This is a genomic window from Flavobacterium sp. FG68, from assembly GCF_057808895.1.
The window spans coordinates 1-57671 of sequence record NZ_JBMDIY010000033.1; the positions used below are offsets into that span (position 1 = coordinate 1).

Here is a 57671-nt window from a genome sequence, read left to right on the forward strand (position 1 = left end):
AAAGTTAAGATTTAGTTCTTAACTAGAACTCCATGCTAAGTTAGCACATCCATATTCCAAATAGACCAAAATCAGTTGAGTGTGTTAACGGAAAAGCAACATTAATGTATAATTAATTTCAAAATGAAACTTTAAGTTCTGGATTTTTTATAAAGTTCAGAACTTAAGGTTTATTTTTCATATTTACGCAACCATTTTAAAAAGCAAACATCTTTATAATAAAACTCACCAAACTCATAACCATGAAAAATATAAGTTTTTATCTAAAAGTTGTATGTCTATTAATTCTTTCCCGCGAAAGGGATGATGAAGAATTAATGGATGAACAAATAAAAAATTAAGTTCAGAAAGAAAAAACTCAAAATCTTAGAATCTCAGAAACTTAGACTCTTAGATCTCAAACTCAATCTTAAACTCAGCACCTTTATTTTTGCCTTCACTTATGGCAGTTAATCGGCCTTTATTTTTTTCGATAATTTTTTTGCATAAATAAAGTCCGATTCCGGTTGAGGATTCATTAGCAGTTCCTAAACGGCTCATTTTGGTGAATTTTTTAAATAATTCCTCCATCTGATGTTTATCAAAACCAATTCCTCTGTCTGCAACAGTAATAACAAGATTTGAGTTTTCTTTATAAATCCTGACTTTAATATCACTGTCAAAATAAGAAAACTTAATTGCGTTACTAATTAAATTTACCAAAACCTGAACCAGCAAACCTTCATCAATCCAAAGTTTAGCTTCGTCAATTTCAACACTTAAGTTTAAGACTATATTTTTATCTATTAATCGCTGTTCAACCTGTTCATTGATAAAAGGAAGAATATTTTCAAAATAAATAGTTTTGGTTTCCTGATTTACTTTCAGAACCTGATCTTGTTCTTTTAATAATTTAATGAAGTTTTCGATGTATCGGAATTGCAAATTGGTCGACTCACAAATTAAATCGGCCAAATGCTTAACAGATTCAGAGGGATTTTCGCTTAAGATTAGTTTTGCCAAACCCTGTGGATTTCCGGCAAAGTTTTTTAAATCGTGTGAAAGCATGTAAATTAAATCCTGCTTTTCATTTATAAAACTTTCAGCCTCATAAATCGATTCCTGAATATTGCACATTAAAAGTCCGGCTTCATCAGTATATTCTGTTGGGAGAATTGATAATCTTCTTTTGTTTCTATAATCATCTAATGATCTTGAGGCAATAGAAATAGGTCTTATTAACTGTTTTAAGACTAAAAGGGTTACAGCGGTTGCCAATAATGTCATTACTAATGAAAAAATCAGAATCGATGTGGGTGAAATAGTCTGTTCGAAAAAAAGAACAAAAAATAAAATTCCAATTAATGGAATATGTATTCCTATAAAAGCGACAAATAAAAATTTTAACGCATAACTTTTTTTCAAAAAGCTAATTTGTGAAAGATTATGATACAACTTCATAAAAACATAACAAAACTATTGATAATATATTGTAGCTTGGGGCTGAATATCAGGAACAAAGTTAACTTTTAAAGTTTATTAAACTAGTAAATTACACAATTTGATAAAATATTATGAAAATAAAATTTGTAAAAGTTTACAAACCCTTATTTTTGCGCTATGGGAAGAAAAAATACAGACAAAGTTGTCTTTCATCAAATTCAGGTTCTTGATGCCGGAGCAAAGGGAGTCTCAGTAGCAAAAGCTCCTGACGGAAAAGTAATCTTTATTCCGAATGTCGTTCCTGGCGATGTTGTTGATGTACAAACATTCAAAAAAAGAAAAGCATATTACGAAGGGAAAGCCGTGAAATTTCACGAATTATCAGAACATCGTATTGATCCAATCTGCGATCATTTTGGTGTGTGCGGCGGATGTAAATGGCAAAACATGAAATACAGCCAGCAGCTGTATTACAAACAAAACGAGGTAAAAAATCATTTACAGCGTATTGGAAAAGTTGAATTACCGGAATTTGAAACTATTTTGGGTTCAGATAAACAGTTTTTCTACAGAAATAAAATGGAATTTTCGTTTTCTAACAGCCGTTGGTTAACTGAAAAAGAAATTGGAAGTACAGAAGATTTAGGAAACAGAAATGCTTTAGGATTTCATATTCCGAAAATGTGGGATAAAATTCTTGACATCGAAAAATGTCATTTACAAGAAGATCCTTCAAACGCTATCAGAAATGAAATCAGAGAATTTGCAAACGAGCATAATTTAGCCTTTTTTAATCCGAGAGAACATTCAGGGTTATTAAGAACTTTAATGATTCGTACTGCTTCAACTGGCGAGATCATGGTTTTGATTCAGTTTTTTGAAGATGATAAAGCAAACCGCGAATTGGTTTTAGATCATTTATACGAAAAATTCCCGCAGATTACCTCTTTACAATATGTGGTAAATGCGAAACAAAACGATACAATTTACGATCAGGATATTAAGCTTTATAAAGGAAGAGATTATATCCTGGAAGAAATGGAAGGCTTAAAATTTAGCATCAACGCTAAATCTTTCTACCAGACTAACTCTGATCAGGCTTACGAATTATACAAAATAACGCGTGATTATGCAGGATTAACAGGAGAAGAAACCGTTTATGATTTATATACAGGAACGGGAACTATTGCACAGTTCGTTTCTAAAAAAGCCAAAAAAGTAATTGGTGTAGAAAGTGTTCCAGAAGCAATTTTAGACGCTAAAGCAAACGCTGAACGCAATAATATTACGAATTGTGAGTTTTTTGTTGGAGACATGAAAGTGGTATTCAACGAAGCTTTTATTGCTCAGCACGGAAAACCTGATGTTATTATTACTGACCCGCCGAGAGATGGAATGCATGCTGCTGTAATTGATCAGATTTTAAAAATTGCCCCAAAAAAGGTAGTTTATGTAAGTTGTAACTCAGCAACACAAGCACGTGATTTAGCCTTAATGGACGAAAAATACAAGGTAACCCGCGTACGTCCGGTTGATATGTTTCCGCAGACGCATCATGTTGAAAATGTTGTACTTTTAGAACTTCGATAATTATAAAACGCTAGATGAAAAAAATAATTTCTCTTTTATTAGTCTTTACATTTGGTTTATCCAGCTGTGAAAAAGATGATATCTGCGACGCAAATACACCTACTACTCCAAGATTAGTAATTAAATTTTACAGCAGTGCAGATCCGTCTACACCAAGAAGTGTTACCAATTTAAGAGTTGTTGGTATTGGCCCGGGCGCTGATCCTAACGGAATTGTTTTTAATGAAAATGGTACATCTACAACGAAATATCTGGCAAACGGAAATACAATTTCTATACCGCTAAAAATAGATGAAGATATCACCGGTTATAAATTTATATTAGATTCTGATGATCCAAATCCGGATGTCACAAACAGCGATATAATAACATTTAACTATACACGTCAAACTTCTTACGTATCCAGAGCTTGTGGTTTTAAAACCATTTTTTTGCTTAACGAGCAAACTACTGAATTACCTAATACTTCTGGCTATATACGTACAGATGATCCTGATACAGGAGATGGCGTTTGGATGAAGACTTTAAATTTAAAAACCCGTAACATTGAACTGGAAAATGAAACACACCTTGAAATATTATTTTAGTCTTTGTTTCGTTTTTGCAATGCTTTTGGGACATGCTCAGGAAATAAAAGATTCGACAGCAACAAAACCAATAGTTACCGAAAAACCAAAAACTAAAACTGCAAAAACTGCGGTTCAGGAAGTTAAGGCAGACACTATTGTTCCGCCCAAAACAGATCGTTACGGTTTGCGTGTGGGTGTTGATTTGTACAAATTAACCAGAGGTTTTTATGATAAGGATTATAAAGGTGTAGAATTTACCGGTGACTGGCGTTTAACAAAAAGATACTATCTAGCTGCCGAATTGGGTTTTGAAGACAAAACTACAGATGACGACAGATTAAACTCTACAGCGACAGGAACGTATATTAAAGGAGGTTTTGATTACAATTTGTATGACAACTGGCTTGATATGGAAAACCTTATTACTATTGGTTTACGAGGTGGTTTCAGCTCTTTCAGCCAAGACTTAAACAGCTATAAAATTTACAATTCAAATCCGTATTGGGGAGAAAAACCTTCAATCGAAGCAAATCAAAAAAACAGCGGTTTAAGTGCCGCATGGCTTGAAGTTGCAGGAGGAATTAAAGCAGAAGTTTTCGATAATTTATTCGTAGGTTTTGGCGTGCAGTTAAAACTTTTAGTGATGAACAATAAACCTTCGGGCTTTGACAACCTTTATATTCCGGGTTTCAACAGAACTTATGACGGAAGTTTTGGTGTAGGTTTTAATTATACCGTTTCTTATTTCATTCCTATTTACAAAAAAAAGGTAATTGTGCCTGAAATTCAAAAACAAGCTCCTAAAAAGAAATAGTTTTACAAAAAATTAAAAGCCGCGAATTCAAGAATCTAATATTTTAAATTCCTGAATTCGCGGCTTTTTTTTATACTTATTTTATTTAAGACAACTGAAATTCAACAGCCGATTTTGCGTGTATTAAAGTTGTATCAAAAATAGGAACCGATAAATCTCCTTCTTTTATTACCAAAGGAATTTCGGTACAACCTAAAATAATTCCTTCTGCACCGTTTTGAATCAGTTCATTAGCAATTTCTATATAACGTTTTTTCATTTCATCGGTTACAATTCCTCTTCCCAACTCTTCGAAAATCGTATAATGAATAAAATCTTTATCATCTTCGCTGGCAGGAATTATGGCTTCGATACCTTGTGCAGCTAGTTTATCTTTAAAAAAGTCCAGTTCCATTGTAAACTTAGTTCCCAATAAACCAACCTTTTTAAGCTGTTGTTTTTGAATTTCAACTGCAGTTTCAACCGCAATATGAATAACAGGCAAATCGATCGCTTCCTGAAGTTTATCAGCAATTAAATGCATCGTATTGGCACATAAAATAATAGCTTCTGCCCCGCCCGATTTTAAAAATTCACAGCCTTTAAAAAGCATCTTAAAAGTCGAATCCCAATCGTTATTGTCATTATTCTTTTTAATATCAGCATAATTAAAAGAATAAACCAAACATTCAGAGAAGTTTAAACCTCCCAGCTTTTCGTTAATTCCCAGATTTATAAGTTTGTAATAATCTGTAGTCGAAACCCAGCTTATACCGCCAATAAGTCCAATTTTCCTCATATTGCTGATTTTAAAAATTTATCCAATAACTCTAATTCCTTTTATAAAAATCCATTTCATAAAAAGTTTTTCGCCGTCTTTTGTTTTCACAGCCTGAAACTTAGGCGCAATAATAGTCGCCGCAACAAACGATGTCATCGGAATCCAGATTCCGGTTAATCCCGTGTATTCTGCAATTATAAATCTTCCTAAAATAAACAGAATCGCGAAACTTCCTAATTGGTATAGAAAAGCTCTTACTTGTAGTTTTGTCATTTTTTTCTTTTAAGGTTCAAAGTTGCAAAGGTTCAGAGCGACAAAGGTTTTTCTTTGAACCTTTGAACCTCTGAGCCTTTGTACCTAATTTATTCAGAAACTTGAAATTTCGTTCTCTTACTTCCTTCGTACATTTCGTATTTTACCAAACGTGCTTCAAGGCTTCCGTTAAAAAGTTTGATTTTTCTTGACGGTTTTAATCCAACAAATTTTAAAGCTTCAAGATTTGCTGTAATGAACCAGGCATTTGTTCCCGGATAATTTTTCTTTAAAGTATCGCCTATGTTTTTGTAGAATTCTTCCATATGAATATCTAAACGCTCATCATACGGTGGATTAAATACAATATGAAGCTTTCCTTCAACCGCTTTTTCACTGTCAAAAAAGTTATTATCTTCAATCGTTACATAATCTTCAAGATTTGCATTTCTGATATTATCTTTGGCTTTGCTTACCGCACTTGGCGCTTTATCAAAACCTTTAATTGTATAATGAAACTCTTTTGTTTTCTTCATCAAACTGTTTACAATCTGATCAAATAAATCGTTGTCCCAATCTTTCCATTTTTCAAATGCAAATTCTTTACGATTAATGTTTGCTGGGATATTGCAGGCAATCATCGCTGCTTCGGCAAGGAAAGTTCCAGAACCGCACATTGGATCTAAAAAGTGACTTTGCCCTTCCCAGCCCGATAATAATAAAATTCCAGCTGCCAAAACCTCGTTTATAGGCGCAATATTCGTTGCCGTTCTGTAACCTCGCTGGTGCAGCGAATTTCCTGAAGTATCTAAAGCAACAGAAACCTGATCTTTATCAATATGAATATTGATTCTTAAATCCGGATATTGTTTATCAATGCTTGGTCTTTGTCCTGTTCTTTCTCTAAACTGATCGACAATCGCATCTTTACATTTTTGAGAAACAAACTCAGAATGGTTAAAATAAGTCGAATGCACCGTAGCATCAATCACAAAAGTTTGATTGGCATTCAATAATTTAGACCAGTTTATTCCCGAAATTCCTTTATATAATGCCTGTTCATTATTAGCTCTAAAAGAGTAAATAGGTTTTAGGACTTTTAGTGCCGTTCTAAGCGATAAATTAGCTTTGTACATAAAACCTTTATCCCCTTTAAAACTTACCATTCGCACTCCTTTTTCAACATCCTGAGCCCCAAGCGTACGCAATTCCTGTTCTAATATCTCTTCAAAGCCAAAAAAACATTTGGCAATCATTCTAAAATTTTCTTCCATCTTTATTTTTGTATTAAAAAACAACTCCAATCGCAGGCAGATACCAACGTTTATTTAGGTATCCTCGCGAAATAGTTATTTTTCGGCAAAAATACACTAAATTTGCGGTACTTTATATTAATTGAAATAGAATAAATGTCTGACGCACCCAACTCATCAACACCAAATCAGGATAGAAATACCGAAAACTGGTTTACATCATGGTTTGATACTCCATATTATCACATCCTGTACAAGGATAGAAATTATAGAGAAGCTCAGATTTTTATGGACAATTTAACGCATTATCTAAATCTTCCCGAAAAAGCAAAAGTGCTGGATTTAGCCTGCGGAAAAGGACGTCATTCTATTTACCTGAATCAATTAGGTTTTAATGTTTTAGGTGCTGATTTATCTGAAAACAGCATTGCCGAAGCGAATAAAAACAGTAACGAACATCTTCATTTTAAAGTGCACGATATGCGCGAACCTTTTGAAGAAAAATTCGATGCTATTTTTAACCTTTTTACTAGTTTTGGCTACTTCGAAAGTGACGATGATAACCTGACAACGCTTAAAGCCATCAAAGAAAGTTTATCAGAATATGGATTTGCCGTTATTGATTTTATGAATGTGAATCAGGTAATTGAAACTTTGGTTCCCCAAGAAGTTAAAACAGTTGACGGAATAGATTTTCACATCAAAAGATATGTTGAAGACGGTCATATTTTTAAAGAAATTGATTTTGAAGACCAAGGCAGAAAATTTCATTTTACCGAAAAAGTAAAAGCCTTAACTTTAAAAGATTTTCAGGATTTAATGGATGAAGCCGGAATTTATCTTTTAGATATTTTTGGAGATTACAAACTCAAAAAATTCCATAAAACCGAAAGCGAAAGATTAATCATGATTTTTAAATAGCTTTAATCGTTTAACTGTTAATTTGTTTAATCGCCTGAACAAATTGACACAGAAAAAACCGATTAAACGATTAAACAAAAACCCGATTAAACAAAAATGAATTATCTACTACCCTTATTTTCTGTACTTTTAGGATATAGTGTGGCTTTGTTTTTAAAACCAACCAACAAAACCAATTTAAAATTACTACTCGCATTTAGCGGTTCATTTTTGTTATCGTTAACCGTAATGCATCTGCTGCCAGAAGTTTACAGTTCGCACAATCATAAAATTGGTTTGTTTATAATGGTCGGGATTCTGTTTCAGATCGTTTTGGAGTTTTTCTCCAAAGGCGCAGAACACGGACACGTTCACGGCCACGCAAAAATGTCGCAAATTCCCTGGCTTTTATTTATAAGCCTTTGCATTCATGCCTTTTTAGAAGGGTTTCCGGTAAGTCATCATCACGATTTAGCCGTAGGAATTGCGATTCATCATTTGCCAATTGCCGTTATTTTAACGACATTTTTCATTAATGCCGATTTAAACAAAAAAGCCATTTTTGCTTTCATGCTGACTTTTGCCATCATGACGCCGCTTGGAACCGTTGCATCTGAATATCTCCCAATTTTAAACGATTATTATACCGAAATAACAGCAATCGTAATTGGTATTTTATTCCATATTTCATCAACAATTATCTTTGAAAGCAGCGAAGGACATAAATTTAATGTTGCCAAAGTTTCCATGATCGTTTTAGGAATTTTATTGGCATTCTTTTTATAATCAGGGCGTGTCAGTATTTAAGAAAAGGCCCAATCAACTTTACGTTCATTGGGCCTTTTCTTAAATACTGCCGGGCTATCCGCGCTACTTCGGTAGCCAGCTCCTATCCCTCACGCAAAATGAAGTTTCACGTTTCAGGTTTCAAGTTTACAATATCAGAATTCACAATTAACCATTAACAATTCATAATTAATTTCCTGTTCTCTTTTTCTCATCCTGATTTCCAAAAGCGCGCTCTTTTATGTTGATTTTTTTGTTTCCAAAATTATAAACCACAGAAAAACGAACGAACCTATTACTCTCATTCTGGCTATAAACTTGTTTTACACCATTTACAACCGAAGCAAAATCTTTTAAATAAGACGTATTAAAAATATCGTTTGCCAAAAACGCAATCTGCATTGTTTTATTAAACAAATCCTGTTTAAAACCAATATCAAAACTCGATACATAACCAACTTTATACAAACCACTTTCAAAAGGCGAGCTATAACTAAAATCAATTTGCAGTTTTGTTGTTTTGCCTAAAATGAAAGTATTATTTGTCGAAAAATCAATTTGTAAACTATTTGACGGAGTGGCATTAATATCCTTTATAAATTCTGTTTTTGCCCCTAAAAAGTACAATGAATTTTCACTTGACCACCATTCTGCAAAATTCGCCGAATAACTTTCACCAATACCATAATTTATGTTTTTAAAATAATTCTCACGCGTTACAATTTGTGTATTTGTTTCGGGATTTGAAGTAAACAAAACTCCGTAACCATTTGTAATTACATTTACAAAAACACTTGTTCTTAAAACTTCTTTATACGAATGAGCAAATTCAAAATTATCACTAAATGAAGGTCTTAAAAACGGATTTCCTTCAGAATAACTATTGCTGTTAATATAAACCTTAAACGGATTCAGTAAATCAAAACGAGGTCTGTTGATTCTTTTTCCGTAATTTAAACTAAAAGTATTGTTTTCATTTTTCTTGTACGAAGCGTAAACTGTTGGAAATAATTTCAAATAATTATTTACTGTTTCCTGATTCATGGTTTCAGAAAATCCGTTTGTCTGTGTATTTTCTAATCTTAAACCCATTTGAAAATTCCATTTTTCACCCATTTTCTTATCTCCGTTAATATAAACTGCCTGATTATTTTCAGTGTATTTAAATCGGTTGGATTGCGCTGGGTCTAATTCTGGAGTTCCGGTAATTGTATTATAATAAAGTACATCACTTATACTATTTGTAAAACTCATTTTAGCACCATAAGATAAATTTAAAGCCTGAAGCGGATGTTCCATATCAGCCTTAAAACTCCAATTGTCGATATCCTGATTCGAGATATTTCTTCCCGACTGATTTACATCAACAAAAGTCATATCTGGTGTATAATTATTAGCAATAAAACTTCTATCAAACTTTGAATTATAATTAAAATAATCCACGTCAAAAGATAATTTTCTATTTAAAGAATCCAGTTTAGTAATCAAATGAACATTATAAGTTTGATTTCCAGAACCTTTGTCTGTATAACTATCATTTAGCGTAACATTGTCTAATTGATTTTGAGTATTATACTTTTCAATTCTAATATCCGAACCAAAATCCGGATTATTCCTGTCATTCAAAAATTGAAAACCAACAGTTGTACGTTCTGAAAAATCATAATCAAAAGCCAATTTTCCGGAAAGATTTTCATTTTTTACTTTCGTTTCACTTTTCATAACTGAAAGACCATCGGGAAAATACATTTCTAAAGATTCATCTGCATTTTTGTAACCTGTTTTTCCATTAACGCTCGCAGAAAATCTGAATTTATTTTTGTTGTAATAGAAATTATCCCTCAAAGTATAAATTCCGTATTTATTCTGGTCGTAAGAAACTGTTGTTGTGTTTTTCCAGGAATCACGCATTCCTTTTTTCATAATAATATTGATTAATCCTCCAGCTCCTTCCGCTTCGTATTTTGCCGGCGGATTACTTATAATTTCAATATTTTTAATATCATTTGCCGAAATAGATTTCAAAAAATTATTCAATTCCTCGCCTGCCAATTCAATCATTCTTCCGTCAATCATAACTCTGGAAGTTCCTTTTCCTAAAATCGTAATCATGTCATTTTTCACCACAACTCCAGGGGCAGTGTTAATAGCACTTAAAGCGTCGCTGCCAACTGTTGTTACATTGTTTTCAAGATTGTAAACCAATCGATCTGTTTTTTGTTCCACAGTTTTCTTTTTCGATTGAATAACAACTTCTACTAAATGAGTTGCGTTTTCTTTCAAAATAATTGTTCCTAAATCAATATCCTTTTCAATTACAATTTCTTTTTCATAATCTGTAAATCCCAAAAGATTGATTCCTATTTTATAAGATCCTTTTTTAAGATTAAATTCAAAATTTCCATCTTGTTTCGTTGTCGTTCCATCAATAATTTTTCCTTCAGAATTTAAGATGGAAACATCTGCCCATTCTAATGAAGTTGTTTCGTTTGTTATTTTTCCCTTCAATTTAAATGATGCTTGTGCTAAACAAAATAAAGGCAATAATAAAAAGATAAGGAGGTTTGTTTTTTTCATGATTTCTAATTTTTAAACTTGTTTCGATTAATTTGAAGCAAAGTTGCCTTAGAAAATCTCCATACGCGACCGACAAAAAAAAGTCGAACCAATTTCTAATCCGGAAATTGGTTCGACTTTATTAGTCACGAAGTACGACTTTTTACAAACTACTTATTATGAAGCGTTTCGGTAAGCTGTAGGTGTTAAATTAGTATATTTTTTGAAAGAAGTATTAAACGAAGATTTAGAGTTAAAACCAACTTCGTATAAAATTTCTAAAACGGTAAGCTGACTTTTAGATTCATCTTTTAAAATATGCATGGCTTTTTGAATGCGATATTCGTTTACAAAATCAAAAAAATGTTGATCGATATGGTGATTAATCAAAATAGATAAATCCCGAACCGGAATATCAATTTGATTTGCCAATTCCTGAATGGTAAGCGACGGATCAAGAAAAGGTTCTTTCTCTGTCATATATTGTTTCAAAGTTGTTATTTGAGTATTGATCAAATCGTTTTGAGCATTTACTAATTCTGGTTTTTCTTCAACTTCCGGCAGAATGTCTTTTGTAAGTTTCAGCTTCGAATTAACTCCTCTAAAAAGCTCAGGATGATTTAAAGCTTTCATTATAAACCAACAAGTGATAAATAAAGCAATGGTTCCCACAAGAACATTTGCCCACAGAAATATTTCACTAAAACCACTGTAACGCAATAAATTTTTTAATGCCACAATAATATGTGCCGTTAGAAATACGCATGTAATTTGAAAAAGCCATTTATAAGTTGCTGTGCTTGCATTTGCATAATTTTCTAAATAGATTTCTCTGTACTTTTTTACAATCAAAAATACAGATACAATATAAAATACATATTGACATTCTACTAAAATCTGGATAAAGTAAATCTCCGGCATTAAATTAAGTCCCGAAGCGAAAGTATCTTTGTCTACATCTACACTTAGATAAATTCTCGGAATAAAAACTAAATTGACAATTACAAAAGGTAATAAATGAACTAAATGTTTCCATTTTAACCTAAAATCTGAATAACAGACAGCCAACACAAAAAGATAAAATAAAGGCATTTCAAACAAACAGGTTGTCGATCTAAAAATCTCAAAATTTAGTTCTCTGCGAGTACTTGCCTCAATGAAAAAGCCGCTAAGATCTACCGCAGAAAAAATAAAAAACCAGGCAAATAAGCGATTAGCTAATTTATTATCTGTTTTGACCGTAAATAAAAAAAAGGCGAGCAGTAAAGACACAAAAACCGAGATTCTTCCAATCCCCTGCAATAAATCTAATTTATCCATTTAACTTTCATTATTTAACAAATATAATATTTTAGTTCTTTTAACAAGTTTTATAAAGCGGTTTGATCTAAAACAAAATCACCTGAAAAAGTTTTTAAAACTTAGCGACTTTGCTTTCTAATTTTTCTCTATTTGCCATAAAAAAGTTTAATTTTGGAGGATAACTATTTCGACAAAAAATGACCTTTACAAAAACAACCGAACAATCTTCAAAATACGAACATTTAGAGAAAATGTCAGTTCACGAACTGCTAACTAATATTAATAATGAAGACAAAACTGTACCTAATGCTGTAGAAAAAGCAATACCGCAAATTGAAGCTTTAGTAGCACAAGTTGTGGCTAAACTAAAACTTGGCGGGAAAATATTTTATATTGGTGCAGGAACATCTGGGCGCTTAGGTGTTGTAGATGCCTCAGAATGTCCTCCTACTTTTGGTGTTCCCTTTGATTTAGTGAACGGAATTATTGCGGGCGGTGACACTGCGATTCGTCGTGCTGTAGAAAATGCCGAAGACAACGCAACGCAAGCCTGGATTGATTTACAAGCGCATAATATAGGTGCAAATGATGTCGTAATAGGAATTGCAGCTTCTGGAACTACTCCGTATGTTATTGGTGGTTTAGAAACTTGCAATCAAAATAATATTTTAACGGGGGGTATTACCAATAATGCGGGAAGTCCGTTAGCGTTGACAGCAAAATTCCCAATTGAAGTTGTAGTTGGGCCAGAATTTGTAACCGGAAGTTCGAGAATGAAAGCCGGAACTGCTCAGAAACTCGTTTTAAACATGATTTCGACTGCAGCAATGATTCAGCTTGGAAAAGTAAAGGGAAACAAAATGGTCGATATGCAGTTGAGTAACATTAAGCTGGTTGATCGAGGCGTAAAAATGATTATGGGTGAAATTCCGGTTTCGTATGAAGAGGCTTCTGAATTATTGAAGAAATATGGCAGCGTAAGGAATGCTGTTGATAATTTTAAAGCTTAATTGCTGTAGAATTTTAACGCAAAGATCACAAAGGTTTTTTCGCAAAGTTCGCGAAGATTAAATAAAATTATAAAGAAGGCAGAGTTCGCAAAGGTTTTCAAACTTGAAACAAAGAAAACTTGAAACTTGAAACAAATTTTAAAATGAGCACAAACAAACAACTATTAGGAAAAGGAATTAAGTATTTAACAGGTGCTCTGCCTTTGATGTTTCTTGGGCCGTCATTGATTTATAATGCATTTATGAATCAGCATACTAATTGGCATTATTTAGTTCTCGGAATTGGGATTGTGGCTTGTTTGAGTTCTATGCTTTTGATTTTTTTAGGGTTGAGAATCATTATGAAAGCTTTGTTTAATGACTAAGTTTTCCATTCTAAATTCTTTTCAATGGATATAGAAAAAGATCTTCAATGGATACATCAAGAAATTGATGAAATAAAAAATCCTAGTACAATTAAGAAAATAAAGAGCCTTCTTGAGTCGATTAATTATTCAATGGTGAGTTCTTCTGATTCTTACAATTTAGACATAGAAAATTCTCTTAGAAGTATTAAAAAAGGAAATATCTATACTGAAAATCAAGCTAAAGAAATAATATTTTCAAAGAATTATAATACAGTATAAAAAAATGGAAGAAATAATCCACATTCAAAAAACATTCGAGAAAGTTATTTATATCGATAAAAAAATAAACAATCGGGAGTTTGAGGATTGTGTTTTTAAAAACTGTGATTTTTCGAACAGCAATTTTAATTCTAATAGTTTTTTAGACTGCGAATTTATTGATTGCAATCTCTCCATGACAAGTTTGGCGGGAACGAGTTTGAAAAATGTAACTTTCAAAAACTGTAAACTTCTTGGAATCGCTTTCCACGAATGTGATGATTTTTTATTTCAGGTTCATTTTGAAGAATGTACGTTGGATTATGCTATATTTTCAAACAAAAAAATGCCAAAAACTAAGTTTATAAATTCGTCTCTTCGTGAAGTAACTTTTGTTGGAACAAATTTGACAAGTTCTGTTTTTGAAGACTGTAATTTAGATGGTGCGATTTTTAATGAAACACAATTGGCAGCAGTTGATTTTAGAACAGCTTACAATTATAAAATCGATCCTGAATTTAATGCCATGCGAAAAGCGCAATTTTCGACTCAGGGAATTGTGGGACTTTTAGATAAATATGATATTAAAATTGTATAATTTTTCGCCACGAATTCCACGAATTTACACGAATTAAAATTTAAACATTTTCTACGAAAAAAATTCGGGACAATTCGTGAAATTCGTGGCAAAAAAACAATAATTCAAGCTTATGAAAATTGATGAATCTTATTTAGAAAGTGTTAAAAAGCAATTTTTATATTATAAAATGCTTGGTGAAAAGGCAATTGAGCAATTAGAGTCCGAACAGCTTTTTGTTTCTGTTAATGAAGACACGAATAGCATTGCAACAATTATAAAACATATTTCTGGTAATATGCTTTCGCGATGGACAGATTTTTTAACCTCTGATGGTGAAAAAGAATGGAGAAATCGTGATTCTGAATTTGAAAATGATTTACAGTCTAAAGAAGAAATTCTGGAAATTTGGAACAAAGGCTGGGATTGTTTAGAAAACGCTTTGAATAGTTTAAAACCAGAGCAGCTTTCAGATATTATTTATATTCGAAATGAAGGCCACACCGTTATTGAAGCTATAAATCGACAGCTGGCGCATTATCCTTATCATGTTGGGCAGATTGTTTTTTATGCCAAACAATTAAAAAAGAGTTCTTGGGAAAGCTTATCAATTCCGAAGAATAAATCGGGAAATTATAACGCCGAAAAGTTTGCCAAAGAAAAAGAAATCAAGAACTTTACAGATGATGAATTAAAGAGATTGAAATGATCGAATATCATGCTAATATGGGAGGATTTTGGTACTGGATTTTAATAAAATTCGGCAGAACAAAATTATCTGATGAGCAGGCTGACAAAAATAGAAGACGGAATTTATTTTTTCTGTTTTTCCTAAATATCATTTTTGTCTCGATTGGAATACTATTTTTAATTTATCCAAAATTTTTCTAGCCCTGATGTAAGCGGCATCTCCCGATTTAGAAAAACAAGACTTTTTAGACATAGTTTTTGTTTATCGGGAATTAGCGAACAGCAGGATTAGCTCCTAAAAAACAACTTATTTAAAAATGAAAAAAATACTATTCTTATTTCCGGTACTGGCTTTGGTATCATGTTATAACGCTGAACACAATTGTAAAGATTTTAAAAACGGAAAATTCAAATTTGAGTTTGAAGTAAACGGTGTTAAAAAAACCACTTTTTTTGAACGTAAAGACAGCATCGAAATTGAAACTTTTGACGGAAAAACAGACACCGCTACAATACGCTGGGTAAGTGATTGTGAATATATTTTACAAAAAAAGCATCCAAAAAATATGGCCGAAGAAAAAGCAATCAGCATGAAAATTTTAACGACTGCAAAAGACTCTTATACGTTCGAATTTGGAATGGTAGGCTCTGAAGAAAAACAACGAGGTAAGGTTTTTAAAGTTGAATAATAAAGTTAAAGTCCCACAATTGGGGCTTTTTTTTATGCCGCGAAGGCACTAAGACTCAAAGTTTTTATTTTATTATGCAAAAAACTTTGTCCCTCTGCATCTTTGTCTCTTTGTAACTCAAAAATTAAAGGTGTTTCTTTTACATTTCTATTTTAAATAGTATTTTAGAACTCTAATCTAACCAAATGAAAAATACGATTTCGCAAAGAGTTGCCGACTTTCTAAAAAATTATCCGCCTTTTAATTTTCTACATCCAAAGGATCTGGAAAAACTTTCGGAACAGATTTCTATTGTCTATAAAGATAAAGACGCCGTTATTTTTGCCGAAAACGATCAAACACATGACTCATTTTATGTAGTCCACAAAGGTGCAGTTGCGCTAAAGAAAAGTACAAAAAACACAGTTCTGGATATGTGTGACGAAGGTGATATTTTTGGATTGCGTCCACTTTTGGCACAGGAAAATTATATAATGGAAGCTGTGGCACATGAAGAAAGCATTTTATATGCTATTCCAATTGCGGTTTTCAAACCTTATGCATTAGAAAATAGAAATGTTGGTAATTTCCTGATCGAAAGTTATGCTTCGAATACCCGAAATCCGTATTCAGATATTCATAAAGATAAATTATACGGCGATGACGATTTATTAAATGAAAATCGTCATTCTAGCAATGATTCATTTGATTTAGCGCCAATTAAATATTCAAAAAAAATTGTGACCTGCAGTCCCTCAACAACAGTTAAGGAGATTGCCAGGATTATGAATAAGAAAAAAGTGGGCGCTATATTAATTGTAGATGAAATGCTTCCAATTGGTATTTTAACGGATAAAGATCTTCGAAATAAAATTGTTACCGGAGATTTCCCTATAACCACGACTGCCGAAACCATAATGACGAAACCTGTTATTACGTATCCTAAAAAAATGACTGTTACTGAGGCACAAATGGCAATGATGAAAAGCAGTATCAGCCATTTATGCCTTACCAAAGACGGAACTGTTAATACCAAAGCAGTTGGTATTTTATCGAAACATGATGTAATGGTGGCTTTAGGAAATAATCCTGCCGTTTTAATTAAAGCTTTGAAAAGGGCTAAAAAAACAAAGGAAATAAAACCTATCAGAAACCGAATCATGCAATTGCTCCAGGGATATTTAGATCAAAATATTCCAATGACTTTGATTTCTAAAATCATAACAGAACTAAATGAAGCCTGCACTACACGTGTTATCGAAATTTGTTTAGAAAAAATGAGCAGTCCGCCGCCGGTTAAGTTTGCGTGGCTGGCGCTGGGAAGTCAGGGACGAGGCGAACAAATGCTGCACACCGATCAGGATAATGCTATTGTTTATGAAAATGTAAATGAAGTTTTTAGGGATGAAACCCGAATTTATTTTTTAAAATTTGCTGCGCTTGTAAATAAAGGACTTTTTGATATTGGCTACGATTATTGCCCTGCCGAAATGATGGCCTCAAACCCAAAATGGTGTATGAGTCTGGATGAATGGAAAAGTCAGGTGCATCATTGGATTACTAATCCTGGGAAAAATGAAGTTTTACTTTCTTTTATTTTCTTTGATTACAGTAGAACTTATGGCGACGCTGAAATAGTGAGTCAACTATCAGATTCCATTTTTGAAAACGTAAAAGCAAATCCTATTTTTTATATGCATTTGGTAAGTGGTGCTTTGCAAAGCCCGTCTCCGACTGGTTTTTTTAGACAATTTTTAGTTGAACAAGACGGTGCAAACAAAGACAATTTTGATATTAAAAGAAGGGCTTTAATGCCTCTAACTGATGCTGCGCGTGTTTTAATTTTATCGCATTCTGTCAAATCGATTAGTAATACTGCAGAACGTTTTGAGAAGTTAGCAGAATTGGAACCAAATAACAGAGAATTGTATTTATCGTGTTCTTATTCGTTTAAAGCTTTATTAAAATTTAGAACTAAGCAGGGACTTTTACATCACGATTCGGGGCAGTTTATTGCTTTGGAATCTCTATCAAAAATGGAAAAGATTAAACTGAAACGTACTTTTAAAACGATTAAAGAACTTCAGGAACTTATTTCGGTACGTTTTAATATTTCAAATTTGGTATAGCGATGGGTTTATTTAATTTTTGGAAAAAGGAAGAAAATCTATTCGATGAAAGTATCACAATCGAAGAAACCCGTTTTGTTGTTCTGGATACTGAAACGACGGGATTTGATTATGAAAATGATCGTATTTTATGTATTGGCGCTCTGGTTCTTCAAAACGGAGTGATCTCGGTTCAAAATAGTTTTGAAATTTATCTTCAACAGGATCATTATGATAAATCCACAGCTCAGATTCATGGTATTTTAAAAGACTTACTTATTAAGCGTCCGTCTGAATTAGAAGCTTTAGAGCAATTTTTATCTTTTCTTGGAGATTCAATTATCGTTGCGCATCATACCATTTTTGATGTTACAATGATTAATAAAGCGCTGGAAAGAAACAACTTACCTCAACTTACTAACAAAACTTTAGATACCGCTTATTTATACAAAAGAACTTTAATTAAATCTCATCTGTTTGAACGAAAAGATCATTACACCTTAGATGATCTTGCAGATAAGTTTGATATTTCTAAAAAAGACCGTCATACGGCTTTGGGCGATGCTTATATTACTGCTATTGCATTTTTAAAAATTGTAAAGAAATTGAGAGAGAAAAAAGAGGTCAATTTGAATTCTCTTTTTAAATAAGCAAAGCTTACTATTTATTAATTTTATTAGAAAATTCACTTTCTTTATTTATTAAATAAATTGAATTATTTTTTAAACTCCGTTTTCTAAATTTCCCAAGAGAATCTGGTTTTCTATATATTTTTTTAGAAGCATATCCCTCTCTCTGTAACAATATTGTACAAGGTGAGTTTGACTTTACTTTTATGCTGAAATAACCAGTGCTATCAGTTTGAGTTGTATCGTCTTTAATGTTTATATGTACTTTTTTGAGAGGTCGTTCTGTGTCATAATCATAAACAAATCCATTTAATTCATCTTTACCTGTACAAGAATAAAGTAGTAATATTAAAAAAAACAATTTATTTTTCATTCTCCTTTTTTAATTTGTAATTCTTTTTAAAAACAAATTTAGGTCAGTAAACAGAGACAAGAAGTCTATGATAAATTATAAAAATATAGATATAGGGTAATATTACTATTGAGAATAAAAAAAACGCTAAGAAATCAAATTCTTAGCGTTTTATTTTTTAGTCTAAAACCAAACCTATCTGGCCATCATCATCTAATTCTGTTTCTACAGAATCATCTTCTGATACTTCTGGTTTTTCAGGAATTTCTTCGACTGGTTCTTCGTAAGGAAGCGGGTCTAATAAATTAACCTGTTTTAGCTTATCTGTAGTTAATTGATTTCCTAAAGCTTTAAAACCTTTTACAGCTATAAAATCTTCGACATCAATATGTAAATCTTCTTTTTGAACTCCTTTTACTTTTGCAAAAACCAATTGTGCTACCGGACGATAATCTGTAGAGACAATTTCTAATTGCGAATTTGGATGATCTGTAATAAAACTTTCTTCTTTACCTTCATTTTCAACAAGGAAACGTTTTAAGAAATAACGCTCTTTTTCTCCATCATAATAAATAGCAGAAATTGGTTTTTTAGGTTTCCATTTCTCCAGAATAATCATATCTTCCTCAAAATGAGTTGACAATTCCGGAATAATGACTTTTAATTTACCCGTTTGACTTATTACTAAGATTTTATCGCTTGGTTTAAATTCACCTAACAATTCACCTCTTGCGTCAACATTTAAACGTTTTACAGTATCATCAAACCAAACTTTTCTTGGCAGTAAAGTCGAAATTCCTTTTTCTTTTAATTCGATTTTCTTGATTGGATATTTTGTTACCAAATTTCCTTTTGATGCACGGCCTTTAATCGCTAGTTTAGCAAAATCAATATCGAATTTTAGTTTTTTGATTGTTCCTACCTGACGCAATAATATCGTTACAACCTCAGCTTCTCCGTTTGGATTATGTGAAAAATAAACAACCTGAGAACCATTTGTTCCGTTTGTCAAATCGTAAGCTTTATCACGCGTTACTCCGCTAACGTTGAAACGTTTTATATATGAAGGCCCCGATTTACCGTCACGGTACATCATATTATAAATAGTTCGTTTATCACTCTTATCAAAAACAGCAACATGTATGATATCTTTTCCTATAAAGGTTTTGGCATCTACTTTTGTTATCATCAATGTTCCGTCGCGTAAAAAAACAATTACATCATCAATATCAGAACAATCGCCAACGTATTCATCTTTCTTTAAGCTCGTTCCTACGAAACCTTCTTCACGGTTTACATATAATTTTGTGTTACGTAAAACTACTTTTGTAGCCTCAACATTATCAAAAACACGAAGTTCAGTCTGGCGTTCGCGGCCTTTTCCGTATTTCTCTTTTAATTTAGTAAAGTATGCAATTGCAAAATCTGTTAAATGCTCCAGATTATGCTCTACTTCTTTCATTTCGTCTTCTAACTTGGCGATAAAATCATCCGCTTTGTCAGAGTCAAAACGAGTAATACGAATCATTGGAATTTGAGTCAGGCGTTGTAAATCATCATCGTTAATTTCTCTGACGAATGATTTTTTGAAAGGTTCAAATCGGTCGTATAAATATTTATAAAGTGATTCTCTGTCAGAATACAATTTGAAATCAATGTACATTTCTTCACGAATGAAGATTTTCTCCAAAGTAGAAAAATGCCATTTATTTTTTAATTCTTCTAACTGAATCTCTAATTCCTGACGAAGTAAATCAACTGTTCTGTGTGTTGAAATTTTCAACATTTCAGAAACTCCAATAAACAATGGTTTGTTGTCTTCAATAACGCATCCTAAAGGTGCAACAGAGGTTTCGCAGGCTGTAAAAGCAAACAAAGCATCGATTGTTTTATCTGGCGAAACGCCCGGAAAAAGATGAATTAAAATTTCAACATCGGCAGCGGTATTGTCTTCAATTTTCTTTATTTTGATTTTACCTTTATCATTGGCTTTCAAAATACTATCAATTAAAGTCGATGTATTGGTAGAAAACGGAATCTGCGTAATCACCAATGTATTTTTGTCTAATTGCGAAATTTTAGCACGCACACGCACACGTCCGCCGCGAAGTCCATCATTATAATTGGACACATCGGCAATACCTGCGGTCATAAAATCAGGATAGAGCGTAAAGGCTTTTCCTTTTAAAATTTTAATCGAAGCATCAATTAATTCATTGAAATTATGAGGCAAAACTTTTGTCGAAAGTCCAACTGCAATACCTTCTGCTCCTTGTGCCAAAAGCAATGGGAATTTTACCGGAAGATTATTTGGTTCTGCACGACGTCCATCATATGAAACTCCCCAATCTGTAATTTTTGGAGAATACAAAACCTCCAAAGCAAATTTAGATAAACGTGCCTCAATATAACGCGAAGCTGCAGCTCCATCGCCCGTTAAGATATTTCCCCAGTTTCCCTGGCAGTCAATCAATAAATCTTTTTGACCAATTTGTACCATTGCGTCACCAATACTTGCATCTCCGTGTGGGTGATACTGCATCGTGTGACCTACAACATTGGCAACTTTATTATAACGACCATCGTCCAGCTCTTTTAAAGAGTGCATAATACGACGCTGAACAGGTTTAAATCCGTCCTCGATAGCAGGAACTGCACGTTCCAGAATTACGTATGAAGCGTAATCCAAAAACCAGTCTTTGTACATTCCGGTTACTTTGGTAATAACGTCTTCTCCTTCTTCTTCCTGATTTTCGTAAAAATGCTGTCCTTCAAAGTGTTTAGCATCTACGTTGATAATCTCATCGTCATCTCCATCCTGATTGTCATCCGTCAGGTTTTCATCTTGATTATTTTCGTCGTCGTTTGGAATTATGTTATCGTCTTCTTCGTCTTTCATTTTTATGCTGAATTATTTCAGTATTTTATTTTAAAACTTTATTGTTAAGCATTTTAGTTGTTTTCAAACTATCCAAAAACAATCTTTCTTTTTCTTCCTGTTGTTCTGTATCCACAAAATATTTAATTCCTGCTTTTTTGAAAAAATCTTTTACATCATCTTTGCAATAATCCCAATTTTCTCTGAGATTGTTAGAAGATTCAGAAGTTCCACATTCAAAACAAAGTTCAATATGTCCTATAATTCTATTTTTATTATTGTAAAAAAGAATTAAATTTCTTGGCATATAACAGTTTGAATAAGGAGCAACATCGCCTTCAACATTACAATGAATTTTAATCAAATCAAACAATTCTTTTATTTGAGTTTCTTTCAACAATGTAACTTTTTCATTAATCATTGAAGTATCGAAATCAATCTTATTATTTCGAATAATTTCTTCCCTATGTCTTAATGTGTCCCAGGATAATCGATCTGGATAAGAAAATATTTCTATCTTTTTAATTGCTTCTTTTTCAAGATCAAAAGCATCTGAATAGTCATGTTCTCTTTCTCCTTCAAAACCTTTATTTTTATTGCAGGAAACCATCCCTAGAATAATTGATAAAACTAAAAGTTTTTTAAACTTCCTCAAGCTCATCAATCTCCACTTTCAAATTCTTAATAATAAACTCTTGTCTGTCTGGTGTATTTTTACCCATGTAGAAAGATAATAACTGCTCAATCGAAGTATGTTTATCCATCATAACCGGATCAAGGCGGATTGTGTCTCCAATAAAGTTTTTAAACTCATCTGGCGAAATCTCTCCTAAACCTTTAAATCGGGTGATTTCTGGTTTTGGTTTTAGTTTTTCGATCGCGTCTTTTCTTTCTTCTTCAGAATAACAATAAATTGTTTCTTTTTTGTTTCGAACCCTGAAAAGAGGGGTTTGTAAAATGTACAGATGTCCTTCTTTGATTAATTCAGGAAAAAACTGAAGGAAAAACGTAATTAAAAGTAATCGAATGTGCATTCCGTCGACATCGGCATCGGTTGCGATTACTATATTGTTGTAGCGTAATTTTTCTAAACCATCCTCGATATCTAATGCCGCTTGCAGTAAATTGAATTCTTCGTTTTCATACACAATCTTTTTAGTCATTCCGTATGAATTCAAAGGTTTACCACGCAAACTGAAAACGGCTTGAGTATTCACGTCACGCGACTTTGTAATCGATCCGGAAGCCGAATCTCCCTCGGTAATAAAAAGCGTACTTTCTAAGTTTCTTGGGTTTTTAGTATCAGGAAGATGCGCACGGCAATCTCTTAATTTTTTATTATGAAGATTGGCTTTTTTAGCACGATCTGTCGCCAGTTTTCTAATTCCTGATAATTCTTTTCTTTCACGTTCTGCCTGAAGAATTTTGCGTAACAAAGCTTCTGCAGTTGGCGGGTTTTTATGAAGGTAATTATCTAATTTGGTTTTGATAAAATCGTTTACGAAAGTACGAACAGAAACTGCAGGCGTTCCATCATCAGAACCCATATCTGTAGAACCTAATTTTGTTTTGGTCTGAGACTCAAAAACCGGTTCCATAACTTTAATACTAATCGCACTCACAATCGATTTTCGAACATCTGATGCTTCGAAATTCTTATTGTAAAACTCACGAATCGTTTTTACAACTGCTTCACGATACGCCGCTAAGTGCGTTCCTCCCTGCGTTGTATTCTGACCGTTGACAAAAGAGTGATATTCTTCACTATACTGCGTTTTACTGTGTGTTAACGCAACTTCAATATCATGATCTTTTAAGTGGATAATTGGATATTCTAAATCTTCTTCGCTGATTGTTTCTTCTAATAAATCACGAAGTCCGTTTTCTGAATAATATTTTTCTCCATTGAAAATAATTGTCAAACCATTGTTTAGGTAACAATAGTTTTTAACCATTTTAATAACGTATTCTAAACGGAATTTATAGTTTTTAAAAATCGTTTCGTCTGGCGTAAAAGTTACTTTGGTTCCTTTACGTTTTGTGGTTTCGATTATATCTTCTTCAAGAACTAAATTTCCGGCAGAAAACTCTGCTCCTTTTTGTTTATCATCACGAACAGATTCTACACGAAAATAATTTGAAAGTGCATTTACCGCTTTTGTTCCGACACCGTTCAAACCTACTGATTTCTGGAAAGCTTTAGAATCGTACTTTCCACCTGTATTCATTTTCGAAACTACATCGACCACTTTTCCTAACGGAATTCCACGTCCGTAATCACGAACAGAAACCGTTTTATCCTTGATAGTCACTTCAATAGTTTTACCGGAGCCCATTACGAACTCATCGATACAGTTATCTAAAACCTCTTTTAAAAGAATGTAAATACCATCATCTGGAGAAGAACCGTCTCCCAATTTTCCGATATACATTCCCGGACGCATACGGATATGTTCTTTCCAATCGAGTGATCGGATATTATCTTCGGTATATTGATTTTGCTCTAGCATAAGGTGAATTGGATTTTTGGCTAATGTACCATTTATCGGCAAAAAATGAAAGCGTATTTCTTTTTTGTTACGAATAATAACAGGATTTAAATCTATTTAAATTGATTTTAAAAAAATACGACCGTTAAAAATATAAAAAATCAGTTATGAAACAAAAAAATACTATTTGATTCCGAGTACTTCTTTTGCCAAAGCAATCATTTCGGGCGTTCCCGTATTTTTGTTTTTTTCATCAGAAAGTTTAACGACACCTTGCCAATGTGTATTATCGGGTTTCGTTTCTGTTAATTTTATCACCATATTCATGGCTGGAAGTCCAACATCATTGGTAAAATTTGTTCCAATTCCGAATGACATTTTGATTTTATCCTGACAAAAGTCAACTATCGTTTTTACTTTATCAAAATTTAAAGAATCAGAAAAAACAATGGCTTTCGATTTTGGATCAATTCCCATTTTGGTATAATGCGTAATTACTTTTTTTGCAAATTCAATTGGATCTCCGCTGTCATTTCGAACGCCGTCAAAAAGTTTGGAGTATTTTTTATCAAATTGATTGAAAAATATTTCTGTAGTGTAAGTGTCTGTTAAGGCAATTCCGAGGTCGCCGCCGTAAACCTGTGTCCAATGTTCCAGACTTATGGAATTAGCCATTTTAAAGCCGTATTGCGCTGCATGAAACATAAACCATTCGTGTGCGTGCGTGCCTAACGGACGTTTATTATTGACCATTGCAAAATGTACATTGCTTGTTCCTATAAAACTTTGTCCGCCAAAAGTTCGTAAAGTTTCATTTACCAAATTATGGACATCATAAGAATGGCGGCGTCTTGTGCCAAGCTCTAAAATAGATACGCCCAGTTTATTGTAATTATCGATTTTATCTTTCGTGAGATTTTTAATAGCTTCATCATTTAAGCGGATTAAATGATTTGATTTATAAAAAAGCTCCGAAATCAAAGCCATTAACGGAACTTCCCATAAAATAGTCCGATACCAAAAACCTTCAACTGTAACTTTAATTTCTGATCCTTCCTGGCTAATCTGTACTTCTGACGGATCGAAACTATATCCCTGCAGAAAGTCTAAATAAGTGGGATCAAGATAAGGGCAGTAATGTGAGAGATAATTTTTTTCTTCTTTAGTTAAACGAAGATCTGCCAATGCATCTACAGAACGACGAAGTAAATCTGCAAAACCAGCCGGAAATTTATGTTTTCCTCTATTAATAAATCCGTATCGAACCTTTGCCTTTGGAAAAAGTCTTATTACAGCATGCTGCATTGTAAATTTATAGAAATCATTGTCTAAGATCGATTTCAAAAAAGTTGTCTCCATATCGCATTAATTCAATTCCTGAATTGCTAAGATACGGCAATTCAATAAAAGAAGAAAATCTGCCAATAAACAATGTTGACTTTATTTTGAAATAACTTTAAAGGAAAGAATACTATTTGTGTTTACAAAAATTGTAATGTATTCGCCAATATTATTATCATACGGAATTTGAAATTCTAAACCGCCTCTTTTTTCTTTTGCATTTTTAATCAAAACGGGCTGATTCCTTTTATTTAAATAAAGAACCTGATCTGATTTTTTTACATTTTTAATTTCAACATCAATTTTATCTCCGTATTTAGCTTCGATAATTCCGGTAGTTGGAGATTTAATTTTAAAATCGTTCTCGATTGTTTTATTATAAATTAAAGGTCCGTTAAGAAATGCGTCTTTATCTAATCTATCTCCCAAATAAGAACCGGAATCAGGGAAATGTTTAGCGAAGAAATAATCCGGATCTGTATCAAAGTAAACAGATGAAAAATCATTTACCATTCTGCCTTTACTATTATCAAAATAACCCTGCCCCCAAGTTACATCAATCAAACGCCATTTTCTGTCAATTAAAACAATATTCCATGCATGATTGGAAGAAGTATTTTTTCGGCCGATATCTCTTAATGAAATTTTAGAATCTCCTCTTATTATTTCAGATTTCAATCCTGTTAATTCTGCTAAATGCTGGTATAAAGCCGTAAACCCTTCGCAGACAGCTTTCTTAGAACTAAAGGCTTTTTGCCATAATCTGTCATTCAGTTCTTTGATTTTACGTTGTTTTTCGGCTTCGGTAGAATAACTAAATCCCTGTGTTCTCGGAGGATTCAAAAAAGCATTGTAATCATATTTTATATTGAAGGCAATCCAGCTGTAAATTGCTCGTGCCTTGTCATAATCAGAACTGAAGTCTTGTTCAATTCTTTCCGCTAATTTTTCTGTGGTTGCAAAACTTTTTGGATATTTTGCAACGATTTTATCTACTTCACTAATTTTTTGTGCAAAAGTATAATTCAAAAAAATACTATTCAACAAAAGGAATATAAGGGCAATCTTTTTTTGTGGCATTTAAAAATTTGATTTGATAATATCTTTCAATTCTTTATCTAACTCAACGTTAGAAATTTTATTTTCTTGTAAATCAAAATTCGCGCCAAATGCTGGTAATGAAAAAGTTCCTTTAATTTCAGCTCCGTATCTTGGCAAAGCATTTCGCGCAATTTCTAAAACGGAAGCGCCGCCTCTTGATCCAGGCGAAGTTGCCAGTAATAACATTGGTTTTTGTTGAAAAACTTCTTTCGTAATCCTGGAACTCCAATCGAATAAATTTTTGAATGCTGATGAATAATTATTGTTATTCTCAGCAAGAGAAACGACTAAAATATCTGCGCTGGCAAGTTTAGCAAGAAATGCTTTTGCAAGTTCGTGCTGTCCTACTTCTTTTTCAAGATCAACACTAAATAATGGCATTGCGTAATCGTTTAAATCTAAAACTTCGACATCGGCATTTTCGAATAAACCTGCTGCGTAAGTGGCTAATTTTTTATTGATCGAATGCTGACTGTTACTTCCTCCAAAGGCGATTATTTTCATGGTTTTTGTTTTTGTAATTTTTCTTCTATTGGTTCTTTTTTTGGTTCGTCGATTTCGTAAATTTCTTTTGCGATTTCTACCGAGTACTCATTTGGATAAATTTTACCTCCGTAAGATTTTGCATATACTTTGGTAAATTCTGCTCCAAAATACAGAATAATTGCCGAATAATAAACCCAAACTAAAATAATTATCACAGATCCTGCAGCACCGTAAACAGAGGCTACTGTTGAACTTCCTAAATAAAAACCGATGGCAAATTTACCAATCATAAAAAGTATAGCTGTAACTCCTGACCCTATAAAAGCATCTTTCCACTTGATTTTTCCATCTGGCAATGTTCTAAAAATAATAGCAAAAAGAGTAGTAATACTTGCCAGTACAATAATTATATTAACTATATAAAATAAATAAACTGTACTCTCTGGAAAATAAACTTTTAAACGTGAACTAAGCAAGTCTAAAGTTGTACTTATAAAAAGACTGACCAGCATTAAAAAACCAACTGAGGCAATCATTGAGAATGACATTAAGCGGTTTTGAATAAATTTCTTAATTCCTTTATCTGGTTTCGCACGTAATCCCCAAATAAAATTAATAGAACTTTGTATTTCGGCAAAAACTCCTGACGCCCCAATTAATAGCATTATGATTCCAAATACGGTTGCAAAAACATTATCGCCTGATAATTGTACATTTTTAATAGCTTCCTGAATTTGACTTGCTGCGCCGTTACCAACCAAACCATTAATTTGTCCGTACAATTCTCCCGTTACAGCTTCCTCTCCAAAAAAGAAACCACAAATTGTAATGATAATAATCAATAAAGGCGGCAAAGCAAATATGGTGTAATATGCAAGTGCCGCACTTAGTTTAATGGCATTATCATCGTTAAATTCTAAAAAAGTATTTTTTAGTAAAAACCATGTTTTGGAGAATATATTTTTGATTTTCATTTGCTGATTTTTTGATATTCTCTCAAATTTACGCAATAATCAAAAATTTTTGATTCTTGATTTTTAATGGAATTTTACATTTTTTCCATCTACCGATCATATATTCCTAGCGGAATATTTTTCGGCGGGTATAAAACATTGGCTACCGATATTTAATTCCTAGCGGAATTTCCTGTCCTACATAAATACCTGTTTATTACTAAACGGACAATCTCGTTAGATTTAATATTCAAACCAAAAAACAGATGTATTTCTAACGGAATTTCCTGTAATGTATAAACACCTATTTATTACTAACAGAATAATCTCGTAGAGATTTAATATCGGTAACCCAAAAACTACGTACAACAATTGTCCCGTAGGGACTATACATTATTTATAATGACAAAAAATCCCTTTATCATAAACAGTCCACAAACTTGCTTTTTGATTTGCCGCTTTTAAAGCATTATTTGCCCAGGTATTGCAAGTATAAAAAAGACTGTAACTTCCTTTTGCTTCATAAAAAGCATCTTTTTTTCCATAACTGTGACCTTCTATCCATTCTGGATGAATTGGATCTCTAAAACTATCCGAAATATAATTAACTAGACTTTGATAATTTTCTTTTGAAATCAAAATACGTTTGCAGTCCTCACCGTCTCTTAATTGTTTAAAAAATGTAGTATGCATTGCCGATGAACTGATTCCAAATGCAGCTTTGCAGGCTGTACTTGCTTTTAAGTCTGACCACTCCGGCGTATCTAAATAAAAACCTTTATCGCCCCATCCAAAAGCGATAAAATTCATTAATGAATCTTTTGATTGCGTTTGGTTAAACTGAATTTCGTTTCGCCAGTCTTTGATTTCATTTTTTATCGGAACGACAATATCGGTGTGAACGCCGTTGGAGAGAATGTAAATAGGAACGGCATTTTGCTCTTCGACCTGAGCGACATCTGAATTGACGGTGATTTTAGAAATCAGATAAACAGATACTACATAAAGGACAAGAAAACTGAAGATTCCGATAATTGTCCATTTTAAAATTTTGAAAGTTTTTTTTAGCATTTTGATTGGTTTATTTTAGATTAGTAATTGGTAATTTTTCTGTAACCAATTTTTGAGCCAAAAATTTTCAAACTGTAAATTTGATTGCTAAATGGCACGCGGATTTTACGGATTCGCTTTCGCGAAAGTGCGGATTTTAACGGATTTTTTTATTCTCATTTTTGTCAGGCTGAGCGAAGTCGAAGCCCGCAAAGATTGGCAATACTTTGTGGAGCTTCTTGCGTGGGCTTCGACTTCGCTCAGCCTGACAGTTGAGACCTCAAATAATAACAAAAAAACTGCTGAATTACTCCAGCAGTTTTAGTCTATTCTCTATAATCTTTATTCTATCTTCTTAAAAAAATTAAACGTTAAAACGGAAATGCATTACATCACCATCTTTTACAACATATTCTTTTCCTTCAACTTTGAATTTTCCAGCTTCTTTTGCTTTTGCTTCAGAACCGTATTGAACGTAATCTTCGTATGAAATAACTTCGGCACGAATGAAACCTTTTTCAAAATCGGTATGGATAACTCCTGCTGCTTGCGGTGCAGTTGCTCCAATATTGATTGTCCAAGCACGAACTTCTTTTACACCAGCTGTAAAATAAGTCTGTTGTTTTAATAGTTTATAAGCTGCACGAATTAAAACTGACGCTCCCGGCTCTGTTAATCCCATATCTTCAAGGAAAACCTGACGCTCTTCATAGCTTTCTAATTCTGTAATATCGGCTTCTGCTCCTACTGAAAGAATAATAACTTCAGCATCTTCATCTTTTACTAATTCACGAACCTGATCTACATATTTGTTTCCGTTTACAGCTGAATTTTCGTCAACATTACAAACATATAAAACTGGTTTTGCAGTAATTAATTGAAAAGATTCCATTAAAACCTCTTCATCATTACTTTGAGGTATAATAGTACGGGCAGATTTAGCTTGTAATAATGCTTCTCTAATTCTGTCTAAAAGCGCTTTTTCAGTCTGCGCTTCTTTATTTCCGGTTTTTGCAGCACGATTTACTTTTTCCAAACGTTTTTCAACTGTTTCTAAATCTTTTAACTGCAATTCGATATCGATAGTTTCTTTATCACGAATTGGGTTTACGTTTCCGTCAACGTGAACAATATTATCATTATCAAAACAACGTAAAACGTGAATGATAGCATTACACTCTCTAATGTTTCCTAAAAACTGGTTTCCAAGACCTTCACCTTTACTTGCTCCTTTTACCAAACCTGCAATATCTACGATATCTACAGTTGCCATTTGTACGCGTTCTGGTTTTACCAATTCTTCTAATTTGTTGATTCTCGGATCCGGAACGTTTACAACACCAATATTAGGTTCGATTGTACAAAACGGAAAGTTCGCACTCTGCGCTTTTGCATTAGATAAACAATTAAATAATGTTGATTTTCCAACATTTGGTAATCCTACAATTCCTGCTTTCATATGTAGATAAATTTGTTTTTTATTGATTCCGACCCTTATAAACACTGGACTTATTGATTAAAAATCAATTATTTAGCATTTAACCAAATCACATACTGAATGTTTTTTCTTATAAATTTTATTTTAACAAAATGATACATTTTGCCCCTAAAATTTTGCAAATATAAGATTTAATAGCTGTTAACTATACAAAAAATGACGATATATACATTTCTAGTACTTTTCTTAAAAAAAAATAAACTTTATAATAATATTTTGTTAAATAATACTAATTTTATCACAATATTTAACAAACCACATACCATTTTTTTAACCAAAACAACAATTAACATGAGAAAAATTGCAATTTTATTTTTTCTATTAAACACCGTCTTCATTTTTGCGCAAAAGCAAATCTCGGGTGTAGTAAAGGACAACACAGGAACTCCACTGCCTGGTGTCAACATTATCGAAAAGGGAACTAATAACGGTGTATCCACCGATATCGATGGATCTTATAAAATAACTGTAAAAGAAGGTGCTTCATTAGTTTTTACTTATGTAGGGTATACCAGTGTTACCAGATTAGCAAATGCATCACAAATTGATGTATCATTATCCGAAGAAGGAGGACAAAATCTTGACGAAGTTGTTGTCACAGGATCTAGAGCAGCAGCAAGAAGTAATACAACTACTGCATTACCTATTGATGTATTATCGTCTAAAGATCTAACATCGACAGGGCAGGCTACATTTGATAAGGCACTGCAATACAAAATTCCTTCATTTAATACCGTACAAACTCCGGTAAATGATGCAACATCATTACTGGATCCATACGAGATTAGAAATATGGGACCAAGCAGAACTTTAATTCTTATTAATGGTAAACGTAAAAACTTAAGTGCATTACTTTATGTACAAACCTCTCCGGGACGTGGGGAAACGGGTGCAGATATTTCTGCAATTCCAACAGATGCGATCGAAAGAGTTGAGATTCTTCGTGACGGAGCTTCTGCTCAATATGGTTCTGACGCCATTGCAGGAGTTGTAAATATCATTTTGAAGAAAAACAAGACCGATGGCTCTATTACTTTAAGAAGTGGAATTACTTCTGAAGGTGACGGGGAAATGCTGGGTGTAAGCTTAAACAATGGCACAACTATCGGCGAAAAAGGCTTTTTAAATTATACTATAGATTTTTCTAAAGTAAATTTAGCCAACAGACCTGGAACTGTTGATGCTCAGGGTGAAGCTAATGACTTTTTAAGCGGAACACCTGCTGATGTTGCAACGGTAAATCAATTTCTTAGCAAATATCCTGATGCTAGAAATATCAATGGTTCTCCAGAAACTGCTGCAGCAAAATTCTTAATTAATGGTGGAAACGATATTAGCGATAATACTAAACTGTATTACAATGCAGCTTATGTTTACAAAAAAGTAAAATCGTTTGCCAACTTTAGAACTCCGTATTGGAGACCTCTTTCCGGGGACCCTTATCTTAATGATTTCTTTGGAAATGGTGATGATGCTAATCCATCATACGAAGGATACGGCCCTACTTTTGAAGGAGATTTAAGTGACTATAATGGTACACTTGGTTTTAAAAACACCAAAAACGGATGGAATACAGATGCAAGTATAACAGTTGGTGGTAACAAACAACTTTATTCTGTAAACAATTCAGTAAACAGATCAAACATTGTTGATGCAGACGGAAATAACGTTTACAGAGAAAACAGTCCAATTTCGTTTAAACCGGGTGGATCTTCTTTTAATCACGTTGTTGGAAATATTGACGTTTCTAAAATTTTATCTGATCAGTTTAGTATTGGTTTTGGTACAGAGTTTAGATCTGAAAATTTCTCTGTAATAGAAGGAGATAAAGCTTCTTGGGATGGAACCGGAGCTGACTCTTTTGCAGGGAACAGACCAGAAAATTCTGGAAAATGGAACAGGTATAATGTTGGTGTTTATTTAGATGTTGCTTTTGATGTTACAAAAGACTTTCAATTAAACGGAACTGTTCGACATGAAGAATATAGCGACTTTGGTGGTGCAACTGTTTGGAAAGCAAGTACAAGATATAAATTTCTTGACGATAAAATTACTTTAAGGGGTTCTGTTTCAACAGGTTTTAGAGCGCCTACTTTACACCAGATTTACACTCAAAAATCACAATACTCATTTGTAGCCGGACAAGGTATTCAAATTAGTGGAATTATAAATAATGTCTCTCCTCAGGCTCGTCAATTAGGGATTCGTCCTCTAGATCCAGAAAAATCAACCAATATTACAGTTGGTATTGGGGCAAAACCTTTTCAAAACTTCAATATTACTGTTGACTACTATAATATCAAAGTAGAAGACAGAATTGTTCTTGGAGACAGACAAAATACTCCTTTTGGAAATGTGGCTTGGTTTTCTAACTCATTCGATTCAAGAACTTCTGGTTTAGATGTTGTATTAGGTTATAACAATGTTGGTATTGGCGAAGGTAAATTAGGATTCAATTTATCAGGAAACGTTACTTTAGATAACGAAAGAATTTCTCCAATCGATCAAAATTCATTTGGAGATATCTTAAACTCATTGACTTTTACTTCAAGACCTGAAACAAAATGGATTCTTGGAATCAATTATGAAATTGGTAAATTCGGATTTTCTTTGAACAATACTTATTTCGGAAAAACTACATTTAATCAAGATGGTTTAATTTCTAATGAGGTTAGAGATGCTAACGGAAATTTAGTAAGAGCTGCGAATGGTGACCCGGTTAGAGATGATACAAAACCTAATCTTAAAACAGAATTCATTCCTAAAATTGTTACTGACTTAGGTGTTAATTTTAATGCTACTGAAAAATTCACGATTGCATTAAACGTAAACAACTTATTTAACGTTTTACCAGAATGGAAATTTGTAGCTGAAAATGCTGAAGGTGCAAAAATATTAGCAGGTACATCTACAGTAACTACAACGCAACAGCAATCTAATTTACTTACATTTAACCAACGTTATTCTAGAATGACTTATGATGGATTCCACTTCAGTCAATTAGGAACAATGTTCAACTTATCTGTAAACTATAAGTTCTAAGTTTCAACTTTGTTTAAATATTTTAAAGGGTTGTCCTATGACAGCCCTTTTTTTATAATTTTATAATTAAAACTCAGTATTATGGCTAATTTATATGATGGTCAAATGGCCGCGATTTACGATGCAATGTATCAAACCTTTGTCAATTATGACGAAGAATATGCTTTTTACAACAACCTTATTCAGGAATACAAGGCTTCTACTACTCTTGAAATAGGGAGCGGAACCGGAAATCTCGCAAAGCGATTCAGTGAAAACAATCAAAATTATCAAGGCCTTGATTACAGTGACGATATGATTGCAATTGCAAAAGAACGCAACAAAAACAGCTCTTTTACACAAGGTGACATGCGTGATTTTAAATTGAATAAAACTTTTGATTCTATTTTAATTACCGGAAGATCTACAAGTTATCTGATTACTAATGATGATGTTAATAGAACTTTTGATTCTATTCATAAAAATCTAAATGAAAATGGAATTCTGATTTTCGATTTCATTGATGCGAATCGCTTTATTCCTTTTACAAAAGAAAATCCCATCATAATTCATGAAGCCGAATATGAAAATGTACAGTACATAAGAGAAAGTCATTGGGACACCAATAATGCCTTAGAAAATTTTATGCTCGAATGGACAGCAAAATATTATGCTGTAGCAAATGGTGAGAAAAAAACTATCGAAAATGATTTTTCTACAGTACGAGTTTTTACTCTTAATGAAATAGAGCTGTTCTTATATTTAAATAATTTCAAAATACTCAAAACAATAGATCGAAAAACGTATGCTTATGACACTTTCGTAATCGTTGCCCAAAAACTATAATTTAGAAATTACAACTTATAATCCAAAGAAGCAATAATCGCTTTTTCTTCATCAGTTGCAACAAATCCTGAAATATCCCAGTAATTGGTCAATATTTTATTTCTTTTATTAAAAAGTGATTTCTCTTTAAACACATCACTTTCTTTATACGTAAAATTTTGTCTGTTGAAATTTGTCGTAATAAAACTATTGCGAACCTGAATTTTCTTTACCTGATCTTTCAAAATAAGATTATAAGCTATTTCTTCATTTGAGCTCAATAAATAATAATTCTCCCCGTCTACCCTATAATCAACATTAATAAATGATCTTGTAATATTTTTAGAATTCACATCGGCCTTTTCTTCAAGTTTATCAAGATTCTGCGGTGTAATATCGATTTTAAACTCAATAATCAGTTTCTTTTCAGGATCATAAATAATCTCAAAATTATCAACAGCCTCTTTTGCTTTATCCAAAGGCGTAATATACATTACATAATAATCCTTATTTTTAGCATGACCGCGGATAATAAAATCATATTCTTTTTTTGCTTTCGGATCTAAAAGCGGATCAAAATATTTAAAATCATTATAATTTTTCATGATATTATTCAAATCATAACCTCTTAAATCTGCGCTTACATCTGTTTCCAGCAAGCCATAAGATCTGTTTTGCTCTACCAAAAGTGTTGTCGAAGGACTTCCTGAAAATTGAAAATTAACAAGTCCGTCATTAAAATAAGAATATTTGTTATCCAGCATAAAAAACTCCCTTACATAAACTTTTAGTCTGTAAGATGATGCTAGTTTTTTTGATGAATTATCTACAAGTTTTTGAAGTACTTTTTGTGGAGACTGCTTAGAAAGAACAATTTCATCTAGTTTGTTGTTATTACTTTTTAGATAAACAATAAATTTTTGATCTCCGTTTAAAGATGTCCAGCGTACGGTCAGAGTTTCATAATTGGTTTCTGATACCTGTACATTAGAACCTCCGGTAAGCATAAAAGTAACCTTACCTTCTTTATTGCTGGATAATATTTGTTTTGTTTTTAGAATAACAACTGTGGCATTTTCAATAGGAAGCTGTGTTTCTATATCTTTTACTATAATAGAATATTGTTCTTCCTGCGAAAAAACTGTCAAACTAAATAAAACAAAAAATAAAAGTATGATTTTCCTCATATGCTTATTAAATTTTCACCTAAAGTATTAAATTTTTATTAAAAAAATAAGCGCTAAAATATAAAATATTATAAACCAACACAATAACTTTTTAACATTCCGAATAAAGCAAAAAAAATCCCGAGTTTGAGCTCGGGATTTTATTATTTGATAAAGTTTTTTATGTATCCGTAAATAAACAGAAAAGCTAGTAAGCAAAGTATTAATTCATTATAATCAATCCAATAATAAAAAAGGCTGTAAATCTTGTTTTCGTATTCGTCTTCTTTATTTTCTAAAATCGTTACTTTTTCATTTAGCTCAAAATTAGTCACCAGTCTCAATTCTCCCTGGTCATATCTAATTGTGTCATTATCTTTATAGTATTCTACTTCAGGAATATTTCTATTAATTAATACTGGCCCCCCTCTTCCGGCCGTATGTGAAGATGTTATATTGCGAATACCAATTATTTTACCTTCGTAAAAATTGTAGTTATCAAGATTTTCTACTTTAAGAAATATAAATCCGCTATAAACTATAAATAAAGAGAACGTTATTGAATTATTTATTATATACTGACGGAGTTTACTCGCCATGTAAAAACGCTTGTCTGTTCAACAAGGTTTCTTCATCTTCTACATGATTATCATCTGGCACACAACAGTCAACAGGACAAACAGCAGCACATTGAGGTTCGTCATGAAAACCTTTACATTCTGTACATTTTCCGGGAACGATATAATAAATCTCATCAGAAATTGGAGTTTGTGCATCATCAGCATCAACCTCAGTTCCGTCAGGTAAAATAACAGTTCCTTTTAAGCTTGTTCCGTCTTTATATCTCCAATCATCTGCTCCTTCATATATTGCTGTATTTGGGCATTCTGGTTCGCAAGCCCCACAGTTTATGCATTCGTCAGTTATAATAATTGCCATCTTTTTATTTTTCTTAAAGTTAAAATTCTAAAGTCTTAAAGTAAAATAAAGTACATCAAAGACATTTCTCCCTTTTGACTTTAAGACTTTTGACTTTCGACTTAATTATGCTTATTTTTGTGCAAAATTACAATCAAAACAATTCATAAACAAACATTATGACATTAGAAACAAAAAAAAGTGTTTTTGTTGAATTAGGAAAATTTCTAAGTCAGTTTTCAGAAGAACATTCTGTGCAAAAATCTGACGTTTTATATAACGATATCTTTTTTGATGATTTCGAAAAACTAATCCATTTATCACAATCTCATAATGGCTGGTACACACCGGAACAAGTATATTTTGCAATAAAATCGTGGGCAGATGCTTTGACAGAAGAAAACCTAAACAAATGGATTTCTCAATATTCTTCCGAATTTGCTCAAAATGACAAAAAAGAAAAAACAGTTGCTTTAATCTTGGCCGGAAATATTCCGCTTGTTGGTTTTCACGATTTTCTGTCTGTTTTAATTACCGGAAACAAAGCTTTAGTAAAAACATCCTCAAACGATCAGCATTTACTGCCATTTTTAGCGAAGTATTTAATTGCTGTTGATGAAAATTTAAAAGATAAAATCACTTTCGTTGATGGAAAACTGGAAAATTTTGATACTGTAATTGCAACCGGAAGCAATAACACAGCTCGTTATTTTGAATATTATTTTAAAGATAAACCTTCCATCATCCGAAAAAACAGAAATTCGGCTGCCGTTTTAAACGGAAAAGAAACCCACGAAGAATTAGAAGCTCTTGGTGAAGATATTTTTAGATATTTTGGTTTAGGATGCCGAAATGTATCTAAACTTTTTGTTCCGAAAGGCTATTCATTTGATGCTTTTTTTCAGGCTATTTTTAAATATCAGGACGTTATTCATTACGAGAAATACGCAAATAATTACGATTACAACAAAGCTGTTTTCTTAATGAGTAATTTCAAATTATTAGATAACGGATTTTTGACTTTAAAAGAAGATTCGAGCTATGCCTCGCCTATTTCGAGCGTTTTCTATGAATATTATGAAAATCTCGAAGATTTAAAATCGCGCCTGGAAACCGATGCAGAGCAAATTCAATGCATAGTAAGCAGCGATTTAACAGAAAATAGTGTTGCATTTGGTCAAACCCAAAATCCTCAATTGTGGGATTATGCAGATAACGTTGATACTATAACGTTTTTGTTAACAACAAAGTAAAAAAATGTTTAATTATTTCGAATTATTTATCGCTTTTTCAGCTCCTATTGCCGAAATTTGCGTTTTTAAAATTTCGACTATTAACAACAACCATGAAAAAACACAACTACAGCGCAGGACCAAGTATTTTACCTCAGGAAGTTTTTGAGAAGGCATCAAAAGCAATTTTAAATTTTAATGATTCAGGATTATCAATTCTTGAAATCTCGCACCGAAGCAAAGATTTTGTTGCTGTTATGGATGAAGCTCGTTCGCTGGCTTTAGAATTATTAGGACTTGAAGGAAAAGGATATCAGGCTTTGTTTTTACAAGGTGGTGCAAGTACTGCATTCTTGATGGCTCCTTATAACTTATTGAAAGAAAACGGAAAAGCAGCTTATTTAGATTCAGGAACGTGGGCAACTGCGGCTATTAAAGAAGCAAAACTTTTTGGAGAAACTATTGTTGTAGCTTCTTCAAAAGATGATAATTATACACATATTCCAAAAGGTTACGAAATACCAAGTGATGCTGATTATTTTCACTGTACAAGTAACAATACCATCTTTGGAACTCAAATGCAGGAATTCCCGTCGACAAACATTCCAGTAGTTTGCGATATGAGTTCAGATATTTTTTCTCGTCAATTAGATTTCTCTAAATTTGATTTAATCTATGCCGGGGCTCAAAAAAATATGGGACCTGCAGGAACTACTCTTGTTGTAGTTAAAGAAGAAATTTTAGGTAAAAACGGAAGAACAATTCCTAGTATGTTAGATTATGCAAAACATATCAAAGCAGAAAGTATGTACAATACGCCGCCTGTTTTTTCAGTATATGTTTCATTATTGACTTTACAATGGATTAAAGAAAAAGGTGGAATCGCTGCTGTTGAAAAATTAAACAACGCAAAAGCTGATTTACTTTATGCTGAAATCGACAGAAACCCATTATTTAAAGGTGCTGCTGCGGTAGAAGATCGTTCTAAAATGAATGTTACTTTCTTATTAAACAACCCGGATCATACAGAAACTTTTGATGCTTTATGGAAAGTTGCAAATATTTCTGGATTGCCAGGACACCGTTCTGTAGGTGGTTACAGAGCTTCTATTTACAACGCTATGCCTATCGAAAGTGTTCAGGTATTAGTTGATGTAATGAAAGCTTTAGAGTCTAAAGTTTAGTTCTCAGTCTCAATTTACAATACCAAAAAGAAAAACCCAATATACTTGGTTCATCGAATAAACAATTAAACGATGAACCAAATAAACAAAATATCACACAATGAAAGTATTAGCAAATGACGGAATTTCTAAAAGTGGAATTCTAGCCTTAGAAAAAGGCGGATTTGAAGTTATAACTACAAAAGTAGCTCAGGAACAAGTAGCTAACTTTATCAATGAAAATAATGTAGACGTAATTTTAGTGCGCAGTGCCACTAAAGTTCGTAAAGATATTATCGACGCTTGTCCTGGTATCAAAATTATCGGTCGCGGTGGTGTTGGTATGGATAATATCGATGTTGATTATGCTAAAAGCAAAGGAATTCATGTAATTAATACTCCGGCTTCATCTTCAGAATCTGTTGCTGAATTGGTATTTGGACACTTATTTTCTGGTGTTCGTTTCTTGCATGATTCAAATAGAAATATGCCTCTTGAAGGAGATTCAAACTTTGACGGTTTGAAAAAAGCATACGCAAACGGAGTTGAATTAAGAGGAAAAACTTTAGGAATTGTTGGTATTGGTCGTATAGGACAAGCTACTGCAAAAATGGCTCTTGGTTTAGGAATGAAAGTTATCGCTGCAGATAGTTTTATTCCTCAGGTAGATGTAAAAGTGGAGTTTTTCGACGGACAGTCTATTACAACTACAATTGTTTCTCAATCTTTAGAATCTTTATTTAAAGAGTCAGATTTCATTACATTACACGTTCCTGCTCAAGATGGTTACATCATTGGTGAAAAAGAATTTGAACTTTTAAAGGACGGAGTTGGAATCGTAAACTGTGCTCGTGGAGGTGTTATTGATGAAGTAGCTTTAGTAAAAGCTTTAGACTCAGGAAAAGTTGCTTTTGCAGGTTTAGACGTTTTTGAAAGCGAACCAAAACCAGAAATGACAATCTTAATGCACCCTAAAATTTCATTGACGCCGCACATTGGAGCTGCAACTGGAGAAGCACAAGACAGAATTGGTACAGAATTAGCTTCACAAATTATTACTTTGTTAAGCTAGTAATTAAAAATAAACTATCTTTAAAGGGATTTACTGCTTATTTGTAGTAAATCCCTTTCTTTTTTATTAATTTTGGCGTGTAATTTAAACTCTAAATATTATGTTTGAACAATTAACCCAATTAGTACAACAATACGGAGGCGATGCTGTTGTAAACAACAATGCTGTCCCAAATGAGCATAACGAAGCCGTAATAAACGAAACAAGCAATTCTATTTTTGAAGGCTTAAAAAAGATTGCTTCAGAAGGCGGAGGTGAACAATTAGCCGGTTTATTTAATGGAAACTCTCCTATCGATAATTCAAATCCTGTCGTACAGCAAATCTCGCAGCAATTATCTGGAAGTTTGGGAGAAAAATTTGGTTTAAGCAGTGCAGATTCTTCTGGTGTAGCTTCAAACTTAATTCCGCAGATTTTAGGTTCATTAGTAAATAAAGCAAAAGATCCAAATGACAGCAGTTTTCAGATTTCTGACATCATCAATTCGATTTCAGGAAACAGCGGACAAGCATCTGGAATTATGGATACCATTTCAAAATACGGAACTCAATTTGGCCTTGACCAAAACAACGACGGAAAACTTGACGTTGCCGATGTACTTGTAGTTACCAAGAGCAAAGGTGGTATCGCCGGGTTTATTGGGAAATTGTTTGGAAGCAAATAGTACGGCACAAAGGTTCAAAGTAACAAAGGTCCAAAGACCTTAAGAAAAATTCTAAAAACTGATTACAAATTTGTAATCAGTTTTTATTTTATAAGTAAGAAGTTAAACCTTTGTTACTTTGAACCTTTGCCTCTGTGAACCTTAAAAAAAATTCGTAACTTTAGGGTTATGAAAAAGTGTATTTCCATATTAATTATAATACTAACAATAATTGCTTGTTCTACGACTTCGCAAAATATTGCTAGTGCAGATACTGCTTCAAACTCAAACAAAAAACTAAACGATACCGTTAGAATTGCAAACGATTCTCTTGAATATGAAGTAATAATTATTGATAACGGTTTTAGTACCTGGCTTCAATCAAGAGCTTATCCTAGAAATTACCATTCATTAGCATATCTTGAAAACAAAAATAACTTGTATGTAACCGAGTGGAACAGCCGCGTTTTGCAGCCACAGCGTTACAGCCCGGATTTGTACGAAATGTCGATTAACTATCGTCCTGACATCCATTACGGATATGAAGTAAACTACTTAATTTACAATTACATGATTTATTTTCAAAATACTTACAAACAAAAACTTTGGGGGTATGTTCCTTCAAGATAATTACTATATTTGTAATCATTACAAATAGCAATGAATAAATTAAAAGAACGCTGGGGAATCACCTCAAATTTACAAGCCATTATAATACTTATCGTTTTTGCCATCACAGGATCGGCTTCTGCCTGGCTGTCTAAACCATTTTGCGTTTGGCTGGGAATCACCAAAGAAGATTTTGGAGGTTGGTTTACCTTAATTCGACTGCTTATAATTTTCCCAATTTATCAGGTTTTATTAGTCGCAATAGGAACCGTGTTTGGGCAATTTAAATTCTTTTGGAACTTCGAAAAGAAAATGCTCAAAAACATGGGATTAGGATTTTTATTTAAAAACTAAATTTATTCTCTCACTCTCTCACTGGAAAAGAAATAAGTATAAATCCAGGTCAGTGTAAAAGAAGGAATGATATCCGTAAACGGAATTACTTCTTCAATAAAAGTTAAAACGCTGGCAACCTTTCCTACTCTGCCTTTATACATTCTGGTCATAATTATAGCCGCGATTGGCGCCCAAATTACATCTGAAAATTCACCAAGAAGCGGAATCGAAAAAGAAATCATACCAATTCCGTCCAAAATTAAACCAATAATTAATTTTGACATTCTATTGTCATCTACAACTTTTAGGTCTTGCATTTTAAGTTTGATTTGAGTTTGTTCCGAAATTAAAAATAATTCATCAAATTCATTTTATTTGAATATTAAATTTAATTTCAAAATTTCCACCTTTTAATTATTTCTTGTCACAGCAAATAACGCACCAAAATCTCCATCGGTTTGAATCCAGTTTTGCGATGGAAGATACGCACGCGAAACAAATCCGTCAAGGTAAAGCGCGTTTTTGCAACCCAAAGTTTTAAAATAATTAGCAAAATCATAGAAGTTAACCTCTTTCTTAGACAACACAAAAACTACATTTCCATTAGGCAAAATGCCAACTCCGTTCCTAATATTTAGATTTTTCGATCCTTCTTTAAAAGCTTGATGAATCTGACCATCAATAACTAACATGGGACCAGATTGTGTCGCAAATTCAATTTCTTTATTATTCTTGAAATTTTCCGTCGTACAAATTACCGCAGTTTTTTTAGTTGTAATAAAAAATACACCATTCGGTTTTAAATAAAAATTTCCATCAGCTTTTATGGTATCTAAAGGAGATAACACTTTTTGCTTTTCAATATAAAGTCCTTGCGGAGAATGATCTGCCTTATACATTCCTGCATTCATGGCAAAATCTAATTTAAGATTTTTTGAAGCAGTCCAAAGTTTAAGATTCTCTATACTTTCAAACCGCTTTCCTTTTTCATCTTTCCAAAACAATCTTAAATGCTGCTGTTTAACATCAACTTTATAAGTTAAAAATAAATCATCGGAATATTGTTCAGCACTAACAAAAACAGCAGCAAGCCCAATTATAAATACAAACAGAACTATTTTTAATTTCATTTTTCAAATATTGAATTACTAAAAGTAAACGTAAAATTACTTCATAAAATTCTGTTACAACACATTTTTATATCGATAGATTCTTCGTTTCTTTGTAAAAACAGTTTCACTAAATGATACACGCAAAAAACATACATAAATTCTACGACAAACTTGAAGTTTTAAAAGGAGTTGATTTACATATTAAGAAAGGCGAAATTGTTTCGATTGTTGGGGCTTCTGGTGCCGGAAAAACAACTTTACTTCAAATTCTGGGAACTTTAGACACACCCGAAAGAAACTCAGAATCATCATTAACCATTAATGGTGAAAATATTTTGAAACTGCAGGATATTGAAAATGATAATTCAAAAGAAGAAAAAACATTTAAAATAGTAACCTGGTCAGGCTCAATTTATATTATATTACTAGCAGTTTTTTTATTGTTTTTTAGGACTAAAATATTAGATGAAACATTACGATCAACAACAATTAGTATATTGTGTTTACCAATACTTTTAATGTTTATTTACTACAACAGGTATTTTAAAAAGAAAAGCAAACAGGACAAAATATTATCTGAATTTAGAAATTTAAATCTCGGATTCATTTTCCAGTTTCACCAATTATTACCGGAGTTCACAGCTTTAGAAAATGTTTGCATTCCTGCATTTATAGCCAATAAACCAAAAGCACAAACCGAAAAAGAAGCTAAAAAAATTCTGGAATATCTAGGTTTATCACACAGAATTCATCACAAACCAAACGAGCTTTCGGGCGGAGAACAGCAGCGTGTTGCCGTTGCAAGAGCCTTAATCAACAAACCCGACGTGATTTTTGCAGATGAACCATCTGGAAATCTCGATACACATTCTGCCGAAAATTTACATCAATTGTTTTTCCAGCTTCGTGACGAATTCGGGCAGACTTTTGTAATTGTAACCCACAACGAAGAATTAGCCAATATGGCCGACAGAAAATTAATTATGGTCGACGGTCAAATTAGTAATTAATATTTATAGGAGCTATTTCCTGCTGTCCGCTATATTCCCGATAAACAAAAACTACGGCTAAAAAGCCTTGTTTTTCTAAATCGGGAGATGCCGCTCCCATCAGGGCTAGGACACTCAAATAAACAAGAACATTTCATTTCAAATGAATCAAAAAGAACTCAAAGAATTTCTCGACGAAAAAGTCATTCAATATAACAATCAGGATTTTATCGAAAGTGATCCTGTGCAGATTCCGCATTTGTTTTCTCAAAAAGAAGATATCGAAATTGCAGGATTCTTAAGCGCATCAATCGCTTGGGGAAATCGTAAAATGATTATCAAGAATTCGCATAAAATGATGGAATTAATGGGCAATACGCCTTATGATTTCGTCATGTCGCATTCCGAAGATAATTTAGCTGACTTAGAAAACTTCGTTCACCGAACTTTCAACGGAAAAGATTTCGGCGGATTCATTAAAGGTTTACAGCACATTTACAAAAACCACAACGGACTAGAAGCTGTTTTTGCCAAAAATCAGGAAAAAGACAGTCTGCAGAAAAGCATAAGCGAGTTCAAAAAGATCTTTTTCGAAATCGATCATTTAGCACGAACTCAAAAACATATTTCAGATCCTCTGAATAATTCTGCTGCAAAACGCATCAACATGTATTTACGCTGGATGGTTCGCCAAGACATAAAAGGCGTCGATTTAGGAATCTGGAAAACTATTTCAGCTTCTGCATTATCATGTCCGCTTGATGTACATTCCGGAAATGTTGCCCGCAAATTAGGAATTCTTTCGCGAAAGCAAAATGATGCAAAAGCTTTATTGGAATTAGATACACAACTTCGTAAAATGGACGCTGCAGATCCTGTAAAATACGATTTTGCTTTATTTGGTTTAGGTGTTTTTGAAGGGTTTTAGAATTTAAAATCGTAGATTTTATTTGAGTTTTACGCTGTCAGGCTGAGCGAAGTCGAAGCCCTCATTCCAATTGGAATGCTCTTCGACTTCGCTCAGAGGGATAATCTAAGTAACAATACAACATCTAAAATTACAAAATCAACAAAAAACCATCATTTTAACGTACATTTGCACAAAATTTAATGCAAATGAGCACTTTCGAAAAATTCAATCTCCCAAAATCATTACAAAAAGCTGTTGACGAATTAGGCTTTGTTACGCCTACTCCTATTCAGGAAAAATCTTTCTCTGTAATCATGTCTGGACGCGATATGATGGGAATTGCGCAAACCGGAACCGGTAAAACATTTGCCTATTTACTGCCTCTTTTAAAGCTTTATAAGTTTACTAATACCAATACACCAAAAATTGTTGTACTTGTTCCAACCCGTGAATTAGTTGTTCAGGTTGTTGAAGAAGTCGAGAAATTAACCACATACATGTCGGTTAAAACATTGGGTATTTATGGAGGTGTAAACATCAATACACAAAAAAAAGCCGTTTACGAAGGTGTCGACATTTTAGTTGGAACTCCGGGTCGTACAATGGATCTAGCACTTGACGCTGTTGTTCGTTTTGATGAAACTCAAAAGTTAGTAATCGACGAATTTGACGAAATGCTGAATCTAGGTTTCAGACCACAGCTGACTTCACTTTTAGCAATGATGAAAACCAAACGTCAAAATATATTATTCTCTGCAACAATGACAGATGAAGTTGATGATATATTAAACGATTATTTTGATTTCCCTGAAGAAGTTACGCTTGCAGCATCTGGAACACCGCTTGAAAAAATTACTCAGGTTACATACAACGTTCCAAACTTCAATACAAAAGTAAATCTGCTGAAACATTTATTGCAAAACGACGAAAGCATGGATCGTGTTTTGGTTTTCGTAAACAATAAAAAGATTTCGGATATGCTGCACACACGCATTGAAGAAGATTTTGAAGGTCAGTTTGGCGTAATTCACTCAAATAAATCTCAAAATTACCGTTTGAGTACAATGGCAGAATTTCAGGAAGGAAATCTTCGCGGTTTAATCACAACCGATATTATGGCGAGAGGTTTGGATATTTCTAATATCTCTCACGTAATTAACTTCGAACTTCCGGAAGAACCAGAATTATACATGCACAGAATTGGTCGTACAGGTCGTGCAGATGCAACTGGAACAGCCATTAGTTTTGTAACGCCAAGGGAAGAAGAATTTAAAATTGAAGTCGAAGTTTTAATGAACCAGGAACTTGATATTACTGATTTTCCAGAAGAAGTTGAAGTTTCAACAAAATTAATCGAGCCTGAAAAAGACAAACAGCCTATTAAGTTTTTAATGAAAAAAGTAAAACTCGAAGGAGACGGAGCTTTTCATGAAAAATCTAAAAAGAATAAAAAAGTAAATTTAGGAGGCCCTTCAAAAACAAAAAAGAAAACCCACGGTTCTGTCAATCGAAATATGTTGAAAACGAGAGATAAGAAGAGGAAAGACAACAATAAATAAATTTTTAGATTCTAAGGTTCTAAGTTACTAAGATTCTAAGTTTTTTTTTAATTAAAAAGGCTCAATAATACAAGTATTATTGAGCCTTTTATCTTAGTGTCTTAGCATCTTAGAACCTTAGCAACTTAGATTAAATTTTCGTAAAAACCAACCCTACAGGCGAACACAATTGAATTCGTTTTCCTGTATCTGTAATTTTTCCTGTTGCGATATCTCTTTTAAAAATAACAATGTCATTTGTGTACTGATGACCAACTAAAAGGTAATTTCCTGTTGGGTCAATAGAAAAATCTCTTGGGCCTTTTCCTAAAGTACTTTGCTGTTCTACTAATTCAATACTTCCGTTTTTAAGGATTTTATATACTGAAATTGCATTAGCATCTACACGGTCTGAAACATATAAAAAGTTTCCGTCAGGTGAGATTTTTATGGCTGCTGCGCCAGTTCCGCCTTTAAAACCTTTTGGTAAAATGCTGGTTTCGGCAATTACTTTTAAACTTCCGGTTTTATCGTAGCTAAAAGTTGTCAGCGTACCATCTAATTCCTGAACTAAATAAACAAATTTTCCGTCTTTGCTAAAAGTCAAATGTCTTGGCCCGCTTCCCGGTTTAACATCAACACTTCCTTTTAAAGTCAGAATTTCGTTTTTAGAAGCAGGATTGTATTTGTAAATAAACACTTTATCTAAACCTAAATCATTAGAAAGTACAAACTTTTTATCTGGAGAAAAAACCACCATGTGCACATGCGCTTTTTCCTGACGTGCCGCGTTTGGCCCTTTTCCTTCGTGCTGAATCAATTGTTGTACTTCAGAAATACTTCCGTCAGTATTCTTTTTATAAACTACAATATTTCCGCCTGAATAATTGGCCACAATTACATTTTTATCATCATTTATCAAATGACAAGGATCTGCTCCTAAAGCATCATTTTTATTCAAAAAATTAATTTTTCCTGATGGAGAATCATATCCAAATGCACTTACCGTACTTTGTGTTCCGTTTTCGTTTACCGCATAAATAAATTTATTATCTGCCGAAACCGATAAATAACTCGGGCTCACTACATTTTCAGAAGAACTTTTAAGTTTAAAATCGCCCGTATTTGCATCAAATTCATAAACATAAATTCCGTTACTCTGGCATGTATTCGTATAAGTTCCAACTAAAAGGTTAAATTTATTTTGAGCTTTTGCAGTGGTTAATGCGAAAGCTGAAAATAATATTAGAGATATTTTTTTCATAGTTTGTTTTTTTGAATACGCTAAAATACGCAATAATATCTTTTAGATCATTACAAATAAAACCAGAAAAGTTACATTTTTCAAAAAGGTTTTTCACCATATAAGTCATATAAGTTCATTTAATAAAAACGTATTACCTCCTGCTTATAATCTCTTATATAACTTATATGGTTTAACTAAATATTGCCTATCTGGTTTAATTAAAAATTTGTATTTTTGACCAGCATCTTCGTGAAAAATAAAAGTAGCGAAGTAAATCGAAGCCAGAATGCACTTTAAACATCCCGAAATTCTATACTTTCTTTTTTTATTGATTGTTCCAATTTTGGTTCACTTATTTCAATTACGAAGATTTAAAACCTCTTATTTTACCAATGTTCGTTTCCTAAAAGAACTGGCAATTCAGACTCGTAAAAGCTCAAAAATCAAAAAACGATTATTGCTTGCTACTCGTCTTTTATTGCTTACGTGTGCTATTATAGCTTTTGCACAGCCTTTTTTTGAAGCCAAAGACAGCAAGAATGCTTCAAACGAAATGTATATTATTTTAGATAATTCGTTTAGTATGCAGGCAAAAGGCAAAAAAGGAGAATTGCTAAAACGTGCCGTTCAGGAATTACTGGAAAATACGCCCGAAACAGCTCAATTTTCGTTACTGACAAACACAGAAAATTATTGGAATACCGATATAAAATCATCTAAAACTGCTTTACAGAATTTAAAATACAGTGCAACACCTTTTGAACTTTCGTCAATTATGGCAAAAGTAAAAGCGCATAAATCGGCACATAAAAAAGATATTATCATTATTTCTGATGCTGTTGGTTTAACTGAAAATGATATTAAAAATATTGATTCTGAAGAAAAACCCTATTTCATTATTCCCGAAGCTGAGCAAAAAAATAATGTTTCTATTGACAGCGTTTACATCAATCAGACTTTAGAAAATTTCTACGAAATAAGCGTTAATCTTTCAGGTTATGGAGAAGATTTTAAACCAATTTCGACCGCTTTGTACAATGAAAACAAACTGATTGCCAAAACTATTATCAATTTTGATGCTAAGAAAAAGAAAATTAACTTCACGATTCCAAAAGAAGCTTTTCATGGTTATGTTTCTATCGAAGACAACGGTTTGAGTTATGATAACAAATTGTTTTTCAGCATTTCTAAAAACAAAAAAACAAACGTAATCAGCATTGGTGAGCCTGAAAAAAGTAATTTCTTATCAAGGATTTACACTGCTGCTGAATTCAATTATAATAATTACTCCATCAGTTCTTTAGATTATAATAGTTTAGAAAAACAAAATACAATAATCTTAAACGAATTAGTTGAAATTCCGCAGGCTTTGCAAACAACATTAAAAGCGTTTGTTTCTAAAGGCGGAAATTTAGTTGTGATTCCTTCTGAAAAAAGTTCGATTTCAAATTTAAATTCTTTTTTAGGGAATTTCGGAAAAGTGCAGTTTAACAATCTTAAAACAGAAAGTAAACTCATTACCAAAATTAATTTCGATCATCCTTTATTTTCGGGAGTTTTTGAAAATAAAATCACGAATTTCCAATATCCAAAAACAAGCAGTGCATTTGATATTTCAAGTCCATATCCGGCCGTTTTATCTTATGAAGATCAAAGTACATTTGTAACGGCAATTCAAAATCCGACGGCTGGAATTACTATATTTTCGGCACCAATAAATGCCGCGAATTCAAACTTTCAGCAATCACCTTTAATTGTTCCGTTGTTTTATAAAATGGCGCAGAACAATCAAAAAACAGGTGTAAATGCTTTAACTATTGGAAATAATCAACCTTATTTTGTTGATGTTTTATTGACTAAAGATGCAATTCTGGAAGTAAAAGGAACCGAAGATTCATTTATTCCGATTCAGCAGATTTTGAATAATAAAGTCAAACTAACTTTTAATGATTTCCCGGAAACAGCTGGAAATTACAGCATTTTTGACAAAAAAGAATGGGTTGAGAATTTGAGTTTCAATTACAAAAGAACCGAAAGTGATTTGAGTCAGGTAAATACAAATGTTGTTTCTGATTTTAAAACCGCCGATACGATTTCGACCATTTTTAACACCTTACAAACTGAGCGAACTGACAGCCAAATTTGGAAATGGTTTGTTATCTTTGCACTGTTATTTTTAGCATTAGAAATGGCGGTTATAAAATTTGTGAAGTAATTTTTTCACCATTAAGACATTAAGAATATTAAGTTTTTCCTTTATTAACTTCATTTCTTAATGGTTCAGAAAATTAAGTTTTAATGTTTTAAAATAATTTCATTCTTTCAATTAAAATAAATTTCTCTACATATGAAAATAATCATCAAAAGCGCCAAAATTATCGACTCAAAAAGTCCGTTTCATAACCAGACCGTTGATCTTTTAATTGCAGATGGTTTAATTGAAAAAATAGGAGTTTCTCTTCCAAATGATGATGCAGAAGTAGTAAGATTTGACGATCTTCATGTTTCTCAAGGCTGGTTTGACAGCAGTGTTTCTCTTGGAGAACCTGGTTACGAAGACAGGGAAACTATTGCAAACGGATTAAATGTTGCAGCAAAAAGCGGGTTTACAGCAATTGCTTTACAGCCGAACTCCTTCCCAATTATTGACAATCAATCTCAGGTCAATTTTGTAAAAAATAAAGCAAATGGTTTTGCAACAGAAATTTTTCCAATCGGCGCTTTAACAAAAGCTAGCGAAGGAAAAGATATGGCCGAACTTTATGACATGAAAAAAGCCGGAGCAATAGCTTTTGGAGATTATAACAAAAGTATTGACAATGCTAATTTGTTAAAAATTGCTTTGCAATATGTTCAGGATTTTGATGGTTTGGTAATTACTTATTCGCAAGATCCAAACCTAAAAGGAAACGGCGTTGCCAATGAAGGAATCGTTTCGACAAGATTAGGTTTGAAAGGAATTCCAAATCTAGCCGAAGAACTTCAAATATCAAGAAACTTATTTTTACTGGAATATACTGGTGGAAAACTTCATATTCCGACGATTTCTACAGCAAAATCGGTTCAATTAATTAGAGAAGCTAAAGCAAAATGTTTAAATGTTACGACAAGTGTTTCTGTACATCATTTGGTTTTAACCGATGAAAAACTAGATGGTTTTGACACGCGTTTTAAAGTGACTCCGCCATTACGAACTGAAGTTGACAGACAGGCTTTACTAAACGGAATTGCGGATGGAACTATCGATACCATTACATCAGACCATAATCCGATTGATATTGAATTCAAGAAAATGGAATTTGATACGGCAAAAAACGGAACAATAGGGCTTGAAAGTGCTTTTGGCGCATTATTAACGGTTTTACCGCTAGAAACTGTGATTGCAAAACTAACTTCAGGAAGAACTGTTTTTGGTCTTGAAAACAATACAATTGAAGAAGGTGCTAAAGCTAACTTTACTTTCTTTACTCCGGAAGGAAAATCAACTTTTACGAAAGAAAAAATTCTTTCAAAATCTAAAAATTCTGCTTTTTTAGGAACTGAACTTAAAGGTTCTGTGTACGGAATTTTAAATCAAAATCAACTTGTTACAAAATAATACAATGAACAATACAATCGAAGAAGGAAAATCAATTGCAATTACCAGTTACATTTTAATTATTGGCGTTTTGATAGCAATGTCTATGAATTCTGAAAATAAAAATAGTTTTGCGTCTTTTCATATTCGTCAGGCTTTAGGTTTATCGCTGACATTTATTTCTTTTGGGGCTATAATCAGTAATTTTGACAGCTTTTTTATCACTTTCCCAATGTGGATTTGTATTTCAATTCTTTGGACATATGGAATCTTCACTGCTATTCAAGGCCAAATGAAACCGATTCCTTTAGTTGGAAATGTATTTCAAAAATGGTTTAAATCTATAGGTTAGGGAAATTCCGAATTTTTGAAATCCAAAAAAAAGAAATCCGTTGAAATCAGCGTTTTCGCTTTAGCGAATCTTGTTTTATCAGCGTATAAATTTTGAACACGGATGACGCAGATTTGCAAGCAAAAACGCGAATAAAAAACAGATTTTTCATAATAACATCATCCACAAACTTTGCCAAAGTTAAAAATTGAACACTAAAAACCGAACACTGAACACTAAAAAAATGAATCTATCTTTAGAATATAAAATACAAGAGCCAAAAGTAATTTTAGATAAAAATCCGTTATTGCTTTTATTACATGGATACGGCAGTAACGAAGCTGATTTATTTTCTTTTGCTTCTGAACTTCCTGATAATTATTATATTATTTCGGCCAGAGCACCTTATGATTTGCAATATGGCGCTTACGCTTGGTACGCCATCAATTTTGATGCAGATCAAAATAAATTTTCTGATAACGAACAAGCTAAAACTTCGAGAGACGTAATTGCTTCTTTTATTGATGAATTAGTTGCAAATTATCTAATAGATGCCAATAACGTAACTTTAATTGGATTTAGTCAGGGATCTATTTTGAGTTATTCTGCTGCGCTTTCGTATCCTGAAAAAATTCAGAGAGTTGTGGCAATGAGTGGTTATTTTAATGAAGAAATTATTAAAGAAGGTTTTGAGAAAAACGACTTCAAAAACTTAAAAATATTCGCTTCTCACGGAACTGTAGATCAGGTTATTCCAATAGAATGGGCGAGAAAAACTCCTGCAATTTTAGAAAAATTAAACATTCCGGTTACTTATAAAGAATATCCTGTTGGTCACGGAGTTGCTCCTCAGAATTTCTTTGATTTTAAGAATTGGCTGGCTCTTTAATTTTTTATAAGGATCTAAGTCGATGAAAATAACCTGGTTTTTAAACAAAGAAAACAACAATTTAGATCTAATTAGAATCTTATTAGCTTGTATTGTTATTGTAGGTCATACAATTCCATTAAATGGGGAAACGCCTTATTGGACTGATCCTTTAAGTTTTTTTTTACCGGTAACGTATTCTGGTGCACTTGCTGTAAAACTTTTCTTTTTTATAAGTGGACTAGTTGTCACAAATAGTTATTTAAAAAATGACAGTTTTGTGTATTTTACCATATCCAGAGTATTTAGGATTTTACCCGCTTTACTGTTTCTTTTACTGATTACTGTCTTTATAATTGGGCCAATCTTTACCAATGTTAGCATTTCAAAGTATTTTTCAGACTTAAGCAACTTTAAATATATTATAAGAAACCTCCTTTTTCAAACCAAGTATATACTGACTGGGGTTTTTAATAATAATTTATATAAGGATATTGTTAATGGTTCTTTGTGGAGTTTGCGATATGAAGTAAGATGCTACTTTTTTTTGATGTGTGCTTTTTTACTTTTTAAAAATAAAAGAACAGCTATTTTCAATGTTATATTTATAGCAATTTTTGTTGAAAGTTTTTTGCCGACCCATATTATTTTGGGCAGACTAAGTACTAATCCTGAAATTTATTACCTACCTTTTTCTTTTGCTTATGGTGTTTTTATTGCAATAAATCAGAACAAATTTGTAATAAACTTACCAATAGTTGTACTATCTTTTTTGGTGTATTTTCTATTTAAAAACAATCATGCAGAAGAATTATTTTTAATAATTGCTTTTTGTAATTCAATCATCTTTATTTCTTCCAGAAAATTTATTTTAAACTTTAAACCTAAGCATGACATTTCATATGGAATATATCTTTGGGGCTTTTTGATACAACAAATAGTTTATTTTATTTTCGGAAAAATATACGCTGGATTACATTTCTTAATAGCTTCTATCGTATCAATTTTAATTGCTTATATTTCATTTATATTGATTGAAAAACCATCTATGTTATTAGGCAAACAAATTTTAACTTTTGTAAATTTAAGAATGAACGAGGTTAAAAAAAAGAACTAGTTTTTATAGTGATCAGTCTCAGTTTTCAGTCTTGAACTGTAACTGAGACTGGACTGGATACTAAATTATTCTCCTGTATAAATAATCTTCCCAGCTTTTTTCAAAACATATCCTTTCCAGGGAATTAATTGATAGTCATCTTTATTCCAAGAATCCCCTTCTGATTTTCTTTCTAAAATAATGGATTCTTTCTGAGTGTCGAGAAAAAGCTCTGCTTTGTTTCCATCAAAAATTACATAGGCAGCGGTTGTATACGTTTTACCTGTTTCTTCTGTATGTGATAGTTTTGTTCCTTCAAAAATTCGGATACATTCTTTTTTAAGAGTTGACCAGGTGTAACCTGCGGAAGCTTTACATCCATGTGCATCAGAGTCTCCTCCAACTAGTTTCTTTTCTTGCGGTTCTTTAACGTTTGTATTTTCCTGAGAAACTTTTTTTGCACAAGAAAATGTCGCAGCTGCGATAATCGTAAACAAAAACATCTTTTTCATAAATCCTATATTTTAATGTTGGGTCAAAAAAAATAGGATTATAAAATCCTATTTTTGATATAACCAAGTTTGATTTACTTCAAAGGTAATATTATCATTGTTATCAACAAAGTATTTTAACAAGACTTCTCCCCATAATTCTCCATTACTGTAATCTGCAATGATCCAGCGGTGGTTTAAAATTTTTACTTTATTGATGATAAATTTATTTGGACCTATTTGATCTTGTCCTGTGTATGGGTTTCCTTTTGGATTTGCATTGAAATCTAAAAGTTTTTCGGTTACAACCGGGATTAGTTTTTCAAATAAAATTACTTTTCCGCCAGAAGCACTATTGTCAAAATAGTTTTGTGCATTTTCATTGTGTTCTAAAGAAAAATAATCTGCATCGGCTAATTTAGCTGACACTAAATTGATACTGTCTCTTAGCTTTTTAGTTGTTTTCTCATATCTTTCTTCACCAAATTGCACTTCTCGGCTATAAAACATATAAGTAAAAACATTCATTAATATCGCAAGGATAAAAAGGTAAAGCATTAAGGATTTTTTCATTTTGTGGTATAATTAAATTGTAATTTCTAAATTATCATAGGCCAGATAAACGTTTTCAGGAAGTTGTTTCTGTACTTCTTCGTGAAATCCTAATACGTGGCTGATGTGTGTTAAATAAGCTTTTTCAGGTTTTACCAAATTGATAAAATCAAGCGCTTCCTGCAGGTTAAAATGTGTATCATGCGGTTCAACACGCAAAGCATTTACAACCAAAACTTTTAAACCTTTAAGTTTATCAATTTCAGCTTGTTCGATTGTTTTGACATCAGTTAGGTAAGCAAAATCATCGATTCTATATCCAAAAACTTGTAAATCACCGTGCATGGCGTTTATTGGAATTGCAATTTTATCTCCAGCTGCAAAAGGTTCGTTGTTTTTGACTTCAATAGTTTTTACACTTGGAGCGCCCGGATATTTATTTACGGTTTCAAAAACATAATCAAAACGTCGTCTTAAATTATCAAGCACGCGTTTATGTCCGTAAATAGGAATTTCGCCTTGTCTGAAATTATAAGGACGAATATCATCTAAACCGGCAGTATGATCTGCGTGTTCATGTGTAAATAAAATGGCGTCGAGTTTACGGCATCCACAGGAAAGCATTTGCTGTCTGAAATCAGGGCCGCAATCGATTACAAATGAGTGCTCGTCCCATGTAATCCAGATGGATACGCGGAGCCTTTTGTCCTTAGCATCAGTGCTTTTACAAACGGGATGATCGATTCCGATAATCGGAATACCTTGAGAAGTACCAGTACCTAAAAAATAGACCTTCAATTGAACTTAATTTTTTTACAAAAATAGGATTATTTCTCTTTCATTAGAACCCTAATTTACTAACTTTGTAACAAATCTATTTAAAATAAAATGGGTACAGAAATAAAACTCAAAGGTGACAAGGTCATCGAACAGATTCCTTCTATAAAAGACAAAGCTTTACGCATTAATTTAAACGAGAATATTTACGGAACATTTGCTGAAATTGGCGCTGGACAAGAAACAGTTAGACATTTTTTCAGATCCGGAGGTTCTTCTGGAACGATTGCAAAAGCGATGTCGGCTTATGATAAAGATTTTAGTGATGCTGTTTACGGGATTGAAAGTGACGGAAGATACGTTACCGAAAACAGACTTAAAAAAATGCTTACGTTTGAAGGAGAATTGATCGAAGAACGTTTGAGCAGAGAAAAACACCCCAATAAACTTTTCTTCAGCTACGCTAATACAGTAGCAACAATAGATTTTGCCAAACAGTTTAAAGGACACGGCTGGGTTGGAATTCGATACCAGATTGAACCAGACGAGGCATATAACGAAATTATTCTTCATATTCGTTTTAAAGAAACTGATGCCAGATTACAACAAGAAACACTAGGGATTTTAGGTGTAAATTTAATTTACGGTGCTTTCTATAAATATAATGACCCAAAACGTTTACTGCGCTATTTATATGATCACTTAGATAAAGATCAATTAGAGATCGATACAATCAATTTTTCGGGACCTCGTTTTGCTGATGTTGACAATCGTTTGATGAGTTTACAATTGGTTAAAAACGGAATGACTGATGCCGTAATGTTTAATCCGGAAGGAAAAAATGTTTTACCGGCGGCTGTTTTATACAAAAAGAATCTTCTTGCTTTTAGAGGAAGTTTCCGTCCGGTTACAAATGTGAATCTTGACATGTATGAGAAATCATTAAAAATGTTTCTCGGGGAAAATAAAGTAGATAAGGACAATACATTAGTAGTTTTTGAAATTACACTTTCAAATTTACGTTCGGATGGTGAGATTGATGAGCGTGATTTTATGGACAGAGCCGAATTACTTTGTTCGCTTGGTCAAACGGTTATGATTTCGAATTTCCAGGAATATTATAAAGTTGTGGAGTATTTCTCTAATTATACCAAAGCCCGTATGGGATTAGCAATGGGTGTAAACAATCTTGTTGATATTTTTGATGAGAAATACTATCGCCATTTAAGTGGTGGAATCCTTGAAGCTTTCGGAAAATTATTCTACCGTGATATGAAAGTATTCTTGTACCCAATGTTAGGGGATAATGGCGAAGTTATTACTTCTGACAACCTGAAAGTTCATCCTAGAATGAAAGAATTGTATAAATTCTTTAAATTCAACGGTAAAGTTGTTGACATTAAAGATTACAACCCAAACATACTAAATGTCTTCTCTCGCGAGGTACTAAAAATGATTGGTCAAGGAAAAACTGGCTGGGAACCAATGCTTCCTTCTGGAGTTGCCGAAATTATAAAAGAACATCATCTTTTTGGATATCATCCGCAGAAAGAACTAGAGCAAAAAGCTTAATATAAAAAGTCCCTTAATTTGGGACTTTTTTTTGTTTCAGGTTTTCTTTGTTTCAGGTTTCAGGTTGTTTTGCGTATAATTTTAACGCAAAGCACGCTAAGATTTTACGCAAAGTGCACTAAGTTTTTTTATATAGATGGCATTTACAATGCATAAAGTTCGCAAAGCTTTGAGTTGATTAAGTTTCGTAAACTTTGTGTTTAATTTTAACGCAAAGCACGCTAAGGTTTTTTATATAGATGGCATTTACAATGCATAAAGTTCGCAAAGCTTTGTGTCGTTTAGCTTTGCGAACTTTACTTTTTTTATAAAAAACTTACATATAAAACCTTAGCGTATTTTGCGTAAAACCTTAGCGTGCTTTGCGTTAAAATCACACGCCACGATTACAACATGAAACTTGAAACCTCAAACTTGAAACAAAAAACTATTTCAAAATCTGTGCTGCGTGTTCTTTTGTTTTTACATTTTCGATTACTTCTTCGATGATTCCTTTTTCGTTGATTACGAAAGTGGTTCTGTTGATTCCGTCATATTCTCTTCCCATGAACTTTTTTGGTCCCCAAACACCAAAAGCATTTATTACTGATTTATCTTCATCGGCTAATAATGGAAATGGTAATTCGTATTTTTCTTTGAATTTGGTTTGCGCCTTTTGACTATCAGCACTTACGCCAAGAAGTTCGTAATTACTAGCTTGGAAACGATGAAAATTATCTCTTAAGTCACAGGCTTCGGCTGTACAGCCCGGCGTACTTGCTTTTGGATAAAAGAAAACTACTAATTTTTTTCCGGTATAATCTGCCAGTTTATGTGTATTTCCGTCTTGGTCTGTTCCTGAAAAGTTTGGTGCTTTATCTCCGGCTTTTAATGTTGTCATATTTTTTTATTTAGATTTCAGATTGTTGATTTTAGATTTAAAACAAAGATAGCTTATAAGTTATAAATCGCTATTTTTACACTTTAAAATTACGGAAATGAATAAAGA

The 57671-nt window shown here is 32.8% G+C and carries 58 protein-coding genes and 2 pseudogenes (1 of these 60 running past the window's edge); 33 read left to right on the forward strand and 27 right to left on the reverse strand.

Annotated features, from left to right (window positions below; all coding sequences use genetic code 11):
- Window positions 1-390: 390 nt before the first annotated feature.
- Complete coding sequence (locus ACODSB_RS18725) at window positions 391-1404, reverse strand: sensor histidine kinase (protein WP_488938140.1); 1014 nt, start codon at window positions 1402-1404, stop codon at window positions 391-393.
- 195 nt (window positions 1405-1599) lie between these two features.
- On the opposite strand from ACODSB_RS18725, the gene rlmD reads away from it, so the two are divergent.
- The 3 genes from rlmD to ACODSB_RS18740 are packed head-to-tail and all read left to right on the forward strand — an operon-like array spanning window position 1600 to window position 4395.
- Entirely contained in the window at window positions 1600-3012 is a 1413-nt protein-coding gene (gene rlmD / locus ACODSB_RS18730) for a 23S rRNA (uracil(1939)-C(5))-methyltransferase RlmD (protein ID WP_256634100.1), read from the forward strand.
- A gap of 14 nt (window positions 3013-3026) precedes the next feature.
- Entirely contained in the window at window positions 3027-3599 is a 573-nt protein-coding gene (locus ACODSB_RS18735; RefSeq protein ID WP_180861286.1) for a DUF6452 family protein, read from the forward strand.
- Window positions 3571-4395, forward strand: a complete 825-nt coding sequence (locus ACODSB_RS18740) for a DUF6048 family protein (RefSeq protein WP_488938141.1) — start codon at window positions 3571-3573, stop codon at window positions 4393-4395. Before ACODSB_RS18735 ends, ACODSB_RS18740 begins: the two co-directional genes overlap by 29 nt.
- Before the next feature lie 85 nt (window positions 4396-4480).
- On the opposite strand, the gene ACODSB_RS18745 is transcribed toward ACODSB_RS18740, so the two are convergent.
- The 3 genes from ACODSB_RS18745 to ACODSB_RS18755 form a co-directional block, all read right to left on the reverse strand.
- The gene (locus tag ACODSB_RS18745) at window positions 4481-5173 is read right to left on the reverse strand and encodes an aspartate/glutamate racemase family protein (protein ID WP_488938142.1); all 693 of its coding nucleotides are present in this window, start codon (window positions 5171-5173) and stop codon (window positions 4481-4483) included.
- An 18-nt stretch (window positions 5174-5191) separates the two neighbouring features.
- Window positions 5192-5428: a hypothetical protein gene (locus tag ACODSB_RS18750; protein WP_053473652.1), complete on the reverse strand. Its 237-nt coding sequence runs from the start codon at window positions 5426-5428 to the stop codon at window positions 5192-5194.
- Between the two features lie 89 nt (window positions 5429-5517).
- The gene (locus ACODSB_RS18755; RefSeq protein ID WP_488938143.1) at window positions 5518-6681 is read right to left on the reverse strand and encodes a THUMP domain-containing class I SAM-dependent RNA methyltransferase; all 1164 of its coding nucleotides are present in this window, start codon (window positions 6679-6681) and stop codon (window positions 5518-5520) included.
- Between the two features lie 135 nt (window positions 6682-6816).
- On the opposite strand from ACODSB_RS18755, the gene ACODSB_RS18760 reads away from it, so the two are divergent.
- Both ACODSB_RS18760 and ACODSB_RS18765 read left to right on the forward strand, forming a co-directional pair.
- Window positions 6817-7581 carry a class I SAM-dependent methyltransferase gene (locus tag ACODSB_RS18760; protein ID WP_053473654.1) on the forward strand — a complete coding sequence of 255 codons (765 nt, stop codon included), beginning with the start codon at window positions 6817-6819 and terminating at the stop codon, window positions 7579-7581.
- A 96-nt stretch (window positions 7582-7677) separates the two neighbouring features.
- Complete coding sequence (locus ACODSB_RS18765; protein WP_053473655.1) at window positions 7678-8346, forward strand: ZIP family metal transporter; 669 nt, start codon at window positions 7678-7680, stop codon at window positions 8344-8346.
- Window positions 8347-8535: 189 nt separating this feature from the next.
- Here the strand turns inward: ACODSB_RS18765 and ACODSB_RS18770 are convergent, their stop codons facing one another.
- A complete protein-coding gene (locus ACODSB_RS18770; RefSeq protein WP_488938144.1) occupies window positions 8536-10923 on the reverse strand; it encodes a TonB-dependent receptor in 2388 nt (795 codons plus the stop codon).
- Window positions 10924-11079: 156 nt separating this feature from the next.
- A complete protein-coding gene (locus tag ACODSB_RS18775) occupies window positions 11080-12222 on the reverse strand; it encodes a helix-turn-helix domain-containing protein (protein WP_488938145.1) in 1143 nt (380 codons plus the stop codon).
- 179 nt (window positions 12223-12401) lie between these two features.
- Here ACODSB_RS18775 and murQ point away from each other — a divergent pair, with 179 nt between their 5' ends.
- The 8 genes from murQ to ACODSB_RS18815 all read left to right on the forward strand — a co-directional run bounded on the left by murQ (window position 12402) and on the right by ACODSB_RS18815 (window position 18512).
- Window positions 12402-13214 carry an N-acetylmuramic acid 6-phosphate etherase gene (murQ, locus tag ACODSB_RS18780; protein WP_488938146.1) on the forward strand — a complete coding sequence of 271 codons (813 nt, stop codon included), beginning with the start codon at window positions 12402-12404 and terminating at the stop codon, window positions 13212-13214.
- A 143-nt stretch (window positions 13215-13357) separates the two neighbouring features.
- Window positions 13358-13579 (forward strand): DUF6095 family protein, encoded by a 222-nt coding sequence (locus ACODSB_RS18785; RefSeq protein ID WP_053473765.1) that lies wholly within the window; start codon window positions 13358-13360, stop codon window positions 13577-13579.
- A gap of 24 nt (window positions 13580-13603) precedes the next feature.
- Window positions 13604-13840, forward strand: coding sequence for a hypothetical protein (locus ACODSB_RS18790; protein ID WP_488938147.1), 237 nt, complete (start codon window positions 13604-13606; stop codon window positions 13838-13840).
- A 4-nt stretch (window positions 13841-13844) separates the two neighbouring features.
- The gene (locus ACODSB_RS18795; protein WP_488938148.1) at window positions 13845-14417 is read left to right on the forward strand and encodes a pentapeptide repeat-containing protein; all 573 of its coding nucleotides are present in this window, start codon (window positions 13845-13847) and stop codon (window positions 14415-14417) included.
- Between the two features lie 112 nt (window positions 14418-14529).
- Complete coding sequence (locus ACODSB_RS18800; protein ID WP_488938149.1) at window positions 14530-15105, forward strand: DUF1572 family protein; 576 nt, start codon at window positions 14530-14532, stop codon at window positions 15103-15105.
- 298 nt (window positions 15106-15403) lie between these two features.
- The gene (locus tag ACODSB_RS18805) at window positions 15404-15775 is read left to right on the forward strand and encodes a DNA topoisomerase IV (protein ID WP_488938150.1); all 372 of its coding nucleotides are present in this window, start codon (window positions 15404-15406) and stop codon (window positions 15773-15775) included.
- Between the two features lie 185 nt (window positions 15776-15960).
- On the forward strand, window positions 15961-17883 hold the full coding sequence (locus tag ACODSB_RS18810) for a DUF294 nucleotidyltransferase-like domain-containing protein (protein ID WP_488938151.1): 1923 nt from the start codon (window positions 15961-15963) through the stop codon (window positions 17881-17883).
- Between the two features lie 2 nt (window positions 17884-17885).
- Window positions 17886-18512, forward strand: a complete 627-nt coding sequence (locus tag ACODSB_RS18815) for a 3'-5' exonuclease (protein WP_488938152.1) — start codon at window positions 17886-17888, stop codon at window positions 18510-18512.
- Window positions 18513-18522: 10 nt separating this feature from the next.
- On the opposite strand, the gene ACODSB_RS18820 is transcribed toward ACODSB_RS18815, so the two are convergent.
- The 9 genes from ACODSB_RS18820 to ACODSB_RS18860 all read right to left on the reverse strand — a co-directional run bounded on the left by ACODSB_RS18820 (window position 18523) and on the right by ACODSB_RS18860 (window position 29162).
- The gene (locus ACODSB_RS18820; RefSeq protein ID WP_488938153.1) at window positions 18523-18864 is read right to left on the reverse strand and encodes a peptidase associated/transthyretin-like domain-containing protein; all 342 of its coding nucleotides are present in this window, start codon (window positions 18862-18864) and stop codon (window positions 18523-18525) included.
- A gap of 157 nt (window positions 18865-19021) precedes the next feature.
- Window positions 19022-21742, reverse strand: coding sequence for a DNA gyrase/topoisomerase IV subunit A (locus ACODSB_RS18825; RefSeq protein WP_488938154.1), 2721 nt, complete (start codon window positions 21740-21742; stop codon window positions 19022-19024).
- A 25-nt stretch (window positions 21743-21767) separates the two neighbouring features.
- Complete coding sequence (locus ACODSB_RS18830; RefSeq protein ID WP_488938155.1) at window positions 21768-22382, reverse strand: hypothetical protein; 615 nt, start codon at window positions 22380-22382, stop codon at window positions 21768-21770.
- Complete coding sequence (locus tag ACODSB_RS18835; RefSeq protein ID WP_053473766.1) at window positions 22363-24231, reverse strand: DNA topoisomerase IV subunit B; 1869 nt, start codon at window positions 24229-24231, stop codon at window positions 22363-22365. The genes ACODSB_RS18830 and ACODSB_RS18835 overlap by 20 nt, the downstream gene beginning before the upstream one ends.
- Before the next feature lie 162 nt (window positions 24232-24393).
- Window positions 24394-25569 carry a nicotinate phosphoribosyltransferase gene (pncB, locus tag ACODSB_RS18840; protein ID WP_488938156.1) on the reverse strand — a complete coding sequence of 392 codons (1176 nt, stop codon included), beginning with the start codon at window positions 25567-25569 and terminating at the stop codon, window positions 24394-24396.
- A gap of 81 nt (window positions 25570-25650) precedes the next feature.
- Window positions 25651-26631 carry a transglutaminase domain-containing protein gene (locus ACODSB_RS18845; protein WP_488938157.1) on the reverse strand — a complete coding sequence of 327 codons (981 nt, stop codon included), beginning with the start codon at window positions 26629-26631 and terminating at the stop codon, window positions 25651-25653.
- Window positions 26632-27156, reverse strand: coding sequence for an NADPH-dependent FMN reductase (locus tag ACODSB_RS18850; RefSeq protein ID WP_488938158.1), 525 nt, complete (start codon window positions 27154-27156; stop codon window positions 26632-26634).
- Entirely contained in the window at window positions 27153-28112 is a 960-nt protein-coding gene (locus ACODSB_RS18855; RefSeq protein ID WP_488938159.1) for a YihY/virulence factor BrkB family protein, read from the reverse strand. The genes ACODSB_RS18850 and ACODSB_RS18855 overlap by 4 nt, the downstream gene beginning before the upstream one ends.
- Before the next feature lie 372 nt (window positions 28113-28484).
- Window positions 28485-29162, reverse strand: a complete 678-nt coding sequence (locus ACODSB_RS18860; RefSeq protein ID WP_488938160.1) for a TIGR02117 family protein — start codon at window positions 29160-29162, stop codon at window positions 28485-28487.
- A gap of 91 nt (window positions 29163-29253) precedes the next feature.
- On the opposite strand from ACODSB_RS18860, the gene ACODSB_RS18865 reads away from it, so the two are divergent.
- Window positions 29254-29466, forward strand: coding sequence for a hypothetical protein (locus tag ACODSB_RS18865; protein WP_488938161.1), 213 nt, complete (start codon window positions 29254-29256; stop codon window positions 29464-29466).
- Window positions 29467-29505: 39 nt separating this feature from the next.
- On the opposite strand, the gene ychF is transcribed toward ACODSB_RS18865, so the two are convergent.
- Complete coding sequence (ychF, locus tag ACODSB_RS18870; RefSeq protein WP_488938162.1) at window positions 29506-30600, reverse strand: redox-regulated ATPase YchF; 1095 nt, start codon at window positions 30598-30600, stop codon at window positions 29506-29508.
- A gap of 330 nt (window positions 30601-30930) precedes the next feature.
- Here ychF and ACODSB_RS18875 point away from each other — a divergent pair, with 330 nt between their 5' ends.
- Both ACODSB_RS18875 and ACODSB_RS18880 read left to right on the forward strand, forming a co-directional pair.
- Window positions 30931-33681, forward strand: coding sequence for a TonB-dependent receptor (locus ACODSB_RS18875; RefSeq protein ID WP_488938163.1), 2751 nt, complete (start codon window positions 30931-30933; stop codon window positions 33679-33681).
- Between the two features lie 81 nt (window positions 33682-33762).
- Window positions 33763-34506 (forward strand): class I SAM-dependent DNA methyltransferase, encoded by a 744-nt coding sequence (locus ACODSB_RS18880; protein ID WP_488938164.1) that lies wholly within the window; start codon window positions 33763-33765, stop codon window positions 34504-34506.
- A gap of 8 nt (window positions 34507-34514) precedes the next feature.
- Here ACODSB_RS18880 and ACODSB_RS18885 read toward each other — a convergent pair whose 3' ends face one another.
- The 3 genes from ACODSB_RS18885 to ACODSB_RS18895 all read right to left on the reverse strand — a co-directional run bounded on the left by ACODSB_RS18885 (window position 34515) and on the right by ACODSB_RS18895 (window position 36590).
- Window positions 34515-35672, reverse strand: a complete 1158-nt coding sequence (locus ACODSB_RS18885) for a peptidase associated/transthyretin-like domain-containing protein (RefSeq protein WP_488938165.1) — start codon at window positions 35670-35672, stop codon at window positions 34515-34517.
- A gap of 143 nt (window positions 35673-35815) precedes the next feature.
- A complete protein-coding gene (locus ACODSB_RS18890; protein ID WP_488938166.1) occupies window positions 35816-36250 on the reverse strand; it encodes a hypothetical protein in 435 nt (144 codons plus the stop codon).
- A complete protein-coding gene (locus ACODSB_RS18895; RefSeq protein ID WP_053473686.1) occupies window positions 36240-36590 on the reverse strand; it encodes a 4Fe-4S dicluster domain-containing protein in 351 nt (116 codons plus the stop codon). The genes ACODSB_RS18890 and ACODSB_RS18895 overlap by 11 nt, the downstream gene beginning before the upstream one ends.
- Window positions 36591-36748: 158 nt before the next feature.
- Between ACODSB_RS18895 and ACODSB_RS18900 the strand changes: the two genes are divergently transcribed.
- From ACODSB_RS18900 to ACODSB_RS18925, 6 genes are all read left to right on the forward strand, one after another.
- Window positions 36749-37822: an acyl-CoA reductase gene (locus tag ACODSB_RS18900; RefSeq protein WP_256634079.1), complete on the forward strand. Its 1074-nt coding sequence runs from the start codon at window positions 36749-36751 to the stop codon at window positions 37820-37822.
- Window positions 37823-37914: 92 nt separating this feature from the next.
- The gene (gene serC, locus ACODSB_RS18905; RefSeq protein WP_488938167.1) at window positions 37915-38985 is read left to right on the forward strand and encodes a 3-phosphoserine/phosphohydroxythreonine transaminase; all 1071 of its coding nucleotides are present in this window, start codon (window positions 37915-37917) and stop codon (window positions 38983-38985) included.
- A 100-nt stretch (window positions 38986-39085) separates the two neighbouring features.
- Complete coding sequence (locus ACODSB_RS18910; RefSeq protein ID WP_053473689.1) at window positions 39086-40036, forward strand: D-2-hydroxyacid dehydrogenase; 951 nt, start codon at window positions 39086-39088, stop codon at window positions 40034-40036.
- 100 nt (window positions 40037-40136) lie between these two features.
- Complete coding sequence (locus tag ACODSB_RS18915) at window positions 40137-40700, forward strand: DUF937 domain-containing protein (protein WP_488938168.1); 564 nt, start codon at window positions 40137-40139, stop codon at window positions 40698-40700.
- A 168-nt stretch (window positions 40701-40868) separates the two neighbouring features.
- Complete coding sequence (locus tag ACODSB_RS18920) at window positions 40869-41309, forward strand: DUF6146 family protein (protein ID WP_488938169.1); 441 nt, start codon at window positions 40869-40871, stop codon at window positions 41307-41309.
- Window positions 41310-41339: 30 nt separating this feature from the next.
- Window positions 41340-41642: a DUF6787 family protein gene (locus ACODSB_RS18925; protein WP_180861331.1), complete on the forward strand. Its 303-nt coding sequence runs from the start codon at window positions 41340-41342 to the stop codon at window positions 41640-41642.
- 2 nt (window positions 41643-41644) lie between these two features.
- On the opposite strand, the gene ACODSB_RS18930 is transcribed toward ACODSB_RS18925, so the two are convergent.
- Both ACODSB_RS18930 and ACODSB_RS18935 read right to left on the reverse strand, forming a co-directional pair.
- Window positions 41645-41941 carry a hypothetical protein gene (locus ACODSB_RS18930; RefSeq protein WP_053473692.1) on the reverse strand — a complete coding sequence of 99 codons (297 nt, stop codon included), beginning with the start codon at window positions 41939-41941 and terminating at the stop codon, window positions 41645-41647.
- Between the two features lie 93 nt (window positions 41942-42034).
- Window positions 42035-42754 (reverse strand): phosphodiester glycosidase family protein, encoded by a 720-nt coding sequence (locus ACODSB_RS18935; RefSeq protein ID WP_488938170.1) that lies wholly within the window; start codon window positions 42752-42754, stop codon window positions 42035-42037.
- Window positions 42755-42867: 113 nt separating this feature from the next.
- Here ACODSB_RS18935 and ACODSB_RS18940 point away from each other — a divergent pair.
- Together ACODSB_RS18940 and ACODSB_RS18945 are read left to right on the forward strand one after the other, a co-directional pair.
- A pseudogene (locus ACODSB_RS18940) lies at window positions 42868-43092 on the forward strand (ATP-binding cassette domain-containing protein); the annotation flags it as partial.
- A gap of 204 nt (window positions 43093-43296) precedes the next feature.
- Window positions 43297-43746, forward strand: a pseudogene (locus ACODSB_RS18945) (ABC transporter ATP-binding protein); the annotation flags it as partial.
- On the opposite strand, the gene ACODSB_RS18950 reads toward ACODSB_RS18945, so the two are convergent.
- The gene (locus ACODSB_RS18950) at window positions 43736-43864 is read right to left on the reverse strand and encodes a hypothetical protein (RefSeq protein WP_488938171.1); all 129 of its coding nucleotides are present in this window, start codon (window positions 43862-43864) and stop codon (window positions 43736-43738) included. The pseudogene ACODSB_RS18945 and the gene ACODSB_RS18950 overlap by 11 nt on opposite strands.
- Window positions 43865-43888: 24 nt before the next feature.
- Between ACODSB_RS18950 and ACODSB_RS18955 the strand changes: the two genes are divergently transcribed.
- Window positions 43889-44653 (forward strand): TIGR02757 family protein, encoded by a 765-nt coding sequence (locus ACODSB_RS18955; RefSeq protein ID WP_488938172.1) that lies wholly within the window; start codon window positions 43889-43891, stop codon window positions 44651-44653.
- A gap of 188 nt (window positions 44654-44841) precedes the next feature.
- Window positions 44842-46194 (forward strand): DEAD/DEAH box helicase, encoded by a 1353-nt coding sequence (locus ACODSB_RS18960; protein ID WP_488938173.1) that lies wholly within the window; start codon window positions 44842-44844, stop codon window positions 46192-46194.
- Between the two features lie 130 nt (window positions 46195-46324).
- On the opposite strand, the gene ACODSB_RS18965 is transcribed toward ACODSB_RS18960, so the two are convergent.
- Complete coding sequence (locus ACODSB_RS18965) at window positions 46325-47437, reverse strand: lactonase family protein (protein WP_488938174.1); 1113 nt, start codon at window positions 47435-47437, stop codon at window positions 46325-46327.
- A gap of 268 nt (window positions 47438-47705) precedes the next feature.
- Between ACODSB_RS18965 and ACODSB_RS18970 the strand changes: the two genes are divergently transcribed.
- The 5 genes from ACODSB_RS18970 (at window position 47706) to ACODSB_RS18990 (ending at window position 53312) form a co-directional block, all read left to right on the forward strand.
- A complete protein-coding gene (locus tag ACODSB_RS18970) occupies window positions 47706-49634 on the forward strand; it encodes a BatA domain-containing protein (RefSeq protein WP_488938175.1) in 1929 nt (642 codons plus the stop codon).
- A gap of 132 nt (window positions 49635-49766) precedes the next feature.
- A complete protein-coding gene (locus ACODSB_RS18975) occupies window positions 49767-51017 on the forward strand; it encodes a dihydroorotase (protein WP_488938176.1) in 1251 nt (416 codons plus the stop codon).
- Window positions 51018-51021: 4 nt separating this feature from the next.
- On the forward strand, window positions 51022-51348 hold the full coding sequence (locus ACODSB_RS18980; protein WP_053473771.1) for a hypothetical protein: 327 nt from the start codon (window positions 51022-51024) through the stop codon (window positions 51346-51348).
- 223 nt (window positions 51349-51571) lie between these two features.
- Window positions 51572-52216 carry an alpha/beta hydrolase gene (locus tag ACODSB_RS18985; RefSeq protein ID WP_488938177.1) on the forward strand — a complete coding sequence of 215 codons (645 nt, stop codon included), beginning with the start codon at window positions 51572-51574 and terminating at the stop codon, window positions 52214-52216.
- A gap of 22 nt (window positions 52217-52238) precedes the next feature.
- Window positions 52239-53312, forward strand: a complete 1074-nt coding sequence (locus tag ACODSB_RS18990; protein WP_488938178.1) for an acyltransferase family protein — start codon at window positions 52239-52241, stop codon at window positions 53310-53312.
- 65 nt (window positions 53313-53377) lie between these two features.
- Here ACODSB_RS18990 and ACODSB_RS18995 read toward each other — a convergent pair whose 3' ends face one another.
- Genes ACODSB_RS18995 through ACODSB_RS19005 form a run of 3 tightly spaced genes read right to left on the reverse strand, consistent with a single transcriptional unit; the run spans window position 53378 to window position 55132 of the window.
- Complete coding sequence (locus tag ACODSB_RS18995) at window positions 53378-53803, reverse strand: hypothetical protein (RefSeq protein ID WP_488938179.1); 426 nt, start codon at window positions 53801-53803, stop codon at window positions 53378-53380.
- A gap of 48 nt (window positions 53804-53851) precedes the next feature.
- Complete coding sequence (locus ACODSB_RS19000) at window positions 53852-54355, reverse strand: hypothetical protein (RefSeq protein WP_053473699.1); 504 nt, start codon at window positions 54353-54355, stop codon at window positions 53852-53854.
- Between the two features lie 12 nt (window positions 54356-54367).
- On the reverse strand, window positions 54368-55132 hold the full coding sequence (locus tag ACODSB_RS19005) for an MBL fold metallo-hydrolase (protein ID WP_488938180.1): 765 nt from the start codon (window positions 55130-55132) through the stop codon (window positions 54368-54370).
- A 90-nt stretch (window positions 55133-55222) separates the two neighbouring features.
- On the opposite strand from ACODSB_RS19005, the gene ACODSB_RS19010 reads away from it, so the two are divergent.
- Window positions 55223-56683, forward strand: coding sequence for a nicotinate-nucleotide adenylyltransferase (locus ACODSB_RS19010; protein WP_053473701.1), 1461 nt, complete (start codon window positions 55223-55225; stop codon window positions 56681-56683).
- A gap of 427 nt (window positions 56684-57110) precedes the next feature.
- Here ACODSB_RS19010 and bcp read toward each other — a convergent pair whose 3' ends face one another.
- On the reverse strand, window positions 57111-57563 hold the full coding sequence (gene bcp / locus ACODSB_RS19015) for a thioredoxin-dependent thiol peroxidase (protein WP_488938181.1): 453 nt from the start codon (window positions 57561-57563) through the stop codon (window positions 57111-57113).
- 97 nt (window positions 57564-57660) lie between these two features.
- Between bcp and ACODSB_RS19020 the strand changes: the two genes are divergently transcribed.
- On the forward strand, window positions 57661-57671 hold the start of the coding sequence (locus tag ACODSB_RS19020; RefSeq protein WP_488938182.1) for an endonuclease III domain-containing protein. 646 nt of this gene lie beyond the right edge of the window; only the first 11 of its 657 coding nucleotides appear in the window; it begins with the start codon at window positions 57661-57663; the stop codon falls past the right edge of the window.

Bases quoted from the DNA above. Each gene is read 5' to 3' on its own strand.
- rlmD (WP_256634100.1), top strand. From the start codon at position 1,600: ATGGGAAGAAAAAATACAGACAAAGTTGTCTTTCATCAAATTCAGGTT.
- ACODSB_RS18735 (WP_180861286.1), top strand. From the start codon at position 3,027: ATGAAAAAAATAATTTCTCTTTTATTAGTCTTTACATTTGGTTTATCC.
- ACODSB_RS18740 (WP_488938141.1), top strand. From the start codon at position 3,571: ATGAAACACACCTTGAAATATTATTTTAGTCTTTGTTTCGTTTTTGCA.
- ACODSB_RS18745 (WP_488938142.1), bottom strand. From the start codon at position 5,173: ATGAGGAAAATTGGACTTATTGGCGGTATAAGCTGGGTTTCGACTACA.
- ACODSB_RS18750 (WP_053473652.1), bottom strand. From the start codon at position 5,428: ATGACAAAACTACAAGTAAGAGCTTTTCTATACCAATTAGGAAGTTTC.
- ACODSB_RS18755 (WP_488938143.1), bottom strand. From the start codon at position 6,681: ATGGAAGAAAATTTTAGAATGATTGCCAAATGTTTTTTTGGCTTTGAA.
- ACODSB_RS18760 (WP_053473654.1), top strand. From the start codon at position 6,817: ATGTCTGACGCACCCAACTCATCAACACCAAATCAGGATAGAAATACC.
- ACODSB_RS18765 (WP_053473655.1), top strand. From the start codon at position 7,678: ATGAATTATCTACTACCCTTATTTTCTGTACTTTTAGGATATAGTGTG.
- ACODSB_RS18770 (WP_488938144.1), bottom strand. From the start codon at position 10,923: ATGAAAAAAACAAACCTCCTTATCTTTTTATTATTGCCTTTATTTTGT.
- ACODSB_RS18775 (WP_488938145.1), bottom strand. From the start codon at position 12,222: ATGGATAAATTAGATTTATTGCAGGGGATTGGAAGAATCTCGGTTTTT.
- murQ (WP_488938146.1), top strand. From the start codon at position 12,402: ATGACCTTTACAAAAACAACCGAACAATCTTCAAAATACGAACATTTA.
- ACODSB_RS18785 (WP_053473765.1), top strand. From the start codon at position 13,358: ATGAGCACAAACAAACAACTATTAGGAAAAGGAATTAAGTATTTAACA.
- ACODSB_RS18790 (WP_488938147.1), top strand. From the start codon at position 13,604: ATGGATATAGAAAAAGATCTTCAATGGATACATCAAGAAATTGATGAA.
- ACODSB_RS18795 (WP_488938148.1), top strand. From the start codon at position 13,845: ATGGAAGAAATAATCCACATTCAAAAAACATTCGAGAAAGTTATTTAT.
- ACODSB_RS18800 (WP_488938149.1), top strand. From the start codon at position 14,530: ATGAAAATTGATGAATCTTATTTAGAAAGTGTTAAAAAGCAATTTTTA.
- ACODSB_RS18805 (WP_488938150.1), top strand. From the start codon at position 15,404: ATGAAAAAAATACTATTCTTATTTCCGGTACTGGCTTTGGTATCATGT.
- ACODSB_RS18810 (WP_488938151.1), top strand. From the start codon at position 15,961: ATGAAAAATACGATTTCGCAAAGAGTTGCCGACTTTCTAAAAAATTAT.
- ACODSB_RS18815 (WP_488938152.1), top strand. From the start codon at position 17,886: ATGGGTTTATTTAATTTTTGGAAAAAGGAAGAAAATCTATTCGATGAA.
- ACODSB_RS18820 (WP_488938153.1), bottom strand. From the start codon at position 18,864: ATGAAAAATAAATTGTTTTTTTTAATATTACTACTTTATTCTTGTACA.
- ACODSB_RS18825 (WP_488938154.1), bottom strand. From the start codon at position 21,742: ATGAAAGACGAAGAAGACGATAACATAATTCCAAACGACGACGAAAAT.
- ACODSB_RS18830 (WP_488938155.1), bottom strand. From the start codon at position 22,382: ATGAGCTTGAGGAAGTTTAAAAAACTTTTAGTTTTATCAATTATTCTA.
- ACODSB_RS18835 (WP_053473766.1), bottom strand. From the start codon at position 24,231: ATGCTAGAGCAAAATCAATATACCGAAGATAATATCCGATCACTCGAT.
- pncB (WP_488938156.1), bottom strand. From the start codon at position 25,569: ATGGAGACAACTTTTTTGAAATCGATCTTAGACAATGATTTCTATAAA.
- ACODSB_RS18845 (WP_488938157.1), bottom strand. From the start codon at position 26,631: ATGCCACAAAAAAAGATTGCCCTTATATTCCTTTTGTTGAATAGTATT.
- ACODSB_RS18850 (WP_488938158.1), bottom strand. From the start codon at position 27,156: ATGAAAATAATCGCCTTTGGAGGAAGTAACAGTCAGCATTCGATCAAT.
- ACODSB_RS18855 (WP_488938159.1), bottom strand. From the start codon at position 28,112: ATGAAAATCAAAAATATATTCTCCAAAACATGGTTTTTACTAAAAAAT.
- ACODSB_RS18860 (WP_488938160.1), bottom strand. From the start codon at position 29,162: ATGCTAAAAAAAACTTTCAAAATTTTAAAATGGACAATTATCGGAATC.
- ACODSB_RS18865 (WP_488938161.1), top strand. From the start codon at position 29,254: ATGGCACGCGGATTTTACGGATTCGCTTTCGCGAAAGTGCGGATTTTA.
- ychF (WP_488938162.1), bottom strand. From the start codon at position 30,600: ATGAAAGCAGGAATTGTAGGATTACCAAATGTTGGAAAATCAACATTA.
- ACODSB_RS18875 (WP_488938163.1), top strand. From the start codon at position 30,931: ATGAGAAAAATTGCAATTTTATTTTTTCTATTAAACACCGTCTTCATT.
- ACODSB_RS18880 (WP_488938164.1), top strand. From the start codon at position 33,763: ATGGCTAATTTATATGATGGTCAAATGGCCGCGATTTACGATGCAATG.
- ACODSB_RS18885 (WP_488938165.1), bottom strand. From the start codon at position 35,672: ATGAGGAAAATCATACTTTTATTTTTTGTTTTATTTAGTTTGACAGTT.
- ACODSB_RS18890 (WP_488938166.1), bottom strand. From the start codon at position 36,250: ATGGCGAGTAAACTCCGTCAGTATATAATAAATAATTCAATAACGTTC.
- ACODSB_RS18895 (WP_053473686.1), bottom strand. From the start codon at position 36,590: ATGGCAATTATTATAACTGACGAATGCATAAACTGTGGGGCTTGCGAA.
- ACODSB_RS18900 (WP_256634079.1), top strand. From the start codon at position 36,749: ATGACATTAGAAACAAAAAAAAGTGTTTTTGTTGAATTAGGAAAATTT.
- serC (WP_488938167.1), top strand. From the start codon at position 37,915: ATGAAAAAACACAACTACAGCGCAGGACCAAGTATTTTACCTCAGGAA.
- ACODSB_RS18910 (WP_053473689.1), top strand. From the start codon at position 39,086: ATGAAAGTATTAGCAAATGACGGAATTTCTAAAAGTGGAATTCTAGCC.
- ACODSB_RS18915 (WP_488938168.1), top strand. From the start codon at position 40,137: ATGTTTGAACAATTAACCCAATTAGTACAACAATACGGAGGCGATGCT.
- ACODSB_RS18920 (WP_488938169.1), top strand. From the start codon at position 40,869: ATGAAAAAGTGTATTTCCATATTAATTATAATACTAACAATAATTGCT.
- ACODSB_RS18925 (WP_180861331.1), top strand. From the start codon at position 41,340: ATGAATAAATTAAAAGAACGCTGGGGAATCACCTCAAATTTACAAGCC.
- ACODSB_RS18930 (WP_053473692.1), bottom strand. From the start codon at position 41,941: ATGCAAGACCTAAAAGTTGTAGATGACAATAGAATGTCAAAATTAATT.
- ACODSB_RS18935 (WP_488938170.1), bottom strand. From the start codon at position 42,754: ATGAAATTAAAAATAGTTCTGTTTGTATTTATAATTGGGCTTGCTGCT.
- ACODSB_RS18955 (WP_488938172.1), top strand. From the start codon at position 43,889: ATGAATCAAAAAGAACTCAAAGAATTTCTCGACGAAAAAGTCATTCAA.
- ACODSB_RS18960 (WP_488938173.1), top strand. From the start codon at position 44,842: ATGAGCACTTTCGAAAAATTCAATCTCCCAAAATCATTACAAAAAGCT.
- ACODSB_RS18965 (WP_488938174.1), bottom strand. From the start codon at position 47,437: ATGAAAAAAATATCTCTAATATTATTTTCAGCTTTCGCATTAACCACT.
- ACODSB_RS18970 (WP_488938175.1), top strand. From the start codon at position 47,706: ATGCACTTTAAACATCCCGAAATTCTATACTTTCTTTTTTTATTGATT.
- ACODSB_RS18975 (WP_488938176.1), top strand. From the start codon at position 49,767: ATGAAAATAATCATCAAAAGCGCCAAAATTATCGACTCAAAAAGTCCG.
- ACODSB_RS18980 (WP_053473771.1), top strand. From the start codon at position 51,022: ATGAACAATACAATCGAAGAAGGAAAATCAATTGCAATTACCAGTTAC.
- ACODSB_RS18985 (WP_488938177.1), top strand. From the start codon at position 51,572: ATGAATCTATCTTTAGAATATAAAATACAAGAGCCAAAAGTAATTTTA.
- ACODSB_RS18990 (WP_488938178.1), top strand. From the start codon at position 52,239: ATGAAAATAACCTGGTTTTTAAACAAAGAAAACAACAATTTAGATCTA.
- ACODSB_RS18995 (WP_488938179.1), bottom strand. From the start codon at position 53,803: ATGAAAAAGATGTTTTTGTTTACGATTATCGCAGCTGCGACATTTTCT.
- ACODSB_RS19000 (WP_053473699.1), bottom strand. From the start codon at position 54,355: ATGAAAAAATCCTTAATGCTTTACCTTTTTATCCTTGCGATATTAATG.
- ACODSB_RS19010 (WP_053473701.1), top strand. From the start codon at position 55,223: ATGGGTACAGAAATAAAACTCAAAGGTGACAAGGTCATCGAACAGATT.
- bcp (WP_488938181.1), bottom strand. From the start codon at position 57,563: ATGACAACATTAAAAGCCGGAGATAAAGCACCAAACTTTTCAGGAACA.